Source organism: Polaromonas aquatica (assembly GCF_042659145.1).
Classification (GTDB): Bacteria; Pseudomonadota; Gammaproteobacteria; order Burkholderiales; family Burkholderiaceae_C; genus Polaromonas; species Polaromonas aquatica.
The window spans coordinates 284,144-340,407 of the sequence record NZ_JBHSRS010000083.1 but is presented as its reverse complement, the minus strand read 5'-3'; the positions used below and the strand labels follow the sequence as shown (position 1 = coordinate 340,407).

Genomic DNA, 56,264 nt, shown 5'->3' with positions numbered 1-56,264 from the left:
TTGCATTGGCGTGCCGGCTGCCTTGCTGAATGCCGCGGCGGATGCGCTGGCACCGCTGGGCGAAAAAGAACTGGATTTCCCCCTCACGGCCGAACGCCTCTGGCGGGCCATGCAACCACAACCTTTATCCGGAAAGACCACAGCATGAGTACAAAATACCGCAAATCCGACGCCAAGGACTACGCCCGGCAGAACTTCCGTGGAGTCTGGGCTGCCACAGCCACGGCATTCAACGAAGACCTGTCGCTCAACGAAGCCGGTTTTCGCCAGAACATGAAACACTGGGCGCAGGCACTGAAGCTGGGCGGCCTGTTCGTCTGCGGCAAGCAGGGTGAATTTTTCTCGATGTCCGTGGCGGAGCGCAAGCGTACTTTCGAGTTGGCGGTGGAAGAAGCCGCCGGGCATTGCGGCATCGTGACCTCGTGCTCCGACACCAACCTGGATGTGGTGCTGGAGCTGGCGCGCCATTCGCAGAATATAGGCGCCGACTACATCGTGGTGCACAGCCCCGTGCTGCACTTCCACCATGACATCGACTCCACCGTGTATGAGTACTATCGCCACCTCAGCGAACAGCTGGACATAGGCATCGCGCTGTGGAACCACCCGGATTGCGGTTATGTCATGAGTCCGGAACTGTGTGCCCGCATTGCCGAGCTGCCCAATATCGTTGCGATCAAGTACAGCGTGGACCGCGCGATGTACAAGAAGCTCACCAAACTGGCCGGCGACAAGATCATCGTCAGCACGGCGTCCGAAGAGGAATGGCTGGACAACATTATCGAGTTGGACTGGCGCCTGTACCTGTGCTCCACGCCGCCTTTCCTGCTGCAGACCACGGTCGACCAGCGCATCAATGAATACACACGCCTGGCCTTCGAAGGCAAACACGCCGAGGCGCGGGTGGTGCGTGACAGCCTGGAGCCCGCGCGTGCCGCCTTCCGCTCGGCCCGCCCGAGCGGCACGCCGCAGGCCTATACCAAGTACTGGATGGAGTTGCTGGGCCAGGTCGGCGGCCCGGTGCGCCGTCCGCTGCTCAACCTGACGGAGGCCGAGAAGGCCGCGACGCGCGAGGCCCTAGCCCGCAGCGGCCTGAAGCTGGCCTGAGTTGCTTTGAAACGGCGTAGAGCGAGTACATGGCAATGATTCCCATCGCGTTGCAGGTCAACGGCCGAAGTGTCGAAAAAGCCGTTGAGCCGGCCACGCTGCTGGTGGACTTCCTGCGCGAGGACCTTGGCCTGACCGGCACACACCAGGGCTGCGACACGGCCCAGTGCGGTGCCTGCACCGTGATGGTCGATGGCGCGGCAAGCAAGTCCTGCAACCTGCTGGTGGCCCAGGTCAATGGCGCCAGCGTGCTGACGATTGAAGGACTGGAGTCCCCCGACGGCACGTTGCATCCCATGCAGCAGGCCTTTGGCCGCCACCATGGGCTGCAATGCGGCTATTGCACGCCGGGCATGGTGATGCGTGGGGTGGCCATGGCCGGCGAAGACGTTCCGGCCGAGCCCGAAGCCGTGCGCTGCGCGCTCTCGGGCAACCTGTGTCGCTGCACCGGTTACCGCGGTATCGTGGATGCGGTGTGTGAAGGCATGCAGCGCATGCGGACCCAGTCTCAAGTTGAGGTTGCGAGGTGAACCCCTTTGAATACCGCCGCCCCTGCAGTGTGGCAGAGGCCGCGCAATGGCTGCGCGATGACCCCGAGGCCAAGCTGATGGCCGGTGGGCAAAGCCTGCTGGCCGCCATGAAATTGCGTTTTGCCGCGCCGTCGCTGCTGATTGACTTGCAGGGCCTGCCCGAACTGACGGCGCTGCGCGAGGAAGAGGGCGGCCTGTGGATTGGCGCCATGTGCACGCACGCAAGTGTGGCCGCGTCGCTGCTGGTGCGGCGCATCGTGCCCATGCTGGGTCAACTGGCGCATGGCATTGGCGACCAGCAGGTGCGCAACCGCGGCACGCTGGGTGGTTCGATCTCGAATGCCGACCCGGCGGCCTGCTGGCCTGCCGGCGTGATGGCGCTCAATGGCACGGTGTGCACAGACCGGCGCGAGATCCCGGCGGATGAATTTTTTGGCGGTCTTTTCACAACTGCGCTGGAACCCGACGAGATTGTTTGCGGTGTGCGTTTTCCCCGCTTGCAGGACGCGCATTACCTGAAGTTCGAACAACCGGCATCGCGTTTCGCCTTGACTGGCGTGGCTGTGGCGCGGCGTGAAAAAAGCGTGCGTGTGGCCATCACGGGCCTGGGTTTCGGGATTTGCCGCTGGCAGGCCGCTGAACTGGCGCTGTCAGGCAGCTTTGCGCCCGAGGCGCTCCAGGGCCTGCGGCTGGATGCCGATCAGGCCTCGGGCGACATCCATGCGTCCGCAGAGTATCGCGTTCACCTGGCCGCAGTGCTGACCCGGCGTGCTGTACAAAATATCCTGAAACCCACGGCCGCTCAAGCCACCAACCAGACCGTCACCTTATGAATTACCAGGGTTCCAGCCTTCTTCCGCATCCCGTTGAGCGTGTCTGGCAGGCCTTGCTGGACCCGGAAGTATTGCGCCAGTGCATTGCCGGTTGCGAGAAATTTGAACGCACAGGCGAAGACGAATACAAAAGCACGGTCAAGGTTGTGATCGGACCCGTGTCGGCCCGCTTCGCCAGCACGGTGACGCTTGCCGACGTGGTCGAGCCCACCAGCTGCACGCTGCGGTTTGCAGGGCAGGGCGGCGTGGCCGGCTTTGGCAAGGGCGAGGCACGGGTGGTACTGGCGCCCGAAGGCGAGGGCACCCGGCTCGACTGGAAAGCCGATGCCCAGGTGGGCGGCCGCCTGGCGCAAATCGGTTCGCGGCTGATAGAGGCGACCGTGCGCAAAATGAGTGATGATTTTTTTGTGCGTTTCGCGGGTCAGCTTGAAGCTGCTCCTGCAGAAGCTGCGGCTGCCCAGGCGGTTTCCGCAGAAACTGAAATACCTGCCGCAGCACGGTCGTCAGCCACTGCCAAAACTGTGGGCATCGCCGTTGCGGCCGTCCTGGCGGTCACACTGATCTGGTGGCTGAGCCGCTAAGGACTAACAAGTTTTGATAAGCAAGGAATTATGAAAATTTTTCTGAAATTACTGCTGGGTGGAAGCTTGCTGGTCTTGGGGAACATCGCAATGGCGCAGTACCCGGCCCGGCCGGTAAAAATTGTCGTACCGGCCACCGCCGGCGATGGCTCCGACCTGCTGGCGCGGTCGCTGGCCAAGTCACTGGGGGATGCCTTGGGCCAGCCCTTTGTGGTCGACAACAAGCCCGGCGCCGGCGGCAGCATAGGCGCCAACACGGTGGCCAAGGCACCTGCCGACGGCTACACGCTGTTCCTGGCCAATGGCAGTTCGCACGGCGTGACCCCGGGTTTGTATGCGAAGCTGCCTTACGACAGCGTGCAGGATTTTTCCCCGATCGCGTTGATTGCCACGGCCCCCAACCTGCTTGTCGTCAATGCCAGCATGGGCCTGCGCAGCTATGCCGATTTTGTCCGGCTGGCGCGCCAGCAACCGGGCAAGATCACCATCGCATCGGCCGGCAGCGGCAGCCTGTCGCACCTGTCGGCGGAGTTGCTCAAGTCCTCGGCCGGCCTGGACCTGCTCCACGTGCCTTACAAGGGGGCTGCGCCCGCGCTGACCGACCTGATGGGCAACCAGGTGCAGTCCATGATCATCAACATCCCGACCGTGCTGCCCTTTATTCGCAGCGGAAAACTCAAGGCGCTGGCCGTGACCAGCGCCAAAAGGTCGCTTGAGCTGCCGGAGGTGCCGACGCTGGCCGAGAGCGGTGTGGCTGGCTACGAGACGGTGGCCTGGTTCGGCTTGCTGGCACCGGCCCATACCCCACCCGATGTGGTGAACAAACTGCATGCCCAGGTGCAGCAGGCCCTGCTGCTGCCGGAAATCCGGGAGAACCTGGCGCGACTGGGTGCGGAGCCGTCAGGCCTGGGGCCGCGCGAGTTCTCGGTTTATATAAAAAGCGAGATTGCCAAGTATTCTGCGGTGATAAAAAGCGCCGCGATCAAGGTTGATTAAGGAGACACCATGCTGAAACCCATCAATTTCCCCCGCTGGATCGAGGAAAACCGGCACCTGCTCAAACCGCCTGTAGGCAACCAGCAGGTCTGGCGCGACACGGACATGATAGTGACGGTGGTGGGCGGGCCCAACCAGCGCACGGATTTTCATGATGATCCATATGAAGAGTATTTCCACCAGTTTCGGGGCAGCGCCCATTTGCTGATTGCCGACAGGGGGAAGTTCGAACGCATTGACCTGCATGAAGGCGATATTTTCCTGTTGCCGGCCCATGTGCGCCACTCGCCGCAACGCCCCGATCCGGACAGCCTGTGCACCGTGATCGAGCGTACCCGGCCGAAAGGCGTCATTGATGCCTTCGAGTGGTACTGCGCGCATTGCGGCGGGCTGGTCCACCGCAGCGAACTGCAATTGCAGAGCATCGTGGAGGATTTGCCGCGCGTGTACGGGAATTTTTACGACTCGGCATCAAGCTTGCGTACATGCCCCACATGCGGAACCGTTCATCCCGGGCGCGACTGGCAGTCCTGGCATGCGACGCGGTCGGCAAGGCCGGATTAAAGGGGTTAACGGGTATTGACGGGATTAAGTTTATGCCTAAACTAATTAGGCATAAATTTATTGGTTTCGATATTTTCTGGTTCATTTCTACAGCAAGGAATCCTTATGAAACTCAAGTTGAACAGCATGGTGGTGGTGTTGGGCCTGGTTGCCTGCAGTCTCTCGGCTCAGGCGCAGCAAACAGTCAAGATTGGCTTCCTGGGAACCTTGTCGGGTCCTGCGGGTGCTTTGGGTCAGGACCAGTACGACGCCTTCATGCTCGGCCTGGAGCACTTTGGCGGAAAACTGGGCGGTGCCACTGTCCAGGTGATCAAGGAAGACGACCAGCTCAAGCCCGACCTGGGTGTTCAGCTGGCGCAGAAGCTGATTGAAAAAGACAAGGTGAACATCATCACCGGGGTGACATTCTCCAATGTGATGATGGCCATCCACAAGCCGATCACCGATGCCGGCGTGTTGCTGGTGGGCTCCAATGCAGGACCGACGCCGCTGACCGGCAAGGGCTGCAGCCCGCTGTTTTTCTCCACCTCATGGAACAACGATTCGCTGCACGAGTCCATGGGCCAGTACGCCAATGACGCGGGCTATAAAAAGGTCTACATGCTCGCGCCAAACTACCAGGCCGGCAAGGACGCATTTTCGGGTTTCAAGCGTTTCTACAAAGGCCAGGTGATGGACGAAGTGTTCACCCAGGTCAACCAGCCTGACTACTCGGCCGAGATTGCGCAGCTGCAGGCGGCCAAACCGGACGCGGTGTATGTGTTTTACCCAGGCGGCATGGGCGTGAACTTTGTCAAGCAGTACCAGCAGGCCGGGCTGCTCGGCAAACTGCCGCTGCTGTCCACGTCCACCGTGGACGGCACCACGCTGCCCGCGCTGAAAGACATTGCCCTGGGCGTGGTGACAGGTTCGCCTTACAGCCCCGACATCGACAACCCGCAGAACAAAAAATTTGTCGAGGATTTCAAGAAGAAATTCAACCGTTCGCCATCGCTGTATGCGGCGCAAAGTTATGACGCGGCCTCGCTGATAAATGCCGCGCTGCTCAAGACTGGCGGCAAGGCCGATAACAAGGATGCGCTGCGCGCTGCCCTGAAGTCAGCCGAGTTCAAGTCGGTAGCGGGCCCGTTCAAGTTCAATACCAACCAGTTCCCGATCCGCAACTTCTACCGTGTTGATGTCGCAAAAGACGCCTCCGGCCAGGCCGCGTTCGTGAACAAGGGTGTGGTGCTCAAGGACCATGCAGACGCCTATTACAAGGAATGTGCGCTGAAGTAAGTCCGGCAAGGATCCTGGCGGTGACTACGCATTTTCAGATCGGTGATCTGCGGCTGGATCGCGTGGTCGAATCCGAATTTCCGGTGCTGGAGCCGGCCGAGGTCTATCCGGACTGGACCCCGGCCGATCTGGAGCGCGACATGTCGTGGCTCGCGCCGCGCTTTTACGATCCCGCAGCCGGAAAGCTGGTGCTGGCGTTTCAGGGGTTTGTGATCCGCAGCCACGGCAAGACCATCCTGGTTGACACCTGTGTCGGCGACTGCAAGGAGCGGCGCCGTCCGGCTTTTGACCGGCAGGGCTGGGACTGGCTGGACAGCCTGCGGAGTGCGGGGTTCGCCCCTGAAGATATCGACATCGTGCTGTGCACGCATTTCCATGTGGACCACGTCGGCTGGAACACCCGGCTGGTTGATGGCAAGTGGGTGCCGACCTTCCCGAATGCCCGCTACCTGTTCACCCGCAAAGAGTGGGATTACTGGCGCAGCGGCGAGGGTGAGTCGAACATCGCCCGCACAGGCGATTACATGACAGACAGCATCATCCCGGTGGTAGACGCCGGGCTGGTTGATTTTGTGGACACCGATCACCGCATCGATGATGCGGTGTCCCTGCTGCCGGCACCGGGGCACACGCCTGGCTTGGTGTGTGTGTCATTGCAGTCGCAAGGCCAGCATGCCATCATTGCCAGCGACCTTCTGCATACGGTGCTGCAGATCGCCTACCCCGACTGGAGCACACGATTTTGCGCTGATCCGGCGCTTTCCCGCCGGACGCGACGGGAATTCCTTGAGCGTTATGCCAATACGGATGTACTGATCCTGCCGGCGCATTTTCCGGCGCCCACCGCGGGGCATATCGTGTGTGAGCACAATGCGTTCAGGTTTCGTTTTGTGGGTGAGGGCTGAGCGTTATTGCGCAGGCCTGAATTCCCGCTTCATATTTCCATTTACTTACTGCGACTGAAACGATGCCCTTCACCTGGAACCTGCCCTATCCGGTTTTTACGGCGACCGCCGTTGCCGGCCCCATAACAATGCGCCAGTCATGAGCCTGTCGCTTTTCTCAATCCAGATACTCAACGGCCTGCAGCTGGGGGTCCTGCTTTTCATGCTGTCCGCCGGCCTGACGCTGGTGTTCGGCATCATGAATTTCATCAACCTCGCGCATGGCAGCCTGTACATGATGGGCGCCTACTTTGCCGCAACCGCGTATGTGCGCAGCGACTCCTTTTTCATCGCGGCACTGGTCGGCATTGCCGGCAGCGCCGCGCTGGGTTTTGCTGTCGAACGCATCGTGGCCGCGCGCCTGTATGCCCGTGACCACCTGGACCAGGTGTTGGCTACCTTTGGCCTGATTCTTTTCTTCAACGAGCTGGCGCGCTGGGTCTGGGGTGCGTCCCCCTACTACATGAATGTGCCGCAGGCCCTGTCAGGCACGGTCAGCCTGTTTGGCATTTCCTATTCCGCATACCGCTTTGCCATCATCGTGGTGGGCCTGCTGGTGGCGCTGGGCTGCTATCTGCTGATCAACAAGACCCGCGTGGGCATGCTGATTCGTGCGGGGTCAAGCAACCCAACCATTGTTGCGGCGCTGGGCGTCAACATCAAGCTGCTCAATGCGGCGATTTTTGCATTGGGTGCGGCACTTGCCGGCGTTGCCGGCCTGATGAGCGGGCCCATCCTGTCGGTACAACCCGGCATGGGCGAGCCCATACTGATAACCGCCATGATCGTGATCGTGATCGGCGGTATCGGCTCCGTGCGCGGTGCTTTTTATTCGGCGCTGATTGTCGGTTTCATCGACACGGCCGGCCGGGCCTTCCTGCCCATGCTGTTGCGCGAGTTTCTTGACCGCAGTACCGCACAGGCTGCAGGCCCCGCGCTGGCTTCCATGCTGATCTGCATTTTCATGGCGGCGGTGCTGGCCTTCAAGCCGGCAGGTCTTTTTCCGGTGAAAAACCAATGATGCGCAATAAATTTTCCTCCTGGTTTGTCGCCATCGTCACGCTGCTCCTGCTGGTGGCGCCTGTTTATGCGGGTTTTGCGGGTGAGCCGTTTGCGCTGACTTTTGTGAGCCGTATCCTGATTTTTGCGCTTGCTGCGATCAGCCTGAATCTAATACTCGGCTATGGCGGCATGGTGAGTTTTGGCCATGCCCTCTACATGGGGCTTGGGGCATATGTGGTGGGTGTTCTTGCGCAGCATGACGTCACGAATGGGTGGGTACAGCTGGGTGTGACATTGGCTGCCTGCGCAGTCATCGGCTTGATAACCGGCGCGGTTTCCCTGCGTACCAGCGGGATTGCATTCATCATGATCACGCTGGCGTTTGCGCAAATGTTTTACTACCTGTTCGTCAGCCTCAAGCAATACGGCGGTGATGACGGCCTGCCCATTTCTGCGCGCAGCGAGTTTGGCCTGTTCAGCCTGGGCTCTCCGGTGGTGCTGTATTACGTCGCACTGGCGCTGGTGCTGGTCGCGCTGGTTGGTACAAAGCGCCTGGTGGATGCGCGCTTTGGAATGGTCCTGCGCGGCTGCCGTATCAACGAGCGGCGCATGAAGGCCATGGGTTTCCCGACCCTGCGCTACAAGCTTTCTGCCTATGTCCTGTCCAGCATGTTGTGCGGCCTGGCCGGCCTGCTGTATGCGAACCTCACGGGTTTTGCCTCCCCTGCTTATCTGGCCTGGACGGTGTCGGGTGAGTTGATCATCATGGTTGTGCTGGGCGGCATGGGCACGGTATTTGGCCCGCTGGTGGGGGCCATCACGCTGCTTGTCAGCGAGGAAATCCTCAAGGCCATGACCGACCACTGGCCGATGATCCTCGGTCCGCTGATCGTGCTGGTGGTGCTGACGGCCAGGCGCGGCCTTTATGGGTACCTGCTCGACTGGGACGCCTGGCGTGAACGCAGGGGCCTGGCTGCGGCGGAGTTGCTTTCCACAAAGGAGCGGTCATGAGCGCCGCGCCGGGCCGCCCCAAGCAAGCTCGCACCGCAGTGTGAAGCACGAAGGTATTCCAATGAGCCATATTCTTGAAATCAGCCAGTTGGCCAAGCGCTACGGCGGGCTGCTGGCAACTGACCATGTATCGCTGACGCTGGCACCTGGTGAATTGCACGCCATCATTGGCCCCAATGGCGCGGGCAAGACCACCCTGATAGGGCAACTCGGTGGTGAAGTCGCACCGGACAGCGGAAGCATACGGTTTGACGGCAAGGACATCACATCGCTGGCGCCGGCACAACGGGCGCTGCGCGGCCTTGCCCGCTCGTACCAGATCACCTCGGTATTTCCGGAGCTGAGCGTCCTGGAGAACGTGGCGCTGGCCATGCAGGCACACTGCGGGCACAGCTTCGGTTTCTGGACGCCGATGCTGCGGCAGCCTGAATTGGTGGAGCCCGCGCTGCATGCCATCGGTCAAGCCGGACTGGCCCATCGCGCGCGCGCGCCGGTGTCGGATCTTGCCCATGGTGAGCGCCGCCAGCTTGAGCTTGCGATGGTGCTGGTGGCCGAACCCAAGCTGTTGCTGCTGGATGAACCCATGGCGGGCATGAGCCACCAGGAGTCCGGCAAGGTGGTGGAGCTGTTGCAGGGGCTCAAGGGCCGTTACGCCATGCTGCTGGTGGAGCATGACATGGATGCGGTGTTTGCGCTGGCCGACCGCATCTCGGTGCTGGTCTATGGCCGCATCATTGCGAGCGGGACGCCGCAGGAAATACGCGCCAATGAAGAAGTGCGAACAGCCTACCTGGGCGATGAGGTGTTACCGGTATGAACGATTTACTGCAGATAAGCGACATAGAGGTGTGCTACGGAGACGCGCAAGCCCTGTTCGGTGCGGCACTGAGTGTGGCTGAAGGTGAGTTCGTCACGCTGCTGGGCCGCAACGGCATGGGCAAGACGACCACGGTGCGCACCGCCACGGGCATCATGAGCGCGCGTAGCGGGCGTGTGCAGTTTGCGGGGCAGGATGTATCGCGCTGGCCGTCCTACAGGATCGCCCGGCTTGGCCTGGGATTGGTGCCCGAGCAGCGCCAGGTGTTTCCCAACCTGACGGTTTATGAAAACCTGGTGGCCACGGCGCACAACCGCCTGCAGCGCAGCGACCCCTGGACACTGGAGCGTGTGTACAAGCTTTTTCCGCGCCTGAAAGAGCGAGCCGGTAATCTGGGCGCCAACCTTTCCGGCGGCGAACAGCAGATGCTGGCCATAGGCCGCGCCCTGATGACCAATCCGCGCCTGCTGGTGCTCGACGAGGCCACCGAAGGCCTGGCGCCGCTGGTGCGCGGCGAGATATGGGATTGCCTGCAGGCGCTCAAGAACACCGGTTTGTCGGTACTTGTGATCGACAAGAACATTGGTCCCTTGCTGCGCATTGCCGACACGCATTTCATCATGGAGAAAGGCCGGACGGTGTGGAGCGGAAGTTCACCCAGCCTGCTGGCTGCCACGGATGTCCTGAAGGACACACTCGGTGTCTGAGCAACTTGCGGGGCGCGAGGGCTGGCGCAACCTGGGCGTTGCTGAACTGGCGCGCCAATACAATGCCCGCGCTACAGTGCCTGACGTGGAGCCATTTCTGCGGGATTACCGGGACCTGTCCACGCCCATGTATGCCTTGCCGCATGTACGCGACCTGCGCTACGGCCCCAACCCCGATGAGTTGCTGGATCTTTTCCCGGTGCCGGGCCGGGCGGATGCGCCCTTGTTTGTGTTTGTGCATGGCGGTTACTGGCGTTCGCTGGTCAAGGAAGACTCGGTCTTTATGGCCAGGAATTTCACGCAGCACGGCATCGCCGTTGCATCCATCAATTACCAGCTGGCGCCCCAGGCCAGCCTGCATGAAATTGTTGCGCAATGCCGCCGCAGCCTGGCCTGGCTGTATCGCAACGGTGCCGCGCACGGCATGGATGTGAACCGCATCGTGGTGTCGGGCAGCTCTGCCGGCGGGCACCTGGGCGCGATGCTGCTGTCGCAAGACTGGCAGGCCGCCGCAGGCGTGCCGCAGGACGTGGTGAAAGCTGCCATCCTGGTCAGCGGCCTGTATGACCTGGCGCCTGTTCAGCAGACAACCCCTAACGACTGGCTGAACCTTGGCGTGGAGGAGGCTGTTGCCCTAAGCCCAATACAGTCGCTACCCTGCACCAATACCCGCCTGTGTATTGCGGTTGCAGAGCAGGATACCGATGAATTCAAGCGGCAATCGCTGATGTACGCCGCAGCCTGCAGGCAAGGCGGCTGCAGTGTGCAGTACCTTGAGGTGCCGCAGCGCAATCACTTTGACGTGATTCTGGAGTGGATGAACCCGGATACAGCCTTGACCAAACTCGCCTGGGCCCTGTTCGACCCGGCCTAGGCCGTTCAGGCCTGGCCTGCCGTTTTTTTGCGGGTTTTTTTCTGGCTGCTGCTTGCGGCCAGTCCGGTGACTCCACTTTTGAAGTGGGTCAAAAAGGCCTCACACGGTGCCGAGAGCTGGCGCTGGCCATCGGTCAGCGCGACGATATTGCGTTCCATGACAGGAGCCGTCAGCGGTACGGCCACGACGCCAGGAGAACGCGCGCTTGACAGCGCGTAGGACGGGAGGATGGACACAGCAAGGCCTGCTTCAACCAGGCCCACCGCTGTAGTGACATGCGCTACTTCGAAGGCCGGCTGCACCGGCTCGCCGATCTCGGCAAAACCGCGCTCGACAAGTGAGCGCAGGCCGCTGCCGTGCCGCAGCAGCGCCAGCGGTTCGCCAGCCAGTTCGGCCCAGCGCACTTCGCGCCGATCGGCCAGCGGATGGTCTGACTGGCAGGCCAGCATGAGCCTGTCCTGGTACAGCGTGGTGAGCACCAGGCCCGGCATTTCCGTATCTGCAGTGCAAACGCCGAAGTCGGCCTGCCCGCTGCGCACCGCCTGCGCTATGCCATCCACCGGCAAATCAAAGAGATCTACCCGGATACCCGGAAAACGCACGCGAAAGCCGGCCAGCAAGGGCGGCAGCAGCGTTGCTGCCAGAAGCGGCGAGGTCGCCACGGCAAAACGCCCACTGCGCCTGTCCGACAGTTGCCGCAGGCCATCAAAGGCATCGTCCAGGTTTTCAAAAACCTTTTTGATGGAGGGGAGCAGTTCCAGTCCGGCGTCGGTGAGTGCAATGCGCCGTGTGGTGCGCTCAAACAGCCGCACGGCAAGTTCACCTTCCAGGCTGCTGATTAGCATGGACAGCGCCGACGGCGTCAGGTGCAGGCGCTGGGCTGCACGCGTGATGCTCTCGTCCTGTGCCACGGCCACAAACGCCCGCAACTGGCGCATGGTGACGCCGGCAGGGCGGGGGGCATTTCTTTGATCGGTCATGATGGCATTGTGTCCGGGACGAACCCGGAGTTTACGGCCAGGTGCCCAAAGGCCATCCCTGTTGCAGGCGCAAGCGGGGCACGGCCAGGCGCATCACTCGTTGTTGGTGCTGCGGTGCGCCCAGCGGGTGGTGTTTTTCTCGATGTAGCTGAACAGTTCGTACATCACCATCGCCATTGCGCCCACGACAACAAGGCCACTGAATGCAAGCCCCATCTGCATGGCAGAGCCGGCCGAGATCAGCAGGTAGCCGATGCCTTCATTGGCCGCCGTCATTTCGGACACTGTGGTGCCTACAAATGCAAGCGTGATGGCGACCTTGAGCGAGCCATAAAAGTAAGGCATGGAGCGCGGCAGGCCGACCTTGACCAGCACGTCCCAGCGTTTTGCGCCGAGTACGCGCAGAACGTCCTCCAGCTCGGGCTCGAGCGTGGCAAGGCCGGTGGCAATGTTCACCATGATGGGGAAGAACGAGATCAGGAAGGCTGTGAGGATGGCCGGGCCAATGCCGATGCCGAACCACACCACCAGGATGGGCACAAACGCCGCCTTGGGCAGCGCGTTGAATGCCGTCATCAACGGATAAACCGCGGCGTAGGCCAGGCGTGAGCTGCCGACCACAAAACCCAGCAGCACCCCAACGACAATGGCCAGGCCGAAACCGGCCATGGTGACCCAATAAGTCCGCCAGGCGTGCCCAAGGATGACACCCTTGAATTCCCATGTCTGGGTGGCAATGCGCCAGGGACTCGGAAAGATGAATTCGGAAACGTTGAAGACGGTGCAAGTAAATTGCCACAGGGCAATCACGGCCACCAGCAGGACCCACGGAGCCCAGCGTTCGAGTTGTTTTTTATTCATGATGTTGCTTAGGCCGTCGGTCAGGCGTTAACCACGGCGGTGGTCTGGCGGATGGCGCCAATGTGTCCGCGCAACTCGTGCACGATGTCGGTGAATTCCTTGGTGTAGGTAATTTCAAGGTCGCGCGGACGCGGCAGGTTGATCTCCCGCTTGATGACAAAGCGCCCCGGGCTCTTGCTCATGACATACACCGTGTCGGCCAGGAACACGGACTCGCGCAGGTCGTGCGTCACCAGAATCACGTTGAATCTCTGTACTGTCCACAGGTCGCGCAGGGTGCACCACAACTCTTCCCGCGTGAAGGCGTCGAGCGCGCCAAAAGGCTCGTCGAGCAGCAGCATTTTGGGTTCATGAATCAGGGCGCGGCAGATGCTGGCGCGCTGCTGCATGCCACCTGAAAGCTCCCAGGGAAACTTGTCTTCGTAGCCGGCCAGACCCACGCTTTGCAGCAACTTGCGGGCACGCTCTTCGTACTCCTTGCGCTTGTCCTTGAAGTTGCTGCGGTAGGGTTCCACGATTTCAAGCGGCAGCAGCACGTTGTCCATCGTGGTCCGCCAGGGCAGCAGCGACGGGGCCTGAAATGCCATGCCCGACACCTTGAGCGGGCCGGTGACGGGCTGGCCGTCAATCATGATCTTGCCGCGCGAAGGCATTTTCAGCCCGGTGGCCAGTTTCATGAAAGTGGATTTGCCGCAACCCGAAGGCCCAACAATGGCGATGAACTCGCCTTGCCGGACCTGCAGGTCGATGGCTTCAACCGCAAACTGTTTTTTGGCAAGAAACTCTTCGTTGTAGGCCAGCCATACATCCGAGAAGTCCACGAACAGGGGAGCTGTTGGGGTTTGAGGTGTCATGAAGGGTAAAAGTGGCTATCAGGCCAGGAATAACGGGCGCAGCGTGCTATTAAAAGCGTAGTGATCCAACGGCCACCACGCCTTTCTGTGGGTCACTTACTTTTTCGGCAGGATGTTCAGCTCGGCGGCTGTAGGCAGGAAGGAGCCATTCCAGACGGCATCCGGGTTGACGCGGGTTTTGGTGCCAAATGCATCGGAGACCTCCGAGGCCATCAGTGACAGGCGTGGCCCCTTGACCTGGCCGAAGCCTTCGGCGCGTGCATCGGGGCTGTTGATGACGGTGTCGATCGCCAGCTTGAGGCGGCGGGTTTCGAGCGGCACGTTGATGATGCCGTCGCGAGCCTTCACGTATTCAATCGTGGCCGCAGGGTTTGTCACCACGTCTTTTGCGCCCTTGGTGAATGCCTGCAGGAATGCCTTGATGGCGGCCGGATTTTCCTTGATGAGCTTGGGCGAAACAATTACCGCATTGCCATAGTGCTTCACGCCGAAATCGGCGTAGGGCAGCACCACCACGTCTTCGGCTTTGACGCCGCGCGCTTCGAGGTTGAGCAGGGAGGTGAAGGTAAAGCCGGTAATGGCGTCAACATCGCCACGGGCCAGCATGGTTTCGCGCAGCGGCGGGTCCATGGCTGTCCACTGGAAGCCGGTGATGTTGTTGGCCTTGGCGAAAATCGGGAATGCACGGCGGCCTGCATCAAACACCGGGGCGCCCATCTTCTTCCCGTTGAGGTCGGAGGGCTTGGTGATGCCCGACTTTTTCAGCGCCATGACGGAGGCCGGCGTGTTGTTGTAGACCATCATCACGGCCACGGGTTTGTTGGGCGCGTCAGGGTTGTTGGCGTGGAACTCCATCAGCGCAGCCAGGTCGGCAAAACCCATGTCGTAGGTGCCCGAAGCCACACGTGTGACCGCGCCGCCCGAACCGTTGCCGGCATCGACCGTGACATCCAGTTTGTTGGCCTTGAAATAACCCTTGGCTACAGGCGTGAGGAACAGCGCGGCAGGACCTTCAAAACGCCAGTCGAGCTGGAACTTGATGGGCGTGGTTTGCGCCTGGGCCGTGCTGAAGGCGGCAACCGCGACAAAGGTGCTGGCGATTTTGGCGACCAGCGGCATCAGCGAAAAGGAGTTTTGCGTGCTTTTTTTCATGAAGGTGTCTTTGGGTGGTAAGGGTAAAAATGACCGTAACAAGGTTGCGCGATGAAGAACAGAGAGGGAAGCAAAAACAGTGCCAGGCTTGTTTTTCTTCGCGCGCAACAGGCATGGCCCACTTGTGTTTAACCTTTCTTATTTTGTGCGAAGTCAGTCCGCTACAAACGCCTTTTTACCCCGTGATTACCCCCAAAGGAGCCGTCTCATGAGGCGCTGAAGATACGAGTCACGCCAGCAAATCCTTCAATGAACGTGCAATAACTTTGGTGGCTCGCCTGAGGTCTTCAAGTTCAAGGCGCTCGTCTGCCCGTTTGGCATGCGACTCGAGTACGGTGCGTGGACCTGCGCCGTAAATCACGCCTGGCACACCGGCCTCGGCGTAGAGGCGCACATCCGTGTAAAGGGGCGTGCCCATGGCGGGGATCTTCACGCCGAACAATGCTTCGCCGTGCTTCTGTATGGCGTCAACCAGCGGCTTGTTTCCCGCCAGCGGTTTCATGGAATTGGCCAGCAGCATGCGCCTGATGTCCACCGTGATGCCCGGGCATGCCGCAGCGGCATCTGCAATCACCTTGCGTATGCCGGCTTCGACCTGGGCCGGGTTTTCTTCCGGGATCATGCGGCGGTCGAGCTTGAACGTGACCTTGCCGGGAACCACATTGGTATTGGTGCCGCCTTCGATGCGGCCCACATTCAGGTAGGGGTGCTTGATGCCCTCCACTCGAGAGGTGACTTGCTTGTACAGCGCGTTCTGGGCGTACAGCGCCTTGAGGATCTGCACCGCGCCCTGCAAGGCGTCCACGCCCGTGTCGGGCACGGCGGCGTGCGCCATCTTGCCGTTGACCGTCACCTCCATTTGCAGGCAGCCATTGTGCGCAGTCACGACTTCGTAGCTGAATCCGGCGGCGATCATCAGGTCGGGCCGGGTCAGCTTGTTCCTGAGCAGCCAGCCCGGGCCCATTTCGCCGCCGAATTCCTCGTCGTAGGTGAAGTGCAGTTCCACGCTGCCGTTAAGCCTGGCGTTGAGGGACTCCAGTGCGCGAACCGCGAAGGTGAAGCTGGCGAAATCGCATTTGCTGACGGCTGCGGCACGGCCGTAAATTTTGCCATCCACAATCTCGCCGCCATAGGGGTCGTGAATCCAGCCCTCGCCGGGCGGCACCACATCGCCGTGGGCGTTGAGCGCAATCGTTCGGCCCTCACCATAGTGGCGGCGCACGATCAGGTTGGTGATGGACTCCATGCCGTAGGCCCTGACCTCGGTTGCAGGCACGGGATGCTTTTCCGCTTCGAAGCCGAAACTTTTGAGCAGCTCGGCTGTGCGCTCGGCGTGGGGGGCGTTGTTGCCCGGCGGGGTGTCGGTGGGAACGCGGATCAATTCCTGAAGGAATTGCACCTCTTCGTCGAAATGGGCATCGATCCATGCATCAATTTTTTCGTAGTCATTCATGGTGTTTCAGTCGCAAGGTGGTTGAGGAGAAGCTGGAAGGCTTCGACGGCGAGCTGCATGTCGTTGTTCGTTGTGCTTTCCAGCGGGTTGTGGCTGATGCCGGCGTTCTGGCCGCGCACAAACAGCATGGCCTGCGGCATCACCTTGTGCAGCTTCATGGCGTCGTGGCCAGCGCCGCTGGGCATGCGGTGCAACGGTACGCCGAGGCTATCGACGGCGCGCTCCCAGCGGGCCTGCCAGGCCGGCGCGCTGGGCGCAGCGGCGGCACGCTCGGTCAGCTCCAGTGCGTGGTGCACACCGCGGCGTTCGCAAATCGCCTGCAGCTGCGCCAGCACGTCGGCGACCAGGGCATCACGCTGCGCATCCACCGGGGCGCGCATGTCGAGCGAAAACAGGCAGCGGCCTGGCACTACGTTGATCGAGCCATTGGGGACGTTCAGCATGCCTATGGTGGCGACCGAGTCGCCATCCTGCGCCGCGCGTTTTTCCACATAGAGGGCCAACTCGGACACGGCGGCGGCAGCATCGCGCCTGCGGTTCATCGGCGTGGTGCCGGCATGGCTGGCCATGCCGGTGACCTCGCACAGGTAGCGCACGCTGCCGTTGATGGAGGTCACGATGCCCAGCGGCAGGTCGATCTCATTGAGCACCGGGCCCTGTTCGATATGCACCTCGACAAAACCCAGGTAGTCGGCCGGGTTGCGGCGCAGTTTGGGGATGTCGTCGAGGCACAGTCCCGCGTGTTGCATGGCGTCCCGCATGGGAACGCCGTCAGCATCCTTCTGGTCCAGCCATTGCGGATTGAAGTCGCCGATCAGTGCGCCGGAGCCGAGAAAAGTGGCCTTGTAGCGCTGGCCTTCCTCTTCGGCAAAGCCAATTACCTCCAGGTCGAACGGGAGGCGCCTGCCCTGGCGCGAAAGTTCGCGCACGCAGGCCATGGGCGTGAAGATGCCCAGGCGCCCGTCGTACTTTCCCCCGTTGCGCACGGTGTCGTAGTGGCTGCCCGTCATCAGGGTCTTGACGCCGGCCCTGTTTCCCGTGCCAAAGGCCTTGTAGCGGCCCACCACGTTGCCGACGGCATCTATCTCGACTTCGTCAAAGCCGCAGTCGCGCATATTGGTCGAAATGCGCTGGGCGCAGGCGCGGTGCGCATCGGTCAGGTAGGTGACCGTGAGCTGGCCTTTTTCGGCATAACCGGGGTCGCTGTGCTGTGCAAGCTTTTCCTGCCAGTCCCAGACCAGGTTGCCCAGCGTGGGTTCTGTGCCGGACCTGTCGTCCAGGCGAATCTCGGCGATGCGGTGAATGTTGCGCAAGGCCTCGGCCAGTTCGAAGTCGGGGTGGTTGTCCAGCCGGCGCGCGAAGGTCTCGATGATTTCCTGCTTTGCAAGGCCGGTGCCACGCGGGCCGCGCACGGCCAGAATGAAGGGAAAGCCGAACCTGGCGTTGTAGTCAGTGTTGAGTTGCTGGATTCTCGCGAACTCGTCCGGGCTGCAATTTGTCAGGCCAGCCTTGTTTTGCTCGTTCGTTGATTCGGCTGTCAGCGTCTGGCTGACCATGGCCTTGCCGGCCAGTTCGGGGTGGGCGCGGACCAGCGCGAGCTGGGCATCGCGATCGGCTTCGGCGACGATGCGCGCCATGATGTGTTTGAGCTGCGGCAGCGACCTGAACGGACGCTGCGCGAGCGCGGCCCAGGCGATCCAGGGGGAGTGCTCGTAGAGGCCGTCGAGCAGTTGGGCGGCTTCGGGGATGGCCGCCGCATTGAGTTGTTCCAGGGTAATTGCCATATCAGGACTCCAAGGCGCAAGACGCCTTCCACGATGCATGAAGTGCGAGCGTCAAGCGGGGAATACCGCGGAACCGGCTTTGCCGGGCCGCTGGTGTTGCCCCCTTGAGGGGGAGGCGGCGTTGCCGCTTCGGGGGGGAGATCATTTGTAGGGATGGACTTGTTGCCAGTGGTGTGCGATGTCGATGCGTCGGCATATCCACACACGCTCGTGTTTTTGCACATGGTCGAGAAATCGCTGCAGCGCCACGATGCGCCCCGGCCGGCCCAGCAGGCGGCAGTGCATGCCTATGCTCAGCATCTTCGGCGACTCCTCACCTTCGGCATAGAGTGCATCAAAGCTGTCGCGCAGGTAGGTGAAAAAATCGTCACTTTGCGAAAACCCTTGCGGCAGTGAAAAGCGCATGTCATTGGTGTCCAGGGTGTAGGGCACCACCAGGCGCGGCACCACCACGCCATCGGTTCGGGCCACCTTCATCCAGAAGGGCAGGTCATCGCCGTAGTAGTCGCTGTCGTATTCCAGCTGGCCGTCATCGGCCACCAGCCGCCGCGTGCGAGGGCTGTCGCGGCCGGTGTACCAGCCCAGCGGGCGCGTGCCGGTGATCTGCGCAATGGTGTCCAGCCCCAGGCGCATGTGCTCGCGTTCGGTGGCTTCGTCCACATTCTGGTAGTTGATCCAGCGCCAGCCGTGGCAGGCGATCTCATGGCCCAGTTCGACAAAGGCCGCGGTCACCTCCGGATGCCGCTGCAAGGCCATGCCGACGCCAAACACAGTGAGTGGCAGCTCGCGTTTCTCAAACTCGCGCAGGATGCGCCACACGCCCACGCGCGAGCCGTATTCGTAAATCCCTTCCATGCTCAGGTGGCGTTCGGGAAAGCTTGGCGGGTTGAACATTTCAGAGAGGAACTGTTCGGAGCCGGCATCGCCGTGCAGCACCGCGTTCTCGCCGCCTTCTTCATAGTTCAGCACAAACTGGACGGCGATCCGCGCCTTGCCGGGCCATTGGGCGTGCGGCGGGTTTTTGCCGTAACCAGCCAGGTCACGGGGGTAGGGCGAGGTTGAGTCGTAAGTGTTGCTCATGACAATGCCATCGAAATGTCGTTGGTGGGGACCTTGCGGTCAAAGGCGAGGTTTTCTTCGACATGCAGCAAATGCTCGGTCATCAGGTGCACGGAAAGCGCTTCGTCCCTGGCCGCGAGGGCCTTGATGATCCCGGCATGCTCGTCACTGGAGTGCTCGGCGGCGCTGGCGGTCTGGTACATCAGTGTGATCAACGCGCAGCGTGAAATCAGCTCGCCCAGCATTTGCGCGAGCACTTCGTTGCCCATGAGTTCGGCCATGCGCACATGGAAGTCGCCCAGCAGTTTGGTGCGTCCCGGCGCATCACCACTGGCGACAGCCGACTTTTCCTGGGCAACATGGTTTTTGAGGGCTTTTATCTTGGCGGGCGTGACCTCGCGCACAAAGGCGCGGGTCATTTCGGCCTCCAGCATGCGCCGCACTGCAAATACCTGGCGGGCCTCAATTACGGACGGCGCCGCAACGAAAGCTCCGCGTGCAGGCTCCAGCCGGATCAGCCGGTTCTGCGAGAGCTGAAACAGTGCCTGCCGCACCAGCGTGCGCGACACACCGAAATGGTCGGCAAGTTTTTGCTCGGCCAGTTTGGTGCCCGGATGCAGCCTGTGCTCCACAATGGCCTTGGTCAGGGCTTCGACGATGGCGTGGGTAGTAGATGGCTCCATGAATTCATCATAGTTTGAAATTCAAAAAGTGTATACACTTTCAGTGGACTGGGCTTTATGCAAGGCCCTTTTGTAATCCTGACCTTTCAAGGAATCACCATGGGATTGAGCACACACGTACTGGACACCATGAACGGCACGCCGGCAAGCGGCATGCGCGTGAGGTTGTACACCACGCAGGGTGATCAGGCCTTGCTGGTGAAAAGCTTCACGCTGAATGAGGACGGCCGGAATCCCGACGGACTGCTGTACGACAACGCCACATTGAAAGTGGGTACCTACCGGCTGGTGTTTGATGTGGCCGGGTACTTCAAGGCGCGTGGCGTGGTGCTGCCCGAGCCGGCCTTCCTGAATGAGGTGAGCCTTGACTTTGGCGTGGCAGATACCAGCCAGCACTACCATGTGCCCTTGCTGGCAAGTCCCTGGAGCTACTCGACCTATCGCGGTAGCTAAGAGCGCCAGCCCTTTATCGATGCTTGTCATGCGGCAAGGCGACAATTGGGCCGTGAAGTTTTTATCCCTTGCCCCATGAATCCCAAACCAGCCGGTAGCGCCAGCCGCCGCCATGCCCTGTTGCTGACTGCGGGTGCAGTGGCCGGTCTTTTTACCACCGGCGTTCAGGCGCAGGGCTACGCAGGCTACCCGGATCGCGCCATCCGGATCGTGGTGCCGTTTGCGCCCGGTGCCGGGACCGACGCCATGGCTCGCCTGATTGCCCAAAAGCTCGGCGAAGTCATGAAGGCCACCTTTGTGGTGGACAACAAGGCCGGCGCATCAGGCGCAATCGGCACGCAATTTGTGGCCCAAGCCGCTGCCGACGGCTATACCCTGCTGCTGGCCGCATCGCCTTTCACCACGGTGGCGGCATCGACGCCGAACGCCAATTACGATCCGCTGCGCCAGTTTGCACCTGTAGGCATGATCGCCAGCGGGCCGCTCGTATGGGCGGCGAGCACCAGCCTGCCTGCCAACGACATGAAGCAACTGGTCAAGCTCGCCAGGCAGAAGCCCGGAGCACTGAATTACGGTTCATCCGGCGCGGGCGGGGTGAACCACCTCGTGCTGGAACTGCTCAAGTCCCGCACAGGCACATTTATCACGCACATTCCTTACCGCGGCGTGGCACCGGCCACCATGGACATGATTGGCGGGCAAATCCAGCTTGTCACGGGCACCATTCCGGCACTTTTGCCTTTCATTAAAAACGGCAGCATCAAAGCGCTGGCCGTGACCAGCGCAAAACGCTCCAGCGCCTTGCCCGATGTGCCGAGCATGGCGGAGGCAGGTTTTGCAGGAATCGACGTGGTGAACTATTTTGCGCTGATGGCTCCCGCAGGCACACCGGCGCCCGTCATCAATGTGCTCAACACAGCCATCAACAAGATTGTGAGCCTGCCCGAGGTGGTGTTGCGTTTCAGGGCCGATGCTGTGGAGGCCGCGCCAGGCTCGCCCGCACTGCTGGGGCATTTCATTGAAGCGGATTACCGTGCCTGGCGCAATGTCGTCAAAACGCAGAATCTCAAGATAGAGTAAATCCCTTGCCCGGAAGAGAAGTAGCGCAAGAGGAAGGCGATGCGCAGCGAGCCGACCAGGCCAGCATGAGCCGCGGGACTGGCTTCGCCAGACCGCAGGCGGGCGGCCCCCTCGGGGGCAGGAAGCTACACGAAGTGAGCGACCGTGGGGGCCTAATCCTGCCCTTCAGTTAGCGTATCCAGCTGGAACCGGCCGCTTTCATGCCATAACCATGTGTCGGTGTAAACGACCTTCCCGAGCCTGGCGGGCGCGGGAAAGGGCGAGGCCTGGCGGATGGTGCGCTCAATCTCCGCGACGACCTCGGGGGCATGGCGCGGCGCCCGCATCCAGTCCAGGCGGGTCACGCGGCCAGCCCTGTCCAGCTCCACATTGATCACCCCCACGGCGTACAGCAGGGGTGGCATTCTGCCTTTGTAAATGCGCTCTGCATTGAGCCCGTACAGGTGGCTTGCGCCGTCCCGGCGGTAGGCTCGGGGTGTGCTTGCTGCCGAACTTTGGGGTGGGCCGGTGACGGGACCCGTGCCGGGCAATGGTCCTGCGGTGGACGGTGTGCCGGGTGTGGCGTCCGGAGCGGTTTTGCAGGCGCTCACAATTGCCGCGACAGCGGCGGAAAATAACGCCAGCAACCAGTTCCGGCGCGGCTCGGTGATGTCTTGTTTCATATTCAGGTGGATTATCCGGGGCCTGGCTCAGCCCTGGTGCCGTATCAAACCGGCAGGATGTTAAGGTAAGGTGCTGGCGTCGGACCGGTGTTGCCGGTCGTGGTTGGTTCCGGCCATTTTGCCTACTATTTCCTCGTCCTTATCCTCCAAACCGTCACAAATGGTTTTCTGCAACACGAGTCACCATACAGGGCCTTTCCTGGAACGCCTGGCTCTTGAGCCTGCCGTGCTGGTGCAGGTGCAGGCAACCCAGGGTTCTGCCCCTCGTGAGGCCGGTACCTGGATGGCGGTTTTTGCCGACGTATTGATGGGCACCATAGGCGGCGGGCATCTGGAGTACGAGGCCATCGCCAGGGCCAGGGCGCTTTTGCAGGTTGACACACCTGGCCACCGTGAAGAGTCCATGCGTTTTGCGCTGGGCCCCTCTCTGGGCCAGTGCTGTGGTGGTGTTGTGCAGCTGCAGCTGCAGCGTGTTAGCGAAGCGGATGCACCCGGCCTGGCAATGCGCTTGCAAGGTACGCTGCAGCCGGTTGCCTTGTTCGGCGGTGGTCATGTGGGCCACGCGCTGGTACGGGTATTGGCCAGCCTGCCGTTTGCCCTGACCTGGATCGACAGCCGTGACGGTGTGTTTCCCGCCAGCGTGCCTGGCAATGTGGTGTGCGAGCATTCTGACCCGGTGCATTCCGCGGTGCGCAGCCTGGCGCCGCAGTCGCGTGTGCTCATCATGAGTTTTAGCCATGCTGAAGACCTTGATGTGGTGGCCGCCTGCCTGCAACGCCAGCGGGACCGGGCCGATTTGCCCTACGTCGGCCTGATTGGCAGCCGGACCAAATGGGCGACGTTTCGCCACCGCCTGGAGGCCAAGGGGTTCACGCCCGGCGAACTGGCGCATGTGACCAGCCCCATAGGCGTGCCCGGCATCAGCGGCAAGGAACCTGAAGTGATTGCCGTGGCCGTGGCGGCGCAGCTGTTGCAAACGGTCAACGTGAAATAATTTCTGGCTGGGTGCGCGCCGGAAACTCGATAAACTTGCGGCATCAGGTCGCAGCGGAGCCGGGAAATTGGCAGCAAGGTGCAGTTTCTTTTGTTCGTGACCTCGTTTCTGCTTACAGCGCCCGCAGTGGTGAGCAGGCTTGCAAAGGTTGAGAGACATGGAAAGCTATCTTCTCGACTGGGCCAACCTGCTGCTGCGCTGGGTCCACGTCATCACCGCCATCGCCTGGGTTGGCTCCTCGTTTTATTTCGTCTTTCTTGACAGCAGCCTCACGCCGCCCGTGGACGAGGACCTTAAAAAGCAGGGCGTCAGCGGCGAACTATGGGCACTGCACGGCGGCGGGTTTTACCACCCGGTCAAATTTGCCGTCAGGCCGCCCCAACTCCCGGCACACCTGCACTGGTTTTATTGGGAAAGCTACAGCACCTGGCTTTCGGGTTTTGCGCTTTTTACGGTGTCCTACCTCTGGAATGCCGGCACTTATCTTGTAGACAAATCGTTGATGAACTGGTCGCCCGGCGCTGCGGTGGCCGTGGCGCTGTCTTTTTTCGTGGTGTTCTGGATGTTGTACGACGCCATCTGCCAGCTGTTTGGCCAGCGCAAAAACGGGGATGCCATCGTCGGGGCACTGGTCGCGGTGCTGGTATGTGCCGCTTCCTGGCTTGCCTGCCATTGGTTTGCCGGACGCGCGGCCTTTTTGCTGGTGGGCGCCATGATGGCCACGGCCATGAGCGCGAATGTGTTTTTCTGGATCATCCCGGGGCAGCACAAGGTCGTCGCCGCGATCAAGGCCGGCGAGCCGGTGGACCCGGTACACGGCCAGCGCGGCAAGCAGCGCAGCGTGCACAACACCTACTTCACCTTGCCGGTGCTGTTTGCCATGCTCAGCAACCACTACAGTTTTACCTGGAGCCACCCGCAGAACTGGCTGGTGCTGATTTTGATGATGCTGGCGGGCGCGGCCATACGCCAGTTTTTTGTGTTGCGCCACGGCTGGAAGCTGGGCCGCAACCGCCATCCGCTGGCGTACGCGCTGGTGGGCGTGGCGGTGATCATCGGAGTGATCGCCTGGATGAAACCTGTGCCTGCTGTTGGCGACGCGGGCACTACAAAATTGATAGCTGGTGGCGCTCATCCTGCGGCGGGCAGCGACACTATTGGATATGAAAAAGTGGCCAAAGTGCTGGAGCAGCGCTGTTACCAGTGCCACGGCGCGCAACTGCAGATGAAAAACATGCGGCTTGATTCACCGGAACTGCTCAAGCAACACGCGCAGGCCGTGTACCAGCAGGCCGTGGTCACCAAACTCATGCCCATGAACAATGCCACCGGTATCACCGATGACGAGCGCGCGCTGATCGGGCAGTGGTTCCTGGCCGGCGCGAAGGCGCCCTGACCACGGGAAGCCGAAGGGCTGCAGGCGCGGCTACCAGTCAACCACCAGGCCGGCTGCGCGTATCGACGACTTCTCGAAGTGTGCCGCCAGGAAGTCCACGAAGGCGCGCACCCGGGCCGAGGCCTGGTGGCGCTGCGGGTAGACCGCATGGATATCCGCCGGCGGCGTGCGGTAGTTGTCCAGCACCTGTTTGAGCCTGCCGCTGCGCAGGTAACGGGCAATGTCCCACTCGGCGCGCATCACGATGCCGTGGCCGGCCAGGGCCCAGTTCACGGCGATTTCACCGTCATTGGTACTCAGCTTGCCGCGCACCTTGACCGTTTCCGTGCGCTTGCCTGAGGACAGTCGCCAGGTACCGTAGGCCTCGTCACCCTGGCGTATGCCTATGCAGTCATGGTGCGTGAGGTCGTTCGGCACCCTGGGCGTGCCGTGCCTGGCCAGGTAGGAGGGGGCCGCGCAAAGCAGGCGCCGGTTGGGGGCGATGCGCCTGGCCACGACACGCGCATCGGGCGGCTCGCCGAAACGCACGCACACATCGAAAGAGTCCTCGCCCAGCGGTGGCGGGTCCACCGACAGCTGTAGCTGGACCTGCACCCCGGGATGCAGCTTGACAAAACCCGAGATCAGCGGCGCGATGTGGCTGCGCCCGAAACCCAGCGTGGCGTTGACGCGCAGCAGGCCCTTGGGCGCCGCTACCGCACTGGAGAGCAACTGCTCCATGTCGTCGATGTCGGCCAGGATGCGGCGCGCATGCAGCAGGTAGGTTTCGCCCTCGGGCGTGAGGCCAACCCGCCGTGTGGTCCGGTTAAGCAGTTGCACGCCCAGCCGCGCTTCCATCTGGGCCAGCCGTTTGCTGACGGCCGGCGTGCTCACGTCCAGCTCGCGCGCCGCTGCCGAAAAGCTGCCGCAACGCGCCAGCAGGCTGAAAAAGGCCATCTCGGAAGGGGCGGATGCGGGTGTAGACATTGTTGAGTCAAAGTTAACAATGACTTAACTTTAACGGCTTCAGTTAAATCGGGCAATCCGTAGACTCAGGCGCTCGTACCCCCATTTGCCCCCATTCACCCCCATCGACAAACCCCATCGAGGAAAACCCATGAAGAAGACATACAGGATCGCCTGCATTCCCGGCGACGGCATCGGCAAGGAAGTGGTGCCCGCGGGCCAGGCCGTGCTTGAAGCACTGGCTGCCGTCAGCAGCTTCCAGTTTGCATTTGAGAACTTCGGCTGGGGAGGCGACTGGTTTCGTGCGCATGGCGAGATGATGCCGAAGGACGGCCTTGACGCGCTGCGCAACAAGGACGCCATCCTGTTCGGCTCGGCCGGCGACCCGGACATTCCCGACCACATCACGCTGTGGGGCCTGCGCCTGAAGATCTGCCAGGGCTTTGACCAATACGCCAATGTGAGGCCCACGCGCATCCTGCCCGGTATAGACGCGCCGCTCAAGCGCTGCACGCCGCAGCAGCTGGACTGGGTCATCGTGCGCGAGAACTCGGAAGGCGAGTATTCCGGCGTGGGCGGGCGCGCCCACCAGGGCCACCCGATTGAAGTCGCCACCGACGTGTCGATGATGACCCGCGCAGGCGTCGAGCGCATCATGCGTTACGCCTTCAAACTGGCCCAGTCACGCCCGCGCAAGCTGCTCACCGTCGTCACAAAATCCAACGCGCAGCGCCACGCCATGGTGATGTGGGACGAGATCGCGCTACAGGTCAGCCAGGAGTTTCCGGACGTGACCTGGGACAAGGAACTGGTTGACGCCTGCACCGCCCGCATGGTGAACCGCCCGGCCACACTGGATACCCTTGTCGCCACCAACCTGCATGCCGACATCCTGAGCGACCTGGCCGCCGCGCTGGCCGGCAGCCTGGGCATCGCGCCCACCGGCAACATTGATCCCGAGCGCCGCTACCCGTCCATGTTCGAGCCCATCCACGGCTCGGCCTTCGACATCATGGGCAAGGGCCTGGCCAACCCGGTCGGCACCTTCTGGAGCTGCGTGATGCTGCTGGAGCACCTGGGCGAAAACGCCGCCGCGCAGCAGCTGATGCAGGCCATTGAGCAGATCACCGCAGATGTCTCGCTGCACACCCGCGACCTGGGCGGCACGGCCACCACGACCCAGGTGACGCAGGCCGTTTGCGAACGCATCGCCACCACCGCCAGGCGGCCGCTGGCGGCCTGATTCCCCCAACCACCCGAAGGAGACAAGACATGCAATCACAAAAACAAAAAAAACATGACCGCCACTTTTCGAAACTCGCCCGTGCTGCAGGAGTGACTGCGGTCATGGCGCTAGGCCTGGCCGGCAGCGCGGTTTTCGCGCAGGCCGCTCCGGCAGGCTCGGTGCCATGGCCCGTCAAACCCATCAGCCTGATCGTGCCTTTTCCTGCGGGCGGCACAACGGACGTGCTGGCGCGCGCGGTGGGGCTGGAACTGTCCAAAAGCCTGGGCCAGCCGGTCATTGTGGAAAGCCGGCCGGGCGCCGGTGCCACGCTGGGGGCTGACTTTGTAGCCAAGTCCAAAGCCGACGGCTACACGCTGCTGATGGGCGCGGTGCACCACACCATCGCCACCAGCGTGTACCGCAAGCTGCCTTATGACTTCCAGAAGGATTTCGCGCCCATCAGCACCGTGGCGCTGGTGCCCAACGTGCTGGTCGTCAATCCGGGCGTGCTGGCGAAAAACGTGAAAGAGCTGCTGGCTCTCGCCAGGGCCGAGCCCGGCAAGCTGACCTACGGCTCCAATGGCAACGGCACAGGCCAGCACCTCATTGGCGCACAGTTCGAGGGCATGGGCGGCGTGCAGATGCTGCATGTGCCTTACAAGGGGAGCGGTCCGCTGACCACCGACCTGCTGGGTGGGCAGATCACCATGTCTTTCGACACCATCACGCCGGTGCTGGCGCATATCAAGGCCGGCAAACTGCGCGCACTGGCCGTGACCACGAACCGGCGCTCACCCGCGCTGCCAGACGTGCCCACGCTGGACGAGGCCGGGCTCAAGGGCTTCAACCTCGGCACCTGGTTTGGCCTGCTGGCACCGGCAGCAACGCCCAGGGCGCTTGTCGTGCGCCTGAACACCGAACTGGTGAAGATCATCCATTCGCCGGACTTCCGCAAAAAAATGGAAGACATAGGCGCCGAACCTGTAGGCGACACGCCCGAGCAAATGGCCAGGCAGATCAGGGACGACACGGAACGCTTCGCCAAACTTGTCAAGGACGCCAGGGTCAGCATCGAGTGAGGCGGTGTTGATGGTGATGGTCCTTGTGCGATTGGCTGGATAAGTTTTTTTTGCTATTGAATCCATAGCTGCCTGCGCTCATTCCACAAGGGCCACGGGCACTATCTTCTATAAAAATGCGCCGCACCTTCGTGGTGCGGCCATGCCAGAGGTCCCGGGGCATCGGGCCTTCCTCCTTGGCAAGGGGCGATTTGTTGTGTCAATCTGACGCCCTCAACGGGTTCAGGCGGCCGCTGGTGACGGCTCGCGTGCATCTACGGTTTAATGTCGGCAGCTTGACAACAACGGAGGCAATTTTTGATGGTGTTTTCCCAATCTCTTTTTCGCATCGCGCTCATGGGCTGCGTTATGGCCGCTTCGCTGTCAGCGGGGGCCGCGCCCATAGTTGTCGGGCAGGTTGCACCGCTGTCCGGGCTGGATGCTGCGCAGGCACGCGCCTACTCAACGGGCATGCAACTGGCCCTGAACCGGGCCAACAAGGCCGGTGGCGTGAGCGGCCATACCCTGAGCCTGGTTCGCAAGGACGACCACGGCCAGCCGGATGAAACCGTGGCGCTTACCAAACAGCTGCTCAGCGAGGACCGGCCGCTGGTGCTGGCGGGCTACTTCGGTGACCGCAGCATGGACGAACTGCAGAAGTCGGGTCTGCTTGAAAAGGAGAAGATCGCCCTGGTTGGCTACCGCATCGACGGCGTGAGGGGCGACGCGCCTCTGGTCTACAGCGTTCGCGCAACCTTGCGTGATGAAATCAACAAGATCGTCGAGCACCTAGCCACGGTAGGCATCACGCGCCTGGGACTTTTTTACCAGAACGGTCCCGCGGCCCCGCCGCTGGTTGCGTCGGTGGAAGAGATGATGAAGAGCAAGGGCGTCAAGCTCACGGTCAAGGGGGCCTATGAGCCGGGCACGGCCAAGGTCACCAACGCGGTCGTCGATGCCTTTGTCAAGACAGCGCCGCAGGCCATCATCCTGGTGGCCAACGGTTCGGCCGCGGCGGCCTTTATCGAAAAATATCGTATGGATGGCGGCGCCGCCCAGCTGTTTGCGCATTCCGGCGCGGACATTGCGCAGATCTCCAAGCGCCTGGGCGAGGAATACATGAAAGGCCTGGCCATCACACAGGTCACGCCCAACCCCTACAAAATCTCGGGCCGCCTGATCAAGGAGTTCGGCGATGTGGTTGCGGCAACGCCCAAGCTGGAGGTGCCTGTCAGCTACGCCATGATGGAAGGTTATATTGCCGGTTCGGTGATTGTGGAGGCCGTCCGGCGCATGGGCTCCAAGGTGTCGCGCGAAGGTTTTGTGGCCGCGCTCGAGAGCATAGATACCGACCTGGGTGGCTACAAGGTGAGCTTCAAACCCGGTGTGCGCTCAGGCTCCAGGTTTGTGGAGCTGACCATCGTCACCGAATCGGGACGCATCCGGCAATAAGCCCGTTCGCATTTTTTCACACAGGGTCAACAGGCCCCGGTCCTAGTGCATGGTGGACTGGGAAAACAGGTTCAGCACCACCACGCCGGCAATGATGAGCGCCATGCCGACCATGCCCCACAAGTCGATCTTCTGGTTGTGGAAGAAGAAGCTGGTGATGCTGATCAGCACAATTCCCAGGCCTGACCAGATGGCATAGGTCACGCCCGTGGGAATGGACTTCATCGTCACGGTCAGGAAATAAAGCGCGGTTCCGTAGCCGGCCACGGTAATGATCGAGGGTACAAGGCGCGAGAAGCTGTCGCTGGACTTCAGGGCCGTGGTGGCGATGACTTCGGCAATGATGGCGATGCCCAGGGCCAGATAGGAATTCATGCGGCGGTCTGCTTTCTTCTTCGGGAGTGGTGGGGGGTGAAGGGGCATTCTAGGGAGCGCCGGCCCCGTATGGGCCGCAAGCCCTCTCGATTTGTCGGGTTACTGCCCGGTTACCACGGCACAATCGAGAGTGGAGACATTTCAATGACAGCAGCCCAGACCACCATCCCCAGCAGCGTCCCGGACGCAACCAGCCAGCCGCGTGAGTTCCTCGAGCACCTGTACCGCGCCGCCGTGACGCGCGCCCTGCCGCTGGAGAACACCGCCCGCTACCTGCCCCCGCCGCCCACGCCGGCAAGCGGCGGCCGCACGATTGTGATCGGCGCTGGCAAGGCCGGGGGCTCCATGGCCCAGGCGGTTGAGGCGCTATGGCCTGCCGATGCGCCTCTGGAGGGGCTGGTCGTGACGCGTTACCACCATATTCCGCCACGGCCTGCCGGGCTGAAGCAGCGCATAGAGATCGTGGAGGCGGCGCACCCGGTGCCCGACGCGGCCGGCCTTGCTGCCGCGCAACGCATTCTTGCGCTGACGCAGGGACTGACCAAAAACGACCTGGTGCTGTGCCTGATTTCGGGTGGCGGCTCGGCCCTGCTGACCTTGCCGGCCGAGGGACTGGAGCTGGCAGACAAGCAGCGTATCAACAAGGCCCTGCTGAACAGCGGCGCCAACATCAGCGAGATGAACTGCGTGCGCAAGCACCTCTCGCGTATCAAGGGCGGACGGCTGGCCGCAGCCTGCGCCCCGGCGCGTGTGGTCACGCTCACCATCAGCGATGTACCTGGTGACGACCCCTCCATCATCGCCAGCGGCCCGACCGTGCCTGACGCCAGCACCTGCGCCGACGCACTGGCCATCCTCAAGCGTTACGGCATTGAAGTACCAGCCGATGTGCTGGCCCGGCTTGAAAACGGTGCGCTGGAAACTCCCAAGCCCGGTGACCCGGTGTTTGCCGGCCATGAGGTCCACATGATCGCCACGCCGCAGCAAAGCCTGGAAGCCGCTGCGGCGGTAGCGCGAGTTGCCGGGCTTGCAGCGTATATCCTGAGCGACGAGATCGAAGGTGAATCGCGCGAGGTCGGCAAGGTGCATGCTGCACTGGCGCGCGCCGTGGCGCTCAAGGGCCAGCCCTTCCAGAAGCCTTGCGTGATCCTGAGCGGCGGTGAAACCACCGTGACGATCAGGAAACAGCCTGAAGGCACGGCCAGGGGCCGGGGCGGCAGGGCCGGTGAGTTCTGCATGGGCCTGGCGCTGGCGCTGCAGGGCCAGCCCGGCGTCTACGCGCTGGCGGCAGATACCGACGGCATTGACGGTGTGGAAGACAATGCCGGCGCTTATGTAGCGCCCGACACATTGCAACGCGCGCTGGAACAGGGCATGAAGCTGGACCAGTACCTGGACCGCAACGATGCCTATGGCTACTTTGACCCGCTGGGCGACCTGGTCATCACCGGGCCGACGCATACTAACGTCAATGATTTTCGTGCGCTATTGATTTTGTAGCTGGCTGCGCAAGCGGGACGGCGGCCAGGGCCTGTTTTTGTTTGTTTTTATTCGCAAAGCTGCCGGATTTCGGGCGGAATCGGCAATGCCCAGATTGCTTCCGGGTTGTCGCTGCGGCGCCCGGCAAAGATGCGCACCTCGTCGCATTCCATGATGGGCTCATCCCCGCGCATCACCTGGTAACGCTGCACAAAACTTTTTTCCCGCCATTCGGGGATGGACGTATGCAGGTCCAGCGTGTCTCCATAGGTCGCGGTGCGCAGGAAGCGTGAATGGGTATCCACCAGCGGTGTGCCGATCACGCCCAGTGTTTTTTCGGTTTCCTGCCACGAGGGCACACCGCATTGCACAAAAAAGTTGCGCGATGCGGCGTCTATCCAGCGAAAGAAATTGGGAAACCAGACGATGCGAGCGGGATCGCAATCGCCGAACTCCACGTTGATTGTGTAGATGATTTTTTTGCTCATGAGGTCAAGCTGCTACCGGGCCGCCTTGAGGGCGGACGGGTTTTTAGCGGCGGTGTATTACGGGGAAAAAGAAAGAAACATCACCCCATGCGCTGCGGCAGCCACAATGCAATGATGGGGAAGGCAATCAGGATCACCAGGCGGATCAGGTCGGTGGCCACAAAAGGCAGCACGCCCTTGAAGATGGTGGTGAAACTCACGTCTTTCACCACGCTCTTGATCACGAAGACGTTCATGCCCACGGGCGGATGGATCAGCCCGAGCTCCACCGTCATGACGATGATGATACCGAACCAGATCGGATCGAAGCCCATGTGCACGATCACCGGGTAGATGATGGGCACCGTCAGGATGATCATCGCCATCGCGTCCATCAGGCAGCCCAGCACCAGGTACATCACCATGATCAGCGCCAGCACGCCGTAGCGGCCTATGCCCATGCCGGTGAGGAACTCGGTGAGTTTTTGCGGCGTCTGCGTGATGGTCAGGAAGTAGCCGAACAGCAGCGCGCCTATCAGCACTGTGAACACCGCGGCCGAAGTGCGTGTGGCCTGCAGCAGCGCCTCGCGGATCTGCGCGCGGTTCAGCCTGCCGCGCACCACGCCCAGGATAAAGGCGCCACCCGCGCCCATGCCGCCGGCTTCGGTCGGCGTGAACACCCCGCCGTAAAGGCCGCCAATCACAAAGGCGAACAACACCAGCGGCGCCCAGACGTCCTTCAGGCCCTTGAAGCGCTCCTTCCAGGGTTTGAACTCGCCGGCCGGCAGCAGTTCTGGCCGGACCCTGACGATGATGGCGATGGTCATGACATACATGGCCATGGCCAGCAGGCCGGGCAATATGCCGGCCATGAACAGCTTGCCTATGTCCTGCTGCGTGATGATGGCGTAGACCGCCAGCACGGTGGACGGCGGCAGCATGGCGCCCAGGGTGCCGCCGGCTGCGATCACGCCGGTGGAAAACGACTGCGGGTAACCGTAACGCCGCATCTCTGGGTAGGCCACGCTTGAGAAGGTGGCGGCGGTCGCCACCGAAGAGCCGCAGATAGCGGCAAAACCGCCGCAGGCAATCACGGTGGCCACACCCAGGCCGCCGCGCAGGTGCCCGAGAAAGGCATTGGCCGCCTTGAACAACTCCTTGCTGACGCCGGAGATGGACACAAACGCGCCCATCAGCATGAACATCGGGATCACGCCAAAGGTGTAGTCGGTCACGGTGCGCATGGAGGTCTGGCCGACCAGCTTCAGCGCCGGGCCGGGCCCGACGATGTAGCTGTAGCCGGTGACGCCGACCAGGCCCATGGCCATGCCCACCGGCACGCGCAGCAGCATCAGGATGAACAGGACCAGAAAACCCAGGACGGCGACGGCATCGGTACTCATGCGCTGCGCTCCGTGCCGGCATTTTGCGTTGACAAGCTGGACAGGGTAAGTGTCATGTGCATCTCATTCATTGGCTTGGGTTTCGGGTTTGCTGCTGAGCAGTTCCGGCTGGAAGATGAGCCGCCAGGTGCGTATGCCTATCAGGACCACGGCGCAGACGTCGCCTGCCCAGGCAATCGCAAAAAAGGGCCAGGTCGGGATGTTGAGGTCGTAGGTCAGCACGTTGTCGTTCCAGGTGCCGCGCACCTTGTCGAACAGCATGGCGGTCTGCACAGTCACCACAAACATCAGCACCAGGGTGGCAAAGATGTCTATGGCGCGTTTCATGCGCGGGCCGACGCTGCTCCAGACCAGGTCCACCGTGATGTGGGTGCCGCGGTAGCTGGTGGCTGCGATGCCCCAGAAAATCAGTATGCCCAGCAGCAGGCGGCCGAAGTCGTAACTGTCTGGAATCGAGGTGTTGAACACCTTGCGCAGCACCACCGATATAAAAATGTCGGCCGCGACCAGTCCGACAAAAATGGCCGCCAGCCATTCGATCGAGTCGATCACGCGATCCATGAAATTGCGTTTCATTTTGAGTCTCCGAAAGCAGCCATCCAGGGGCGGCGCGGCATTGACGCCGCGGGCCCCGGGTTTGTCGAACGGGCAGGCTGCCCGCTCCCGGTTGCGTCTACAGCGCGGCTTTGTACTTGACCAGGTTGGCCTTGAGCGAGTCCATCACGGCTTTCGGGTCCTGCCCGGCCTTTTTCACGCTGTCGGCCCATTGGGCTTCACCGGGCGCCACGGCCTTTTTCCAGGCCTCGGTCTGCTCGGCCGTGAGTTTGTAGACCTCGTGGCCGGGCTGCGCAGCGATCTTGGCGCGGCCGCCGAATTCGAAGTCGGCCCAGGGGCTGGCGACTTTCTCGGCCCACTCCGTTGTGCAGTGGTCGTCTATGACTTTTTTCTGTGCCGGTGACATGGCGTTGTATTTTCCCTGGTTCATGACCCAGACAAAAGGCGTCACATACAGCGGGCTGTCCATGTGGAAGGTCGTGACCTTGTCGATGCCGAACAGGCCAATCGAACCCCAGGGGAAGGTGATCGCATCGGCCACGCCGCGCTCCAGCATGTCGCGTGATTCGGGTGCGGACGCCTGCACATTGGTGCCGCCCAGTGCGGTGATCATCTGGCCGACCGTGCTGGTGGCGGGGCGCACCTTCATGCCCTTGATGTCGGTGGGCACGGTGATCTTCTTGCGCGAGTGGAAGGTTCCGGGGTCATGCACAAAGGCAAAGCAGAACTTCACGTCCTTCATTTCGCGGGCAGCGTACTGGCGGTACCAGGCGTCGATGGCGGCACTGCCGCTCTTGCCGTTGGCAAACAGGAAGGGCAGCGATGCGCCGGCCATTACCGGGAAACGCCCGGGCTGGTAACCGGGGTTGACATAGGCAAAGTCGGCAATGCCGTCGCGTGCCATGTCGTAGTGGTCGAAGGCCTTGCCCAGTTGTTCGGACGGGAACAGGGTTGCGGTGATCGAACCGTTGGAGGCCTTTTTGATGTCGTCCGCCCAGGCTTGTAGCGCCGGGTTCAGCGGGTGCTGCGCGGGCACCCAGCTGGAGAGCTTGAGCTGCACGGCTTTGTCCTGCGCGAGCGCAGGCATGGCGGCCAGCGCCAGTACTGCTGCGCAGGCGAGCAGGATGCGGCTTTTGCGTGCCGGGAATGTTTTCAGCGACCGGGGTAGCGAGGCGTAAGTCATGGAAGTCTCCTTTTTTGTAGTACAGGTGGCAGGTCTCGAATTGCGTGAAATGGCTTTGGCGGCGAATCGGTCCAGGTACTTTTGTTATTTATTGAAAGAGGGGAAAGTCAAGCCTTGATACTTAACATATTAAGCAATGGATATGAATTCCCAGTCGGGGTTTTCCCGTGTGCGGTGTGCTCTCCGGTCCGGTTTTCAGGCAGGGTACTGCACCAGCATGCCGGCGGCATTGTCCAACAGCATGAACAGGTCGTAGTAGGCGATGCTGACCTTGCCGCCAGTGCGCTCTTCGGCCTGGGCAATCCATTCGGGGTTGTGGCCCCTTTTTGCCGCTTCTATCGACGGCCATATGTACAGTCCCATGAGCTGGCGTTTGTCTTCGCTGAGCAGGTAGTGCTTGCGCACCAGTTCCGGATTGGCCTGCCAGTGCGCCACGGTGCCCAGCGCGTCTTTCATGATGTCCTCGCGCGTGTCCCCTTCGGGGGCCGCAAAACTGACAAATTCGGCAATCATGGTGTGGCTCAGTCTGGCTTGATGTTGCGGGCCTTGATCAACGCGCCGAAACGGATGCTGTCGATGGAGGCACGCGAGCCGAAGTCGCTGGGCGACATGGGCGAGGGTTCGCCGCCTATGGCGGTGATGCGCTCGCGGATGGCTGGGGTGGCCAGGATGCGGTTGACCTCGCGGTTGACGCGCGTGACCACTTCGGTGGGCGTGCCTGCCGGTGCATACAGGCCAAAGTAGGTGTCGGCATCAAAACCCTTCAGGCCGGCCTCGTTCAGCGTTGGAGTGTCGGGGAACAGTGGTGAGCGGCGCATGCTGCCGACGGCCAGCAGCTTCAGGCGGCCGGAGCGCACGTGCTGCAGACCCACGCCGGGATCAAACCAGAAATCGAACCGGCCACCCAGCAAATCCTGCAGGGCCGGGCCGCCGCCACGGTAGGGCACGTGCACGGCGAAGGCACTGGTTTGGGCCTTCAGCATTTCTGCGGCCAGGTGGGGCGAACTGCCGTTACCGGGCGACCCGAAGGACAGCTTGCCGGGATTGGCCTTGAGGTAGCTGATGAACTCCTGCACATTTTTGGCGGGCAGGTCGGGTTTGGTCACCAGGTAGACCAGCACGCGCGCTACCGCAGCGACCGGCCGGATGTCTTTGGCCGGGTCGAAAGGCATGCGCTCGTACAGGTGCGGATTGACAGAGACCATGCCGCCGGAACTCATCAGCAAGGTGTAGCCGTCGGCCGGCGCCTTGGCGACGGCATCACCACCGATGTTGCCTCCGGCGCCGCCGCGGTTTTCGATCACCACAGGCTGGCCCAGCGCATCCTGAAGTGGCTGCCCGATCACACGTGCCAGATGGTCTGCCGCGCCGCCGGGCGGGAAATTCACAATGATCTTGACGGGCCTGGCTGGCCAGGCTTGTGCACCACCGCTGGCGGTGGTTTGTGCATGCGCGACTGTCAGGATGTTGCCGGCAACAAGCGCCAGCGTCAGCAAGGCGTGGCGGCGGACTTGGGGGCGCGGGTTCATGGATTGTCTCTTTCCTGTTTTTTGGTCCAGTTAAACAAAGCAGATGCGGTTCAGGAGGCCTTGGCGGCTTTGGGTTTGCGGTGCGGGTTCTCCATCCAGCGTATAGGCTGCGCTTTCACCGGCCGCGCCGGCGCGCCGTGCTGCACCAGCATCTGGTCCAGCGCCTTGCCGGCTTCGTCCTGCAGTGCCGCGCTGCGTGCTGCGGCAATGGCGGCGGCGCGCAAGTCGTTCGAGGCAAACGTGGCGCCTGCGGCCAGGTGCTCCAGCACATGCATCAGGTTGTCCTTGCCGCGCTCGTTGGTGCTGCCGTAACCCTTGATCAGGCGGCCGCAGAGTGCAATTTCATGGCCCAGTTGCCAGTGCTGCGGCGTGCCCTGCACGACACCCGCCAACCATTGTTCGATCAGCGCCTGTTCGGTGGCAAAACGGCTGCCGCGCACGCGCAGCCATTTCAGCTTGGCCAGCAGGCGCAGCGACAGCATGCCGAAAACCGAATGCGTGCCTATCTTGAGCGGCATGGCCCAGGGTGCCTTGCCTTTGGCCACACGCGCACGGTCCCAGCGTGTGACACGTGCCGCCAGGCCGGCCGGCAGCAGCGCGGCAAACTCGGGTGCGCCGGGTTTGAAATGATCGTAGACCTGCAGCAAATCGTTGCTGCCGGCCTTGACCTCGCCGCTCACACGTTGCCAGCGGCTGGCGCTGCTTTTCAGGTCGGCCACTCGCACGATGTCGTCAAAGGCCATCCACAGCGCCAGCCAGCGCGCCATCTCGCGGGTGGTGGCGTAACCCTGGGTGGAGGCAGGGTCGGCCTGTTGCTCGGCGGCCAGCACCTGCTGCAGGCGCTGCACATACAGGTCGGCATAGGTACGGTCCTGGTACTCCAGCATGCGGGCATGGCCCAGCGCCAGCATGTCGTGCACCTGCGCCGGGAAAATGCGAGCCAAATCGGGTCCCAGCCCTTTGGGGGCGGGCGCAGCCAGCTCCTGATCTGATAGCAGGCTGGTGACCATGGCCGCCTGCTCGCGTTGTGTGTTCACCTGTTTGAAGGCCCGGTCAAAACCGCGCAGGCTGGCCTCGGCTCCCTTGCCGCCGTGCTGTATGACGGATTCATACGCCTTGCGAGGGAAGGGGAACAAACCGCTGCCGGCAATGGCGCCCAGCATCACGGCGCTGACGATGGTGCCGCAGTCTTTGGCCATCTCGCCCATGTCGAAAACCTGTGCCGAGCGGCTTTGTGTGCGCAACACGTCGAGTAGCGGCGCGCTGTCGGTGCGGCCGTCGCCCGGCTCCATGCGCTCGGCGGTGGTAAAGGTGCGGTTGCTGGAGCTGATGACCATGGTGCGCTGGGGCGAGCTCATGCCGTTGCCGATCTGGCGCGCAGTTTCCAGCAGTTCGGACGAGACCAGTCCATCGAGTGCGCCGGGCACCGGGTTCAGGCTGAATACCGGGCGTTTGCCTTTGAGTTCAGCCAGCGGCACCGGGAATACTTCCAGGTAATAGGTGGTGGCGCCAGTGCGCTGCGCCACGCCGGGGATGGAGGTGCTTTGTGCGGGGTAACCGCTGGCCAGCGCGATATCGACCAGCCATTCGGTCAGGACGCCGCCGCCTTCGCCGCCCAGTGCGCAGATCAGCAGGGTGATGGGTTTTTGTTGGGTTTGTGGAGTCATGGTATTCACGCTGGTTGCATCACTCGCACGAGCGCGCTGCGCACGCTGCCCAGCAGGCGCTCATGCCACTTCGGGTTCTGGATGATTTCAGCGCGGTAGAACGAAGGGCAGAGGGTCGCGGCATGGGCGTTTTCCCCACACAGGCCGCAACCGACGCAACCGTCGATCACGGTGGCTACCGGGTCGACCTTCAGCGGATCCGGGTTGTCTTTGAGCGTCAGGGTCGGGCAGCCCGACAGGCGTATGCAGGCATGGTCGCCGTTGCAAATGTCTTCATCAACACCGTATTTCACACGCACCACACGCTTGCCTTTTTTGAGCAGGCCGGCCAGCCAGGGCTTGATGCGGCGCTGACGCTCGAGCTGGCATTCACCCTCGGCGACGATGACTTTGAGGCCGTTGAATTGGGTTGTAAAAGCCTCGTTGAGTGTCTGGCGCATTTCCTCGACGTTGTAGGTGTGCACCGTGCGCAGCCACTTGATGCCCAGGCCTTGCAGGGTGCTTTCAATCGTCTTGTTGGTGTCGGTCAGGCTTTGCAGCTTGTCGCGGGCGTTGAACTTGGCATCGTCACTGGGGGTGGAGATGATGTCCTGCGTGCCGGTGGCCGAGGTGTAGCCGTTTTTGAAAATCAGCAACACCGCATCGTCACCGTTGAACAGCGCCGACTGCACGCCGGTCAGCAGGCCGTTGTGCCAGAAACCGCCGTCACCCATGATGGACAAGGTGCGGCGCGCCATCATCGGCGAGACACCGGCGCGGCTGGCCAGGCTCATGCCGTAACCGAGGATGGAGTGACCGAAGGAAAAAGGCGCGAAGGTGCCGAAGGCATGGCAACCGATGTCGGCCGCGATATGTACCGGCCCGACGTCCTGCTGCGCCAGCTTGAGCGCCGAGAAGACCGGCCGCTCCGGGCAGCCAATGCAAAACCCGGGCGGGCGTGCCGGCAAGGGCTGGTTCAGTTGCTCCGCTATCTGCTTGCCCACGGCACCGCGGCGTTCGGCATTGCCCTGCAGCCAGCCGGTGGCCGAGGAGGTGTCCACATCGGCGGCATAACGCTTGAGGAAAGCCGCCAGGCCGGCGGCCACCACTTCCACCGAATATTCGCCGCCGGAGGGCAACATGTCCTTGCCATGCAGCGGCGTGTTGATGTCGCGGCGGCGCAAAAAGGTGGCGATCTCGTTTTCAATGTACTCGGGCTGGCCTTCTTCCACCACCAGCACCGCGCGTTTGCCCAGGGCAAACTCGGCGACCTGTTCCGGCACCAGCGGGTAAGTTACGTTCAGCACCAGGATAGGGATCTCGGCCTGGCCGAAGGCGTCACACAGGCCGAATTGCTGCAGCGCGCGTATCAACGAGTTGTAAATGCCGCCCTGCACGATGATGCCAAGGTCCTTGCGCGGCCCGTCCATCAGCTCATTGAGTTGCTGCTCCAGGATGTAGCGGCGCGCGGCCGGGATACGTTCCTCGCTTTTGAGCTTTTCGTGCCGGAAGGTGACAGGCGGATGCGCCAGCTTGTCGTAGTTGAACGCGGCGGGTTCTTCCATCAGTTCCCGCGTCGAGATTGCCGGTGGCCGGTTGTCCTTGCATTCAAAACTGCCGCGTACATGGCAGGCGCGTATACGCAGTTCCAGGATGGCCGGCATGTTCGATGTTTCCGAGAGGCGAAAACCGTGTTCCACCATATCGACCATCTTGCCCAGGTCGGGCCGCGGGTCCAGCAGGCACATCGTCGATTTCAGCGCATACGCGTGGGTACGCTCCTGGATCACGCTGGCGCCTTCGCCGTAGTCTTCACCGACCACAATCAGCGCGCCACCGGTGACGCCGGGCGAGGACAAATTGGACAAGGCATCGGCCGCCACGTTGGTGCCGACTATGGACTTCCATGTGACGGCGCCGCGCAGCGGGTAGTGGATGGACGCGCCCAGCATGGCCGCGGCGGAGGCTTCGTTGGAGCAGGCTTCGACGTGTACGCCGAGTTCGTCCATATAGGGTTTTGCCTGCACCATGACATCGAGCAGGTGGGAGACCGGTGCGCCCTGGTAGCCGCCTACATAGGCCACACCCGACTGGAGCAAGGCTTTGGTGATGGCGAGGATGCCCTCGCCGTGGAAAGTTTCGCCCGCGCCCATGCGCAGCGACTCGATTTCCTTGCTGAATGAAACTTCCAAGGCTGTCTCCGTGTTTTATTTTCGTGGGAAACAAGGAGTTTGGCGCCTGCAGGACTATCCATCAATAAAATAACAAGACTATCTGGTATTCATTGAATGCATATAAAAGACATAGACCTGAACCTGCTGCGGCTGTTCGACGCGGTTTACCGCACGCGCAACGTCAGCCGTGCGGCCGAACTGATGGACCTGACGCAGCCCGCCGCCAGCCAGGGCCTGACGCGTTTGCGCCTGTTGATCAAGGACCCGCTGTTTGTACGCGCCGGCGGCGGCGTGCAGCCCACGCCCAAGGCCGACCGGCTGGCCGATGCGGTACGCAGCGCCCTGGCCACGCTGGAGCAGGCACTCAATGAGTCGGCGCAGTTTGAACCGCTGCAGTCGCGCAAGGTTTTTCGCATCCACATGAGCGACATCGGCGAAGGCCGTTTCCTGCCGGCCCTGATGGTGGCACTGCGCCAGCTTGCGCCCGGCCTGCGTATAGAAACGACACCATTGGCCAGCGGCGATATAGCCCAGGCACTGGACAGCGGGCGTATCGATTTTGCGTTCGGCTTTTTGCCCACGGTCAAGGACACACAGCGCGTGCAGATGATCAGGGATCGCTACATCGTGCTGCTGCGCGAGGGCCACCCCTTTATCCGGAAGCGCCGCAGCCGCCAGGCGCTTCTGGATGATTTGCACCAGCTGGAGTTTGTCGCTGTGCGCACCCATTCCGACACCTTGCGCATTCTTGAACTGATGCAGCTGGAAGACCGGCTGCGCCTGACGACAGAGCATTTCATGGTGCTGCCCTCGATTGTCAAAGGCACAGACCTGGCGGTGGTGATGCCGCGCAACATCGCGCAGATTTTTGCTGCGGACGGAGGCTACGCCATCATCGAGCCGCCGTTTCCGTTGCGCGACTTCACGGTGTCCCTGCACTGGAGCAAACGGTTTGAGGCCGACCCGGGCAACCGCTGGCTGCGCCAGACCATCGTGGACTTGTTTTCGGAGCGTTGAATGGGCACGGCCCCTGTCGGCAATCGCAACGGCCGCTTGCTATTGATTTTGTAGCTGCTTGCGCCCATTTACAGGCGGCTAAAGGCTGGTTTCTTCAAAAATAAGACACATGGCCGCTGCCAGGTCGTGCTAGGCTAGCCAGATGTTCAAGCGCTTTCCCTCGTTTTTGCGCCATGTGGGTCCGGGCGTCATCACGGGCGCAGCTGATGACGACCCGTCCGGCATTGCCACCTACACGCAGGCCGGCGCGCAGTTCGGCACGGGGTTGCTCTGGACGGTGTTCCTGTCGCTTCCCTTCATGATTGCCATCCAGCTGGTCAGCGCCAGGATTGGCCGCGTGACCGGCAAGGGGGTGGCGGCGAACCTGCGTGAGCACACACCGCGTACCTTTCTGATGGCGATGGTTTTTTTGCTGGTGATTGCCAACACCATCAATATCGCCGCAGACATCGCCGCCATGGGGGGAGCCCTGCAACTGGTGGTGGGTGGCGGTGCGCATTTCCACGCCATGGCTTTTGGCGTGGTGACGGTGCTGCTGCAGGTGTTTGTGCCTTACCGCAAGCTTGCGCCCATCCTGAAATGGCTGACACTGTTCCTGTTCGCCTATGTGATCGCCGTGTTTCTTGTGCAGGTGCCCTGGCGGCAGGTGCTGTACGACCTGGTGGTGCCCAAGCTGCAATGGTCATCGGGCTACTGGATGATGATCGTGGCGCTGCTGGGCACCACGATCTCGCCCTACCTTTTTTTCTGGCAGGCCTCACAGGAGGTTGAAGAGCTGCGTTTGAAGGGCAACGGGCGCGGCACGGAAAAGGAAGTGCGCAAGGACTTGCGGCGTGTCAAGCGTGACACCTACCTGGGCATGTTTTTCTCCAATACCATTGCATTTTTCATCATGGTTCTGGGCGGTGTCGTGTTGTACGCGGCAGGTGTTCACGACGTGACCTCTGCGGCGCAGGCTGCACAGGTGCTGCGTCCGCTGGCGGGGGACTTCGCCTTTGCACTGTTTGCCGGCGGCATCATTGCCACCGGCATGCTGGCCGTACCGGTGCTGGCTTCGTCTTCCGCTTACGCGGTTGCCGAAGCCTTTGGCTGGCCTGAGGGCCTGGAGCGGCAATGGTTTGAGGCCAGGCGCTTTTACGCCATCATCACAGTCGCCACCATCGTCGGAACGGGGCTTTGTTTCACACCCATAGACCCGATGAAAGCACTTTACTGGAGCGCCGTGATCAACGGCGTGGTAGCCGTGCCCATCATGGCCGGCATGATGTTGCTGGCCAGCAAGAAGGAGGTGATGGGTGCCTTCACTTCTGGCTTCAAGACCACCTGGTTTGGCTGGGGCGGCGTTGTGGTGATGGGCTTTGCGGTACTGATGATGTTCTGGGATATGTTGCGCCTGCTTTTTTAGCGTTATCAGATTGCCAGGCGAGCGGAGCTTTCCGCTTTGCTCCACACCTCTGGGGGGCATGCTCACAGCCGCCCATGCCATTCGATGTGGGGCGCTTCCGCGCCTTCAGGGTTTCAGCGCTTTCAGCACGTTCTCCGCAGTGGCCGGTGCATCCAGTTGCACACGGGCCGGGCGCGCCGAAGCAATCGCGTCCTTCAGCGCTTCAAAAACGCTGATGGCCAGCATGAAAGGCGGCTCGCCAACGGCCTTGCTGCCGAATACGTTGTCTTCGCGGTTTGGCTCGGGCCACAGCTCAATCCTGAAATGTTCCGGAACATCGCCGGTTGCCGGAATCTTGTAGGTACTGGGTGCATGGGTGCTTAAAACGCCCTTGTCGTTCCACACCAGCTGCTCGGTTGTGAGCCAGCCCATGCCCTGCACAAAACCGCCCTCTATCTGGCCTATGTCTATGGCCGGGTTGATGCTGGTGCCCACGTCGTGCAGGATGTCGACTTTCAGTACGCGGCTTTCGCCGGTGAGTGTGTCTATAGCAACTTCACTGCAGGCCGCGCCATAGGCAAAGTAATAAAACGGTCTGCCTGTCAGCGTTGTTTTGTCGTAATGAATCTTGGGGGTACGGTAAAAACCGTCGCTCCACAGCTGGATGCGGTTGGCATATGCGAGCTTGACGACTTCCGTGAATGGCCGTGTGTTGTCTGGCGTGATGACCTCGCCGCCCTCAAAACGCACGGCACCGGCGCCGCAGTGGTCCAGGCCGGCGACAAACTGCGCCAGGTTGTCGCGCACATTGCGGGCCGCATACTGCGCGGCGCGCGCGTTAAGGTCGGTACCGGCCGATGCAGCGGTGGCGGATGCATTGGGTATCTTGCTGGTATCGCTCGCCGTGGCCAGCACCTGGGCAAACGCGACGCCTAGCTCGTCGGCGACGATTTGCGCCACCTTGGTGTTCAACCCCTGGCCCATTTCGGTGCCGCCGTGGTTGACCTGCACGCTGCCGTCGGTGTACACGTGCACCAGTGCGCCGGCCTGGTTGAAGAGCGTGGCGGTAAACGAGATACCGAACTTCACCGGCGTGATGGCGATGCCGCGCTTGATGACGGGGCTGCCTTTGTTCCAGGTCGAAATGGCCTTCTGCCGCTGTCGGTACTGCGCAGTCAGCTCCAGTTTTGATAGCAAGGGTTCGAGGATGTTGTCCTCGACCTTCATCTGGTAGTGCGTGACATTGCGGCGCTTGGCTTCGACAGGCTCAGCCCGAACGGGTTTTTCTTGCCCCGTTCGCCCTGAGCTTGTCGAAGGGGCTGCCAGTTCGTCGCTGTACAGGTTGCGCTTGCGCACATCCAGAGCATCCAGCCCCAGCGTGCGTGCGATGTCGCCCAGGATGGCCTCGATCACGATCACGCCTTGCGGCCCGCCAAAGCCGCGGAACGCCGTATTGCTCTGCGTGTTGGTCTTGAGGCGGTAGGACGCGATCTCCACGTCCTGCAAAAAGTAGGCATTGTCTGCATGGAACACCGCGCGGTCGGCCACCGGGCCGGACAGGTCGGCGCTGAAGCCGCAATTGGCCGCCATCATGAGCTTGAGGCCGGTGATGCGCCCTGTGTCGTCAAAACCCACGGTGTATTCGTAGGCGAAGGGGTGGCGTTTGCCGGTGATCATGAAGTCGTCATCGCGGTCCAGCCGCAACTTGACGGGCCGCTTGAGTTTGTGCGCGGCAATGGCCGACCACACAGCCATATGGCCGGCCTGGGTTTCCTTGCCGCCAAAACCGCCGCCCATGCGCCTGCACTCCACGCGCACGGCGTGGTTGTCCAGGCCCAGCGCATGCGACACCCAGTGCTGCACTTCGCCCGGGTGCTGCGTGCTGGAGTACACCAGCCACTGGTTTTGCTCCTGCGGCACCACGTAGGCTACCTGGCCTTCGAGGTAAAAGTGTTCCTGCCCGCCGACTTCAAGCTCGCCGTTCAGGGTATGGGCTGCACGTGCCAGTGCGGCGGCCGCATCGCCGCGCTTGACGAAAACCGGCGGCAGCACATAACTCTGCGCGGCCAGGGCGTCGTCCACGCTGAGGATGGCAGGCAGCGGCTCTATGTCGCAAACCACCTTGCGTGCGGCCCGGCGCGCCTGCATGACGGAGTCTGCCACCACCACGCCTATCACCTGGCCGACGTGCTGGACCGTATGCTGCGCAAAAACCGGTTCGTCGTGCGCAAAGGCAGCCAGCATGGGGTCACCGGGAATGTCGATGGCCAGGATCACATCCCGCACACCCGGCATGGCCAGTGCCGCGCTGCTGTTGATGCCCAGCAAACGGCCGTGTGCAACGCCGGAGAGAATGGGTGCGGCATACAGCGTGCCCCGGATCTCCGGGATATCGTCCACATAGGTGGCAGCACCCGCGACCTGGGCACGCGCGCTTTCATGGAACTGCGATCTGCCGGCGGCAGGCTCGGCGCGCAGCATCATTTTTTCGTTTGCGTTCACAGGGCCTCCTCCAGCCTGAACGACTGCAGGTTGATCTGCTGCATGCCCTGGCTTTCAAGCCAGTAGCGTTGCAGCAGGTTGCCCAGCACCTCTACGCGGTAGGTGCTGGAGGCCCGCATGTCCGAGATCGGTGAAAACTCGGCGCGCAGCGTGGCCATGGCCTGCTGTACGGTTGCTGCGGTCCAGGGCTTGCCGGCCAGTGCGGCTTCGGTTTTCAGGGCACGTACCGGCGTTGCGGCCACACCGCCTGCACCTATCGAGGCTTTTGCGACGATGCCGTCTTCAATAGACAGGTTGATGGCAAGGCAGACGGCTGAAATGTCATCGTCGTAGCGCTTTGATATCTTGTAGACCTGCGCGTTTTCCCCTGCGACCGCCCTGGGCACCTTGATCCAGGCGAGCACTTCGTCGGCTGCCATGACGTTTTTTCGATAGCCGGTGTAGAGCTGCTCCAGCGGCAGTTCGCGCGAAACCTGTTGTCCAGCGCGCATGCTCATGAGCACGACATTGGCGCCCAGCGCAATCAGCAAGGGCATGGAGTCGCCGATCGGCGAGCCATTGGCCACGTTGCCGCCCAGTGTGCCGGAATTGCGCACCGGCAGCCCGGCAAAACGGGCGGCAAAGGCATGCAGTTGCGGCCTGTCCTTCACCAGCGCGGCAAAGGCGTCGGTGAGCGGCACTGCTGCACCTATGGCGATGTGATGCGGGTAGTGTTCGATGCGGCGGAGCTCGCGGACTTTGGTGAGATCCAGCACCTTGCCAAACTGCATGTGCTGTTTGGTCACCCAAAGGCCGACATCGGTACAGCCGGCCACGATTTGTGCGTCCGGGTGGGCCGCGCGGGCTCTGAGAAGTCCGTCCAGATTCACTGGTGACATATATCCCGTTCGGGCTGAGCCTGTCGAAGCCGTGCCCGGCCCTTCGACAGGCTCAGGGCGAACGGATTCCAATTGACACACTAGTTGTACCTCGTCCAGGGGGACGGCAGGGTAGGCCACCATTTGCTGCGCTGCATCCAGGATGGGCCGGTAACCGGTGCAGCGGCACAGGTTGCCGGAAAGCTCTTCCTGCGCCAGCGCGCGTGTAATGGTCTCGCCCTTGAGTACATGGTTTTGGTACATGCCGAACAGGCTCATGACAAAACCGGGTGTACAAAAACCGCATTGGGACGCGTGGTTTTCAAGCATGGCCTGCTGTGCCGGGTGTAGTGTTGGTTCAACCTCTTCTCTGTCGCCAGCCGGGGCCGCGGAACCGGCTTCGCCGGGCCGCAGGCGCAGCGCAGTACGCGAAGCGACAAGCGTGGGGGCAATGTCCTCCACCGTCCAAAGCGCCATGCCGTCAATCGAATGCGCCAGCCGTATGCAACTGTTGATTGCGCGGTAACGCAGTGTGCCGTCTTCGGTTTCGCCCAAAACGACGGTACAGGCCCCGCAATCGCCTTCGCCGCAGCCTTCCTTGGTGCCGGTAAGCCCCAGGTCCTCGCGTAGCACCTCCAGAAGGGTGCGTGTGGGTGGTACATTGCCCAGAGTTACAACTTCGCCCCTACGGATGAATCGAATGGTTTTGACAGTGTTTTGCTCAGTTGATTGCATGGCCATGCGCGTCAGGGTAAAGCACTCCGGTCATGGCCTGCATATTAAAGTGCATATCAGGCGCATGGGCGAACAGGTATGACAGATCAGGCGCTTTTCGACAAGATAGACCTCCATCTCATCAGGGTCTTGAACACCGTGCTCACAGAACGCAGCGTTTCGCGTGCCGCCATCCGTCTTGGTATGTACCAGCCCGCCGTGAGCGCCGCGCTCAAGCGCCTGCGCGCGCTGGCGGGTGACCCTATCCTGGTGCGCTCCGGCGCGGGCATGGTGCCTACGGATGCCGGTTTGCGCATGATCGAGCCTTCGGCCAGCATCCTCAAGGCGGCCGGCATGCTGTTCAGCGACGCCAGGGGTTTTGACCCTGCCACTGCCCAGGTCACGTTCCGCCTGGCCGCCAGCGATTACCTGGACCCCCTGTTCCTGCCGAGGCTGGTGGCGCAGATCAAGACCCAGGCGCCGCGTTGCCATATCGAGATCCAGTCGCTGTCGGCGGAGTCGGACTACCGTGCCCACCTGGCCCAGGGCGAGGTGGACATCGTGATCGGCAACTGGTCGGCACCGCCCGGCGACCTGCACATGGGGCGGCTGTTTGGCGATGACGTGGTGTGTCTGGTGGCCAAAGACCATCCGGCTGTACGAAAAACGTGGGATGCCGCCAACCCGGCCAGCTGGCTGGAGGCCGAGCATATTGCGCCAGTGGCCACCCACCCCGGCGCCAAGGGCGTGATTGACGAGCACCTGGCCACGCTGGGCCTGAGCCGCAACATCACTGTGCGTTGCCCGCATTTCGGCCTGATGCCCTCCATGGTGGCCTCGAGCCTGCTGGTCATGACCACCGGGCGCCAGTATTGCGAACGGTTTGCCAACCTGTTGCCGGTGAAAATACTGCCTTGCCCTGTCGATTTTCCCCGCATGATGTATTACCAGCTCTGGCATGAGCGCACACATGCCTCTGCTGCGACCCGGTGGTTGCGCGACAGGGTCAAGTCCGTCGCCAACACGCTACGAAAAGAATAGCTGGTCGCGCCTGTATTCAGGGCGCCAGAGGCGAAAATAGCAATAAGAAACAGACATACAGCCCAAGACAATGAGCGATTTACCCGTATCTCCGCCGCCGGCTGCACCGAGGTTGCAGCTTTTCGGCATTACCAAGGCCTATCCCGGTGTGGTGGCCAACAAGGACATCTCGCTGAGCGTGCAGCCCGGCGAGATCCATGCCGTCCTGGGCGAAAACGGGGCCGGTAAATCGACCCTGATGAAAATCATTTACGGGGCGGTCAAGCCCGACGCCGGCCGTGTGTCCATGGATGGCCGTGACGTCGTGGTGCGCAATCCGCACGAGGCGCGTGTATTGGGCATCAGCATGGTGTTCCAGCACTTCAGCCTGTTTGATACCCTGACGGTTGCAGAGAACGTCTGGCTGGGCCTGGATAAAAAACTGAGCTTGGCCGAGGTGTCCAGCCGCATCACGCAAACCACGCAGGCTTATGGCCTGCAGCTTGACCCGGCACGGCCCGTGCACACGCTGGGTGTGGGTGAGCGCCAGCGGGTGGAGATCGTGCGCGCCCTGCTGGGCAATCCCAGGCTGTTGATCCTGGACGAACCGACTTCGGTGCTGACGCCGCAGGCGGTCGAAAACCTGTTTGTCACCTTGCGCCGACTGGCAGAGCAGGGCTGCAGCATCCTGTACATCAGCCACAAGCTGCATGAAATCCGCGCCCTGTGCAGCGCCTGTACCGTGCTGCGCGCCGGCCAGGTCACCGGCGTCTGTGATCCGCGCCAGGAGTCCAATGCCTCGCTGAGCCGCCTGATGATAGGTGCCGAGCCGCCTGCGCTGGAGCACCGCGAGGTCAAGACCGGCGCTATCGTGCTGGACGTCAAGCGGCTGGACCTGTCGAGTACAGACCAGTTTGGCGTAGACCTTCGGCAGGTGGCCCTGAACGTGCGTGCCGGTGAAGTGGTCGGTATTGCCGGTGTGTCTGGCAATGGCCAGAAGGAGCTTCTGTACGCCTTGTCAGGTGAAGACACCCGGGCTCCCGGCGGCACTATCGCTGTCAAGGGGCATGACGCCGGCAATCTGGGCCCCCGGCACAGGCGTGCGCTGGGCCTGCATTTTGTGCCCGAAGAACGCCTGGGGCGCGGCGCCGTGCCTTCGCTGTCGCTGGCGCGCAACCTGATGCTCACGCGCAAGGAGTCGGTCGGCAAAGGCGGCTGGCTCAATGGCGCACGGTTACAGGCCCAGGCCGGCGGGATCATTACCCGCTACAAGGTCAAGGCGGGCGGCCCGCAGGCCATGGCCAGGTCCCTGTCCGGCGGCAACCTGCAAAAATTCATCATGGGCCGCGAAATGGATGCACAGCCCGAACTGCTCATCGTGTCGCAGCCCACCTGGGGCGTGGACGTGGGGGCGGCGTCGCAGATTCGCGGTGAATTGCTGAAGCTGCGCGATGCCGGTTGTGCCGTGCTGGTGGTCAGCGAGGAGCTTGAAGAGTTGTTTGAAATTTGCGACCGCCTGTATGTGATGGCCAAGGGCCAGCTGTCGCCGTCCCTGCCGCGTGCAGAGGCAACAACCGAACTGGTCGGGCAGTGGATGAGCGGGCTCTGGGCTGGTGCGGCCGAAGGGAGCGTCGCATGATCCGGCTGGAAGCGCGACCCGAACCCTCAAGGTTCTGGACTTATGCCTCGCCCGTGCTGGCGCTGCTGGTGACGGTGGTGATAGGCGTGCTGCTGTTCATGGCGCTAGGCAAGGACCCGGTCAAGGGGCTGCAGGTGTTTTTCTGGGAGCCCATCAAGTCGCCTTATGCGCTGGGCGAGCTGATGGTCAAGGCCACGCCGCTGCTCATCATTGCGCTGGGCCTGGCCGTGTGTTTTCGCTCCAATGTCTGGAACATAGGCGCCGAAGGCCAGTTTGTGATCGGCGCCGTGGCCGCGGGCGGTGTGGCCCTGCTGGCCGACAAAACCACCGGGCCGTGGATCATCCCGGCCATCTTGCTGGCGGGTGTGCTGGGCGGCATGCTGTGGGGCGGCATCACGGCCCTGTTGCGCGACCGCTTTAATGCCAATGAAATCCTGGTCAGCCTGATGCTGGTCTATGTGGCCGACATGGTGCTCAGTTACCTCGTCTTCGGCCCGTGGAAGGACCCGAACGGCTACAACTTCCCACAGACCAAGACCTTTGAAGCCGTGACGCAAATCCCCAGGCTGATGCAGGGCTCGCGCGTCAACGTGGGCATTGTGCTGGCGCTGCTGGGCGTGCTGGCTTTGTGGCTTTACCTGTTTCGCACTTTTGCCGGGTTTAAGCAGGAGGTCAGCGGCCTGGCCCCCAGCGCTGCGCGATACGCCGGGTTTTCCTCGCGCCGTGCCTTGTGGGTGGCTCTGCTGGTGTCCGGCGGGGCAGCCGGCCTGGCGGGCGCGCTGGAAGTCGCGGGCCCGATAGGCCAGCTCACGCCGTATGTGCCGGCGGGTTACGGTTTTGCCGCCATCATCGTGGCCTTTGTCGGGCGCCTGCATCCCGTCGGTGTGGTGTTTTCCGCCGTGTTGATGAGCATGTTCTATATAGGCGGTGAACTGGCGCAGTCGCGCCTGGGTTTGCCCAAGTCGCTGACCGGCGTGTTCCAGGGCCTGCTGCTGTTTAACCTGCTGGCTTGCGACACGCTGATGGCCTATCGCTTCAAGTTTTCAAAGTCAACGATGAAAGGCGTGCACTGATGGATTCCATGGCATTGCTGGTCGCCGCCACACTGAGCGCGGGCACCATACTCGCCATTGCCGCGCTGGGCCTGCTGATCAACGAGAAAGCCGGCATCGTGAACCTGGGCGCCGAAGGCATGATGCTCTGCGCCGCCATTGCCGGTTTTGCCACCGTGGTGCACACCGGCAACAGCTGGCTGGGTTTCGCGGCGGGCATGGTTGCAGGCGCTGTTCTGGCGGCGATCTTCGGCCTGCTGGTGATCTGGCTCAACACCAACCAGTACGCGACCGGGCTGGCCCTGAGCCTGTTTGGGGCGGGGTTCTCGGCCTTTGCGGGCATCAAGTATGTACAGGAGAAACTGCCCGAGCAGTCACAGTTTTCCATCCCGTTCATGCGCGATATCCCGTTTGTGGGGCCGGCGCTGTTCCGTCATCACCCCATGGTCTACATCGCCATGGCGCTGGCGGCCGGGCTGGTCTGGTTTTTGTACCGCACGCGTGCCGGGCTGGTGCTGCGCTCCGTCGGTGAAAGTCCCGAATCGGCCCATGCACTGGGCTACCCGGTGCGGCGCATACGCCTGGCGGCAGTGGTTGCAGGCGGTGCGCTGTGCGGCCTGGCCGGCGCCTATGTGTCGGTGGTCTATACGCCGCTGTGGGTTGAGGGCATGATTGCCGGCAAGGGCTGGATTGCGCTGGCGCTCACGACTTTTGCCACCTGGCGTCCGGCGCGGGTTTTGCTTGGTGCCTACCTGTTTGGCGGCGTGACCATGCTGCAGTTTCACCTGCAGGGCCTGGGCGTCAATATGCCCAGCCAGTTCCTGAGCATGCTGCCCTACCTGGCCACCATCGTGGTGCTGGTGCTGATCTCGCGCAATCCGCTGTGGATACGCGTGAACATGCCCAGCTCGTTGGGCAAGCCGTTTTATCCGGGCGCCTGATATTTGGGCTGCATAATTGTTGATCCTGTTTTGATTTTTTCGTCGATTTTTCTCTCACCCCCTAACGAAAGCGAGATGACATGACTGACCTGCAAAAACGTTCGATGCTCAAGCTGGCGGCACTGTCGGCCGTGGCTGCGGCCGCGCTGATGGGCTGCGGCAAAAAAGAGGAGCCGGCACCGGCTCCCGCGCCTGCGCCCGCTGCAGCAGCACCGGCACCCAAGGCCGAGCCACTCAAGGTGGCTTTTGCCTATGTCGGCCCTGTTGGCGATGGCGGCTGGACTTTTGCACATGACAACGCCCGCAAGGAACTTGAGAAAGTCTATGGCGACAAGATCGTCACCAGCTATGTCGAGAAAGTCCCCGAGTCCGCCGATGCCGAACGCGTGATCCGCGACATGGCCGGGCAGGGCAACAAGCTGATTTTCGGCACCACCTTCGGCTACATGGAGCCCATGCTGAAGATCGCCAATGACACCAAGGGCGTGATGTTCGAGCACGCCACCGGCTACAAAACCGCCGACAACATGCGCACCTATGACAGCCGCACCTACGAAGGCGCCTACATGGCCGGCGTGGTGGCGGGCAAGATGAGCAAGTCCGGAACGGTGGGCGTGGTCGGCTCGGTGCCGATCCCCGAAGTCGTGCGCAACATCAACAGCTTCACCCTGGGTGCACAGTCGGTCAATCCCAAAATCAAGACCAAGGTGGTCTGGGTCAACGAGTGGTTCAACCCGCCCAAGGAAACCGAAGCCGCTACCGCGCTGATCAACGGCGGCGCCGACGTGCTGTTCCAGAACACCGATTCGTCGGCCGTGCTGCAAACCGCCGAAAAAATGGGCAAGCGTGCCTTCGGCTGGGACTCCGACATGACGGCCTACGGCCCGAAAGCCCACCTGGCTTCTGCCGTCATCAACTGGGGCCCGTACTACATCAAGTCGGTTGGCCAGGCGCTTGACGGCAGCTGGAAGGGTGGCACCAGCGCATGGTGGGGCGTCAAGGAAGGCGCGATTGACCTGGTGTCGATTGCCGCCGATGTGCCTGACGAAACCAAAAAGCGCATTGAGGAAGTCAAGGCCGGCCTGAAAGATGGCAGCTTTGTGATCTGGAAAGGCCCGATCATGGACAACACCGGCAAGGAACTGGTCGCCAAGGATGCCGTGGCCGACGACAAATTCCTGGGTGGCCTGAAGACCTACGTCAAGGGCGTTGAAGGCAAGGTCCCGGGTAACTGACCAGCCCGTGATGAGATCACTTTGGTGAGATCATTCAAAGCTGCCTTAGGGCAGCTTTTTTTATTGATGGAGTCGCCGTGAATCCTGTTGTCAAGCCTGTAGCCGCCCATCGTTTGCCTGAACTGCTCAGGCAAATGCCCAAGGCCGAGCTGCACATCCACATCGAGGGCTCGCTGGAGCCCGAGCTGATCTTTGCACTGGCGCAACGCAACGGCGTGGCGATTCCGTACCGGACGGTTGAAGAGCTGCGCAGCGCCTATGCCTTCACCAATCTGCAGAGCTTTCTTGACATCTATTACGCCGGCGCCAGCGTGCTTTTGACGGAGCAGGATTTCTACGACATGGCGCAGGCCTACTTTGCCAGGGCGGCGAAGGACCACGTCGTTCACACCGAGCTGTTTTTTGATCCGCAAACCCATACGGCCCGCGGCGTCAGCATGGAAACCGTGGTCAATGGCCTGCACCGGGCCTGCGTTGATGCGAAAGCAGAGCTTGGTCTGAGTGCATCACTCATCATGTGCTTCCTGCGCCACCTGAGCGAAGAAGACGCATTTGCAACGCTGGAGCAGGCGCTGCCTTATCGCGACAGGATCATCGGTATAGGGCTTGACTCCGGAGAGGTCGGCAACCCGCCTGAAAAATTCTCGCGCGTGTTTGCGCGCTGTCGCGAACTGGGTTTTCACCTGGTCGCACACGCAGGTGAGGAAGGCCCGCCCGCCTATGTCTGGACGGCGCTGGACGTGCTCAAGGTCGAACGCATAGACCACGGCGTGCAGTCCAGCAAGGATGCGGCGCTGATGCGGCGGCTGGCACAGGACCGCATCCCTCTCACGGTGTGCCCGCTGTCCAACCTCAAACTCTGCGTCTTTCCCGATCTGGCCAGCCACAACCTGCGCCAGTTGCTGGATGCAGGCCTCGCGGTGACTGTCAATTCGGACGATCCGGCCTACTTCGGCGGTTACATGAACGAGAACTTCACGCAGACCTTTGCGGCGACCGGGCTTGCCGCACAGCACGCATACGCGCTGGCCCGCAACAGCTTTGAGGCCAGCTTTATCGATGCGTCCGAAAAACGTGTTTTTATCGACCGGCTGAGCCAGGTTTTTGAAACGTTTTCCTGATTCGCCGGGCGTTGTCCGGGTTGATGATTCTGGCAAGGCTTGTGAGGCTATTCATTGACAGTCCTGTTGCGCAACCATACACTCGCCTGCATGCTATTCCCGATTCTCCCCCTCAGCCACAAGCTTGCACGCGCAGTCCTGCGCGGTGCGCCGGTGCGCTGTTTCGCGGTGACGAAGACGGGCCTGCAGCAGCTGCCCGGACATTCCTAAGCCCGGCGGTCAGCCTCTTCCCCTTTTGCGCAACATTCGACCACCGGGCACCAGTCCCGCGCGGTAGCGACCCCCATTTCCTGGGGCCGGTCGCATTCGATTGGAGTGCTTCATGCATGCAACGATTCACGGCGAGCGCACGCTCACCGAACTTGACCACGTCCGCCTGAGCAAATTGTCAGGCGGCCAGCTGCCACCTGCGCTTGCCGATCTTCTGGCGACCGCCGACGTGGTTCGCGCGCGCGACATGCCGGGGGATGTCATCACCATGCTTTCACAGGTGGAGCTGGTGGATGCGCACAGCCAGCGCCGGCAAATGCTGACCCTTTGCTATCCGGCCGATGCCGAACCGAGCGCCGGTTTTATCTCGGTCCTTTCGCCTGTGGGCTGCAGCCCGCTTGGCCTGAAGACGGGCGCTGTTGCCACGTGGCAGACGCCCTGCGGAGAGGCGTCTGCCGCCAGGGTGGTGGCAATTCCTTTTCAGCCAGAAGCCAGCGGCGACTACCTGAGCTAGCTGCCGCCTGGCGGCCTTGAGCCCCGCCGCATGCCGGCGGCGTTGTTGTCACCCCGTCTTGCGAATGGAGATAAATATGAACCTTCAATCAATTCTTGCTGTTACCGATTTTTCTGCATCGGGCCATCACGCGCTGGAACGTGCCGCCATGCTGGCTGCACAGCAGCGTGCGCTTCTCAAACTGGTTTATGCCGATATGGACGGCAGCCCGGCGCGTGCCGATGCGCAGGAGCGTTTGGCGCATCTCGCCAGGCAACTGGCGCAGCAGTTTGGTATCGATGTGCGTATGGTTGGCCGGGCGGAAAACACCCTGCATGAGGTTGCGGAGGAGGCCCGTGGTACGGACCTGCTGGTGCTGGCGCACGAACACAGGCGTTCGCTGGCGAGCATCCTGCGCGGACACCCGGCCATGCAGCTGATGCGCCTTGCCTCATGCCCCATTCTTGTGACGAAGCTGGCGCCCGGCGCACGCTACGCCAGGATTCTGGTAGCGGTGAATTTCAGGCCTGAGTCGAAAACCCTGGTGCGGCTGGCCTGCCTGCTCGACAGTGATGCCGAGGTCGGTCTTTTTCATGCGCTGAGCACGCGGGACGAGGCGAAGCTGCGTTCCGCCGAGGTTTCTGTCGATGTCCTCAAAGCCTACAGGCAGGAGTGCATGCTTTATGCGCAGGACAGGATTCTTTCGCTGACCGACTCGTTTGATGCCCGAAGAAATCGTGTGCAGTCGACCATTGAGCGCGGCGATCCAGCGCGCCAGGCGGTCATACAGCAGCAATACGCCGCGGCCGACCTGCTGGTGGTCGGCAACCGGCGCAGGACCTGGGGAATGGATTTCCTTGCCGGCAGCGTGGCGCAACGTGTCCTGTCCTGGGCCCGCAGCGACGTACTGCTGGTTCCCCATGACTTCCAGTTGCCGACACGCGCGGCGGCAAGGCAGAGGGTGAGCGCCGGATGTGGAAACGGACAGGGTGCGCTGCTGGCTGCGGGAAGGAGTCTGCCATGAGTGCTGCAAGGTTCCTGACCGCCGAGGAAGCGACGCTGCTGAGTCATGCGGCGGAACATTGGCTGCGTCTGCGGGATGTCGAGCTGAACCCTGGTGAGTACGTGCATGAGCTGTTGTCCAGCGCAACGCTGCGTTCCAGCAAGTGCACGCGCCAGGACATTGCCAGCATCAACTGGACCATGGAAGTGCAGCTGTCCGGTTGCAGCGTTCCAAAGGAAATGACGCTGGTCTGTCCTGGGGATGCGGATATTGCGCTGGGCCGGGTTTCGGTGCTGACCCTGGTCGGCCTGAACCTTGTCGGGCGCGTGGTCGGCTCTGTCGCACAGATCCCATCTGCGCAGGGGGCGTCGCAAGCTGCAACCCTGCTTGCCGCCAGGCGCTGCACCGCGCTGGAGCGCGGCCGACGCCCGGCTCGTATCGAGCCCGCCAAACCCCTGTATTGAAGGATATTCAGGGCGCGGCACGCGCCTTGGGTCGGAGGCGTTGATCCTGATTCTCACATTGCCCAACGCGCCGTTTTTTGGGCTGGCGCGAGGCGGATTGGGAGTTCTATCTCTACGTGGAAGACCTGCCCCGCAAATGCCTGGCCGGCCACACCGTCTTTAAGCGCATGGTGGAGCTGGACCACCGGGCCGACCGGCATGTCAGGGCGCCGATTCGAAGTACCAGTCGCGATACCAGCGCAGGGGGCTGGCTTCCGCGGTCTACAAATGGACGCTGATGCAAGGCTTTTGCCTCATGACCGGCACGCGCCAGTCGCCCGGCGCCCACGCCTTGTGGCATGCGCTGGCCAGGCACCATGCGCTTGGTTATGTGGACCTGCGCGACAAAACGATGACGGACCTGGGTCGCGCGGTTTCCGCGGCGACTCTGGACGGATTGCACACGCGGATGCTGCTGCCGGGCAAT

55 protein-coding genes (2 of these 55 running past the window's edge) are annotated in these 56,264 nt (G+C 62.0%); 34 read left to right on the top strand and 21 right to left on the bottom strand.

The features are described from left to right. The 14 genes from ACFQND_RS20775 to ACFQND_RS20710 form a co-directional block, all read left to right on the top strand. Window positions 1–148: the final stretch of a xanthine dehydrogenase family protein molybdopterin-binding subunit gene (locus ACFQND_RS20775; RefSeq protein ID WP_371436545.1), read on the top strand. It extends 2,009 nt beyond the left edge of the window; only the last 148 of its 2,157 coding nucleotides appear in the window; its start codon lies beyond the left edge, outside the window; its stop codon occupies window positions 146–148. Beyond that, window positions 145–1,107, top strand: a complete 963-nt coding sequence (locus ACFQND_RS20770; RefSeq protein ID WP_371436544.1) for a dihydrodipicolinate synthase family protein — start codon at window positions 145–147, stop codon at window positions 1,105–1,107. The genes ACFQND_RS20775 and ACFQND_RS20770 overlap by 4 nt, the downstream gene beginning before the upstream one ends. Window positions 1,108–1,142: 35 nt before the next feature. Continuing rightward, window positions 1,143–1,637, top strand: coding sequence for a (2Fe-2S)-binding protein (locus ACFQND_RS20765; RefSeq protein ID WP_371436563.1), 495 nt, complete (start codon window positions 1,143–1,145; stop codon window positions 1,635–1,637). Continuing rightward, a complete protein-coding gene (locus ACFQND_RS20760) occupies window positions 1,634–2,470 on the top strand; it encodes an FAD binding domain-containing protein (RefSeq protein WP_371436543.1) in 837 nt (278 codons plus the stop codon). Before ACFQND_RS20765 ends, ACFQND_RS20760 begins: the two co-directional genes overlap by 4 nt. Then, the gene (locus ACFQND_RS20755) at window positions 2,467–3,051 is read left to right on the top strand and encodes a CoxG family protein (RefSeq protein WP_371436542.1); all 585 of its coding nucleotides are present in this window, start codon (window positions 2,467–2,469) and stop codon (window positions 3,049–3,051) included. Before ACFQND_RS20760 ends, ACFQND_RS20755 begins: the two co-directional genes overlap by 4 nt. 30 nt (window positions 3,052–3,081) lie before the next feature. After that, complete coding sequence (locus tag ACFQND_RS20750; protein ID WP_371436541.1) at window positions 3,082–4,047, top strand: tripartite tricarboxylate transporter substrate binding protein; 966 nt, start codon at window positions 3,082–3,084, stop codon at window positions 4,045–4,047. 9 nt (window positions 4,048–4,056) lie between these two features. After that, entirely contained in the window at window positions 4,057–4,611 is a 555-nt protein-coding gene (locus ACFQND_RS20745) for a 3-hydroxyanthranilate 3,4-dioxygenase (RefSeq protein ID WP_371436540.1), read from the top strand. A gap of 105 nt (window positions 4,612–4,716) precedes the next feature. Next, complete coding sequence (locus ACFQND_RS20740) at window positions 4,717–5,889, top strand: ABC transporter substrate-binding protein (RefSeq protein WP_371436539.1); 1,173 nt, start codon at window positions 4,717–4,719, stop codon at window positions 5,887–5,889. A 20-nt stretch (window positions 5,890–5,909) separates the two neighbouring features. Beyond that, window positions 5,910–6,794 (top strand): MBL fold metallo-hydrolase, encoded by an 885-nt coding sequence (locus ACFQND_RS20735; protein ID WP_371436538.1) that lies wholly within the window; start codon window positions 5,910–5,912, stop codon window positions 6,792–6,794. Window positions 6,795–6,933: 139 nt separating this feature from the next. Continuing rightward, window positions 6,934–7,854 (top strand): branched-chain amino acid ABC transporter permease, encoded by a 921-nt coding sequence (locus tag ACFQND_RS20730; protein ID WP_371436537.1) that lies wholly within the window; start codon window positions 6,934–6,936, stop codon window positions 7,852–7,854. Next, window positions 7,854–8,846, top strand: a complete 993-nt coding sequence (locus ACFQND_RS20725; protein ID WP_371436536.1) for a branched-chain amino acid ABC transporter permease — start codon at window positions 7,854–7,856, stop codon at window positions 8,844–8,846. The genes ACFQND_RS20730 and ACFQND_RS20725 overlap by 1 nt, the downstream gene beginning before the upstream one ends. Window positions 8,847–8,907: 61 nt before the next feature. Beyond that, a complete protein-coding gene (locus tag ACFQND_RS20720; protein ID WP_371436535.1) occupies window positions 8,908–9,663 on the top strand; it encodes an ABC transporter ATP-binding protein in 756 nt (251 codons plus the stop codon). Then, the gene (locus ACFQND_RS20715) at window positions 9,660–10,370 is read left to right on the top strand and encodes an ABC transporter ATP-binding protein (protein WP_371436534.1); all 711 of its coding nucleotides are present in this window, start codon (window positions 9,660–9,662) and stop codon (window positions 10,368–10,370) included. Before ACFQND_RS20720 ends, ACFQND_RS20715 begins: the two co-directional genes overlap by 4 nt. Beyond that, entirely contained in the window at window positions 10,363–11,244 is an 882-nt protein-coding gene (locus tag ACFQND_RS20710) for an alpha/beta hydrolase (RefSeq protein WP_371436533.1), read from the top strand. The genes ACFQND_RS20715 and ACFQND_RS20710 overlap by 8 nt, the downstream gene beginning before the upstream one ends. A gap of 5 nt (window positions 11,245–11,249) precedes the next feature. Here ACFQND_RS20710 and ACFQND_RS20705 read toward each other — a convergent pair whose 3' ends face one another. From ACFQND_RS20705 to ACFQND_RS20670, 8 genes are all read right to left on the bottom strand, one after another. Further along, a complete protein-coding gene (locus tag ACFQND_RS20705; protein WP_371436532.1) occupies window positions 11,250–12,224 on the bottom strand; it encodes a LysR family transcriptional regulator in 975 nt (324 codons plus the stop codon). 93 nt (window positions 12,225–12,317) lie between these two features. Continuing rightward, on the bottom strand, window positions 12,318–13,085 hold the full coding sequence (locus ACFQND_RS20700) for an ABC transporter permease (RefSeq protein WP_371436531.1): 768 nt from the start codon (window positions 13,083–13,085) through the stop codon (window positions 12,318–12,320). A 20-nt stretch (window positions 13,086–13,105) separates the two neighbouring features. After that, the gene (locus tag ACFQND_RS20695) at window positions 13,106–13,939 is read right to left on the bottom strand and encodes an ABC transporter ATP-binding protein (RefSeq protein ID WP_371436530.1); all 834 of its coding nucleotides are present in this window, start codon (window positions 13,937–13,939) and stop codon (window positions 13,106–13,108) included. Between the two features lie 96 nt (window positions 13,940–14,035). After that, on the bottom strand, window positions 14,036–15,058 hold the full coding sequence (locus tag ACFQND_RS20690; protein ID WP_371436562.1) for an ABC transporter substrate-binding protein: 1,023 nt from the start codon (window positions 15,056–15,058) through the stop codon (window positions 14,036–14,038). 262 nt (window positions 15,059–15,320) lie between these two features. Continuing rightward, complete coding sequence (locus ACFQND_RS20685) at window positions 15,321–16,544, bottom strand: M20 family metallopeptidase (protein WP_371436529.1); 1,224 nt, start codon at window positions 16,542–16,544, stop codon at window positions 15,321–15,323. Beyond that, complete coding sequence (gene uraD, locus ACFQND_RS20680) at window positions 16,541–18,328, bottom strand: 2-oxo-4-hydroxy-4-carboxy-5-ureidoimidazoline decarboxylase (protein WP_371436528.1); 1,788 nt, start codon at window positions 18,326–18,328, stop codon at window positions 16,541–16,543. Before uraD ends, ACFQND_RS20685 begins: the two co-directional genes overlap by 4 nt. Before the next feature lie 141 nt (window positions 18,329–18,469). After that, the gene (gene puuE / locus ACFQND_RS20675; protein ID WP_371436527.1) at window positions 18,470–19,408 is read right to left on the bottom strand and encodes an allantoinase PuuE; all 939 of its coding nucleotides are present in this window, start codon (window positions 19,406–19,408) and stop codon (window positions 18,470–18,472) included. Further along, the gene (locus ACFQND_RS20670) at window positions 19,405–20,070 is read right to left on the bottom strand and encodes a GntR family transcriptional regulator (RefSeq protein ID WP_371436526.1); all 666 of its coding nucleotides are present in this window, start codon (window positions 20,068–20,070) and stop codon (window positions 19,405–19,407) included. The genes puuE and ACFQND_RS20670 overlap by 4 nt, the downstream gene beginning before the upstream one ends. A gap of 99 nt (window positions 20,071–20,169) precedes the next feature. Between ACFQND_RS20670 and uraH the strand changes: the two genes are divergently transcribed. Beyond that, on the top strand, window positions 20,170–20,523 hold the full coding sequence (gene uraH / locus ACFQND_RS20665) for a hydroxyisourate hydrolase (RefSeq protein ID WP_371436525.1): 354 nt from the start codon (window positions 20,170–20,172) through the stop codon (window positions 20,521–20,523). 75 nt (window positions 20,524–20,598) lie between these two features. After that, window positions 20,599–21,603, top strand: a complete 1,005-nt coding sequence (locus ACFQND_RS20660) for a tripartite tricarboxylate transporter substrate binding protein (protein WP_371436524.1) — start codon at window positions 20,599–20,601, stop codon at window positions 21,601–21,603. Window positions 21,604–21,755: 152 nt separating this feature from the next. On the opposite strand, the gene ACFQND_RS20655 is transcribed toward ACFQND_RS20660, so the two are convergent. Continuing rightward, window positions 21,756–22,265, bottom strand: coding sequence for a hypothetical protein (locus tag ACFQND_RS20655; RefSeq protein WP_371436523.1), 510 nt, complete (start codon window positions 22,263–22,265; stop codon window positions 21,756–21,758). 160 nt (window positions 22,266–22,425) lie between these two features. Here ACFQND_RS20655 and xdhC point away from each other — a divergent pair, with 160 nt between their 5' ends. Next, entirely contained in the window at window positions 22,426–23,259 is an 834-nt protein-coding gene (xdhC, locus tag ACFQND_RS20650; RefSeq protein WP_371436522.1) for a xanthine dehydrogenase accessory protein XdhC, read from the top strand. Between the two features lie 157 nt (window positions 23,260–23,416). Beyond that, window positions 23,417–24,655 (top strand): urate hydroxylase PuuD, encoded by a 1,239-nt coding sequence (locus ACFQND_RS20645; protein WP_371436521.1) that lies wholly within the window; start codon window positions 23,417–23,419, stop codon window positions 24,653–24,655. A gap of 30 nt (window positions 24,656–24,685) precedes the next feature. Here the strand turns inward: ACFQND_RS20645 and ACFQND_RS20640 are convergent, their stop codons facing one another. Then, on the bottom strand, window positions 24,686–25,621 hold the full coding sequence (locus ACFQND_RS20640; RefSeq protein ID WP_371436520.1) for a LysR substrate-binding domain-containing protein: 936 nt from the start codon (window positions 25,619–25,621) through the stop codon (window positions 24,686–24,688). Window positions 25,622–25,751: 130 nt separating this feature from the next. Between ACFQND_RS20640 and ACFQND_RS20635 the strand changes: the two genes are divergently transcribed. From ACFQND_RS20635 to ACFQND_RS20625, 3 genes are all read left to right on the top strand, one after another. Next, the gene (locus ACFQND_RS20635) at window positions 25,752–26,843 is read left to right on the top strand and encodes a tartrate dehydrogenase (RefSeq protein WP_371436519.1); all 1,092 of its coding nucleotides are present in this window, start codon (window positions 25,752–25,754) and stop codon (window positions 26,841–26,843) included. A 29-nt stretch (window positions 26,844–26,872) separates the two neighbouring features. Beyond that, window positions 26,873–27,904 carry a tripartite tricarboxylate transporter substrate binding protein gene (locus ACFQND_RS20630; RefSeq protein WP_371436518.1) on the top strand — a complete coding sequence of 344 codons (1,032 nt, stop codon included), beginning with the start codon at window positions 26,873–26,875 and terminating at the stop codon, window positions 27,902–27,904. A gap of 300 nt (window positions 27,905–28,204) precedes the next feature. Then, entirely contained in the window at window positions 28,205–29,335 is a 1,131-nt protein-coding gene (locus ACFQND_RS20625) for an ABC transporter substrate-binding protein (protein WP_371436517.1), read from the top strand. 42 nt (window positions 29,336–29,377) lie between these two features. Here ACFQND_RS20625 and ACFQND_RS20620 read toward each other — a convergent pair whose 3' ends face one another. Next, window positions 29,378–29,710: a DMT family transporter gene (locus tag ACFQND_RS20620; RefSeq protein WP_371436516.1), complete on the bottom strand. Its 333-nt coding sequence runs from the start codon at window positions 29,708–29,710 to the stop codon at window positions 29,378–29,380. Between the two features lie 144 nt (window positions 29,711–29,854). Between ACFQND_RS20620 and ACFQND_RS20615 the strand changes: the two genes are divergently transcribed. Next, window positions 29,855–31,210 carry a glycerate kinase type-2 family protein gene (locus tag ACFQND_RS20615; RefSeq protein WP_371436515.1) on the top strand — a complete coding sequence of 452 codons (1,356 nt, stop codon included), beginning with the start codon at window positions 29,855–29,857 and terminating at the stop codon, window positions 31,208–31,210. Between the two features lie 47 nt (window positions 31,211–31,257). Here the strand turns inward: ACFQND_RS20615 and ACFQND_RS20610 are convergent, their stop codons facing one another. From ACFQND_RS20610 to ACFQND_RS20575, 8 genes are all read right to left on the bottom strand, one after another. Continuing rightward, the gene (locus ACFQND_RS20610; RefSeq protein ID WP_371436514.1) at window positions 31,258–31,677 is read right to left on the bottom strand and encodes an acyl-CoA thioesterase; all 420 of its coding nucleotides are present in this window, start codon (window positions 31,675–31,677) and stop codon (window positions 31,258–31,260) included. Between the two features lie 80 nt (window positions 31,678–31,757). Then, window positions 31,758–33,059 carry a TRAP transporter large permease gene (locus ACFQND_RS20605; RefSeq protein ID WP_371436513.1) on the bottom strand — a complete coding sequence of 434 codons (1,302 nt, stop codon included), beginning with the start codon at window positions 33,057–33,059 and terminating at the stop codon, window positions 31,758–31,760. A gap of 63 nt (window positions 33,060–33,122) precedes the next feature. Further along, window positions 33,123–33,635 (bottom strand): TRAP transporter small permease, encoded by a 513-nt coding sequence (locus ACFQND_RS20600; protein ID WP_371436512.1) that lies wholly within the window; start codon window positions 33,633–33,635, stop codon window positions 33,123–33,125. A 97-nt stretch (window positions 33,636–33,732) separates the two neighbouring features. Next, on the bottom strand, window positions 33,733–34,797 hold the full coding sequence (locus ACFQND_RS20595) for a TRAP transporter substrate-binding protein (protein ID WP_371436511.1): 1,065 nt from the start codon (window positions 34,795–34,797) through the stop codon (window positions 33,733–33,735). Window positions 34,798–34,992: 195 nt separating this feature from the next. Next, complete coding sequence (locus tag ACFQND_RS20590) at window positions 34,993–35,310, bottom strand: hypothetical protein (protein WP_371436510.1); 318 nt, start codon at window positions 35,308–35,310, stop codon at window positions 34,993–34,995. Between the two features lie 8 nt (window positions 35,311–35,318). Next, window positions 35,319–36,326: a Bug family tripartite tricarboxylate transporter substrate binding protein gene (locus ACFQND_RS20585; RefSeq protein ID WP_371436509.1), complete on the bottom strand. Its 1,008-nt coding sequence runs from the start codon at window positions 36,324–36,326 to the stop codon at window positions 35,319–35,321. A 50-nt stretch (window positions 36,327–36,376) separates the two neighbouring features. Beyond that, window positions 36,377–37,993 carry an indolepyruvate oxidoreductase subunit beta family protein gene (locus ACFQND_RS20580; protein WP_371436508.1) on the bottom strand — a complete coding sequence of 539 codons (1,617 nt, stop codon included), beginning with the start codon at window positions 37,991–37,993 and terminating at the stop codon, window positions 36,377–36,379. A gap of 5 nt (window positions 37,994–37,998) precedes the next feature. Then, on the bottom strand, window positions 37,999–40,164 hold the full coding sequence (locus ACFQND_RS20575; RefSeq protein WP_377414467.1) for a thiamine pyrophosphate-dependent enzyme: 2,166 nt from the start codon (window positions 40,162–40,164) through the stop codon (window positions 37,999–38,001). Window positions 40,165–40,260: 96 nt separating this feature from the next. Between ACFQND_RS20575 and ACFQND_RS20570 the strand changes: the two genes are divergently transcribed. Then, a complete protein-coding gene (locus ACFQND_RS20570; RefSeq protein WP_371436506.1) occupies window positions 40,261–41,163 on the top strand; it encodes a LysR family transcriptional regulator in 903 nt (300 codons plus the stop codon). A gap of 142 nt (window positions 41,164–41,305) precedes the next feature. Beyond that, entirely contained in the window at window positions 41,306–42,568 is a 1,263-nt protein-coding gene (locus ACFQND_RS20565; protein ID WP_371436505.1) for an Nramp family divalent metal transporter, read from the top strand. A gap of 105 nt (window positions 42,569–42,673) precedes the next feature. Here ACFQND_RS20565 and xdhB read toward each other — a convergent pair whose 3' ends face one another. Then, window positions 42,674–45,031, bottom strand: coding sequence for a xanthine dehydrogenase molybdopterin binding subunit (xdhB, locus tag ACFQND_RS20560; protein ID WP_371436561.1), 2,358 nt, complete (start codon window positions 45,029–45,031; stop codon window positions 42,674–42,676). A gap of 14 nt (window positions 45,032–45,045) precedes the next feature. Next, the gene (gene xdhA, locus ACFQND_RS20555; RefSeq protein ID WP_371436504.1) at window positions 45,046–46,647 is read right to left on the bottom strand and encodes a xanthine dehydrogenase small subunit; all 1,602 of its coding nucleotides are present in this window, start codon (window positions 46,645–46,647) and stop codon (window positions 45,046–45,048) included. A 72-nt stretch (window positions 46,648–46,719) separates the two neighbouring features. On the opposite strand from xdhA, the gene ACFQND_RS20550 reads away from it, so the two are divergent. From ACFQND_RS20550 to ACFQND_RS20505, 10 genes are all read left to right on the top strand, one after another. After that, complete coding sequence (locus ACFQND_RS20550) at window positions 46,720–47,661, top strand: LysR family transcriptional regulator (protein ID WP_371436503.1); 942 nt, start codon at window positions 46,720–46,722, stop codon at window positions 47,659–47,661. A 70-nt stretch (window positions 47,662–47,731) separates the two neighbouring features. After that, complete coding sequence (locus ACFQND_RS20545) at window positions 47,732–49,279, top strand: ABC transporter ATP-binding protein (RefSeq protein ID WP_371436502.1); 1,548 nt, start codon at window positions 47,732–47,734, stop codon at window positions 49,277–49,279. Then, window positions 49,276–50,352: an ABC transporter permease gene (locus tag ACFQND_RS20540; RefSeq protein WP_371436501.1), complete on the top strand. Its 1,077-nt coding sequence runs from the start codon at window positions 49,276–49,278 to the stop codon at window positions 50,350–50,352. Before ACFQND_RS20545 ends, ACFQND_RS20540 begins: the two co-directional genes overlap by 4 nt. Beyond that, window positions 50,352–51,272 carry an ABC transporter permease gene (locus ACFQND_RS20535; protein ID WP_371436500.1) on the top strand — a complete coding sequence of 307 codons (921 nt, stop codon included), beginning with the start codon at window positions 50,352–50,354 and terminating at the stop codon, window positions 51,270–51,272. The genes ACFQND_RS20540 and ACFQND_RS20535 overlap by 1 nt, the downstream gene beginning before the upstream one ends. A gap of 80 nt (window positions 51,273–51,352) precedes the next feature. Beyond that, on the top strand, window positions 51,353–52,507 hold the full coding sequence (locus tag ACFQND_RS20530) for a BMP family ABC transporter substrate-binding protein (RefSeq protein WP_371436499.1): 1,155 nt from the start codon (window positions 51,353–51,355) through the stop codon (window positions 52,505–52,507). 77 nt (window positions 52,508–52,584) lie between these two features. Further along, the gene (locus tag ACFQND_RS20525) at window positions 52,585–53,628 is read left to right on the top strand and encodes an adenosine deaminase (RefSeq protein WP_371436498.1); all 1,044 of its coding nucleotides are present in this window, start codon (window positions 52,585–52,587) and stop codon (window positions 53,626–53,628) included. A 322-nt stretch (window positions 53,629–53,950) separates the two neighbouring features. Beyond that, the gene (locus ACFQND_RS20520; RefSeq protein ID WP_371436497.1) at window positions 53,951–54,352 is read left to right on the top strand and encodes a GreA/GreB family elongation factor; all 402 of its coding nucleotides are present in this window, start codon (window positions 53,951–53,953) and stop codon (window positions 54,350–54,352) included. 76 nt (window positions 54,353–54,428) lie between these two features. Continuing rightward, window positions 54,429–55,355 carry a universal stress protein gene (locus ACFQND_RS20515; protein ID WP_371436496.1) on the top strand — a complete coding sequence of 309 codons (927 nt, stop codon included), beginning with the start codon at window positions 54,429–54,431 and terminating at the stop codon, window positions 55,353–55,355. Beyond that, the gene (locus tag ACFQND_RS20510; protein ID WP_371436495.1) at window positions 55,352–55,798 is read left to right on the top strand and encodes a hypothetical protein; all 447 of its coding nucleotides are present in this window, start codon (window positions 55,352–55,354) and stop codon (window positions 55,796–55,798) included. Before ACFQND_RS20515 ends, ACFQND_RS20510 begins: the two co-directional genes overlap by 4 nt. Before the next feature lie 295 nt (window positions 55,799–56,093). Next, window positions 56,094–56,264, top strand: partial view of a hypothetical protein gene (locus ACFQND_RS20505; protein ID WP_371436494.1) — the 5' portion only. It continues 42 nt past the right edge of the window; 171 of the gene's 213 nt are visible here — the first part of the coding sequence; its start codon is at window positions 56,094–56,096; its stop codon lies beyond the right edge, outside the window.

Bases quoted from the DNA above. Each gene is read 5' to 3' on its own strand.
- ACFQND_RS20770 (WP_371436544.1), top strand. From the start codon at position 145: ATGAGTACAAAATACCGCAAATCCGACGCCAAGGACTACGCCCGGCAG.
- ACFQND_RS20765 (WP_371436563.1), top strand. From the start codon at position 1,143: ATGATTCCCATCGCGTTGCAGGTCAACGGCCGAAGTGTCGAAAAAGCC.
- ACFQND_RS20755 (WP_371436542.1), top strand. From the start codon at position 2,467: ATGAATTACCAGGGTTCCAGCCTTCTTCCGCATCCCGTTGAGCGTGTC.
- ACFQND_RS20750 (WP_371436541.1), top strand. From the start codon at position 3,082: ATGAAAATTTTTCTGAAATTACTGCTGGGTGGAAGCTTGCTGGTCTTG.
- ACFQND_RS20745 (WP_371436540.1), top strand. From the start codon at position 4,057: ATGCTGAAACCCATCAATTTCCCCCGCTGGATCGAGGAAAACCGGCAC.
- ACFQND_RS20740 (WP_371436539.1), top strand. From the start codon at position 4,717: ATGAAACTCAAGTTGAACAGCATGGTGGTGGTGTTGGGCCTGGTTGCC.
- ACFQND_RS20730 (WP_371436537.1), top strand. From the start codon at position 6,934: ATGAGCCTGTCGCTTTTCTCAATCCAGATACTCAACGGCCTGCAGCTG.
- ACFQND_RS20725 (WP_371436536.1), top strand. From the start codon at position 7,854: ATGCGCAATAAATTTTCCTCCTGGTTTGTCGCCATCGTCACGCTGCTC.
- ACFQND_RS20720 (WP_371436535.1), top strand. From the start codon at position 8,908: ATGAGCCATATTCTTGAAATCAGCCAGTTGGCCAAGCGCTACGGCGGG.
- ACFQND_RS20715 (WP_371436534.1), top strand. From the start codon at position 9,660: ATGAACGATTTACTGCAGATAAGCGACATAGAGGTGTGCTACGGAGAC.
- ACFQND_RS20705 (WP_371436532.1), bottom strand. From the start codon at position 12,224: ATGACCGATCAAAGAAATGCCCCCCGCCCTGCCGGCGTCACCATGCGC.
- ACFQND_RS20700 (WP_371436531.1), bottom strand. From the start codon at position 13,085: ATGAATAAAAAACAACTCGAACGCTGGGCTCCGTGGGTCCTGCTGGTG.
- ACFQND_RS20695 (WP_371436530.1), bottom strand. From the start codon at position 13,939: ATGACACCTCAAACCCCAACAGCTCCCCTGTTCGTGGACTTCTCGGAT.
- ACFQND_RS20690 (WP_371436562.1), bottom strand. From the start codon at position 15,058: ATGCCGCTGGTCGCCAAAATCGCCAGCACCTTTGTCGCGGTTGCCGCC.
- ACFQND_RS20685 (WP_371436529.1), bottom strand. From the start codon at position 16,544: ATGAATGACTACGAAAAAATTGATGCATGGATCGATGCCCATTTCGAC.
- uraD (WP_371436528.1), bottom strand. From the start codon at position 18,328: ATGGCAATTACCCTGGAACAACTCAATGCGGCGGCCATCCCCGAAGCC.
- puuE (WP_371436527.1), bottom strand. From the start codon at position 19,408: ATGAGCAACACTTACGACTCAACCTCGCCCTACCCCCGTGACCTGGCT.
- ACFQND_RS20670 (WP_371436526.1), bottom strand. From the start codon at position 20,070: ATGGAGCCATCTACTACCCACGCCATCGTCGAAGCCCTGACCAAGGCC.
- uraH (WP_371436525.1), top strand. From the start codon at position 20,170: ATGGGATTGAGCACACACGTACTGGACACCATGAACGGCACGCCGGCA.
- ACFQND_RS20660 (WP_371436524.1), top strand. From the start codon at position 20,599: ATGAATCCCAAACCAGCCGGTAGCGCCAGCCGCCGCCATGCCCTGTTG.
- ACFQND_RS20655 (WP_371436523.1), bottom strand. From the start codon at position 22,265: ATGAAACAAGACATCACCGAGCCGCGCCGGAACTGGTTGCTGGCGTTA.
- xdhC (WP_371436522.1), top strand. From the start codon at position 22,426: ATGGTTTTCTGCAACACGAGTCACCATACAGGGCCTTTCCTGGAACGC.
- ACFQND_RS20645 (WP_371436521.1), top strand. From the start codon at position 23,417: ATGGAAAGCTATCTTCTCGACTGGGCCAACCTGCTGCTGCGCTGGGTC.
- ACFQND_RS20640 (WP_371436520.1), bottom strand. From the start codon at position 25,621: ATGTCTACACCCGCATCCGCCCCTTCCGAGATGGCCTTTTTCAGCCTG.
- ACFQND_RS20635 (WP_371436519.1), top strand. From the start codon at position 25,752: ATGAAGAAGACATACAGGATCGCCTGCATTCCCGGCGACGGCATCGGC.
- ACFQND_RS20630 (WP_371436518.1), top strand. From the start codon at position 26,873: ATGCAATCACAAAAACAAAAAAAACATGACCGCCACTTTTCGAAACTC.
- ACFQND_RS20625 (WP_371436517.1), top strand. From the start codon at position 28,205: ATGGTGTTTTCCCAATCTCTTTTTCGCATCGCGCTCATGGGCTGCGTT.
- ACFQND_RS20620 (WP_371436516.1), bottom strand. From the start codon at position 29,710: ATGAATTCCTATCTGGCCCTGGGCATCGCCATCATTGCCGAAGTCATC.
- ACFQND_RS20615 (WP_371436515.1), top strand. From the start codon at position 29,855: ATGACAGCAGCCCAGACCACCATCCCCAGCAGCGTCCCGGACGCAACC.
- ACFQND_RS20610 (WP_371436514.1), bottom strand. From the start codon at position 31,677: ATGAGCAAAAAAATCATCTACACAATCAACGTGGAGTTCGGCGATTGC.
- ACFQND_RS20605 (WP_371436513.1), bottom strand. From the start codon at position 33,059: ATGAGTACCGATGCCGTCGCCGTCCTGGGTTTTCTGGTCCTGTTCATC.
- ACFQND_RS20600 (WP_371436512.1), bottom strand. From the start codon at position 33,635: ATGAAACGCAATTTCATGGATCGCGTGATCGACTCGATCGAATGGCTG.
- ACFQND_RS20595 (WP_371436511.1), bottom strand. From the start codon at position 34,797: ATGACTTACGCCTCGCTACCCCGGTCGCTGAAAACATTCCCGGCACGC.
- ACFQND_RS20590 (WP_371436510.1), bottom strand. From the start codon at position 35,310: ATGATTGCCGAATTTGTCAGTTTTGCGGCCCCCGAAGGGGACACGCGC.
- ACFQND_RS20585 (WP_371436509.1), bottom strand. From the start codon at position 36,326: ATGAACCCGCGCCCCCAAGTCCGCCGCCACGCCTTGCTGACGCTGGCG.
- ACFQND_RS20580 (WP_371436508.1), bottom strand. From the start codon at position 37,993: ATGACTCCACAAACCCAACAAAAACCCATCACCCTGCTGATCTGCGCA.
- ACFQND_RS20570 (WP_371436506.1), top strand. From the start codon at position 40,261: ATGCATATAAAAGACATAGACCTGAACCTGCTGCGGCTGTTCGACGCG.
- ACFQND_RS20565 (WP_371436505.1), top strand. From the start codon at position 41,306: ATGTTCAAGCGCTTTCCCTCGTTTTTGCGCCATGTGGGTCCGGGCGTC.
- xdhB (WP_371436561.1), bottom strand. From the start codon at position 45,031: ATGATGCTGCGCGCCGAGCCTGCCGCCGGCAGATCGCAGTTCCATGAA.
- xdhA (WP_371436504.1), bottom strand. From the start codon at position 46,647: ATGGCCATGCAATCAACTGAGCAAAACACTGTCAAAACCATTCGATTC.
- ACFQND_RS20550 (WP_371436503.1), top strand. From the start codon at position 46,720: ATGACAGATCAGGCGCTTTTCGACAAGATAGACCTCCATCTCATCAGG.
- ACFQND_RS20545 (WP_371436502.1), top strand. From the start codon at position 47,732: ATGAGCGATTTACCCGTATCTCCGCCGCCGGCTGCACCGAGGTTGCAG.
- ACFQND_RS20540 (WP_371436501.1), top strand. From the start codon at position 49,276: ATGATCCGGCTGGAAGCGCGACCCGAACCCTCAAGGTTCTGGACTTAT.
- ACFQND_RS20535 (WP_371436500.1), top strand. From the start codon at position 50,352: ATGGATTCCATGGCATTGCTGGTCGCCGCCACACTGAGCGCGGGCACC.
- ACFQND_RS20530 (WP_371436499.1), top strand. From the start codon at position 51,353: ATGACTGACCTGCAAAAACGTTCGATGCTCAAGCTGGCGGCACTGTCG.
- ACFQND_RS20520 (WP_371436497.1), top strand. From the start codon at position 53,951: ATGCATGCAACGATTCACGGCGAGCGCACGCTCACCGAACTTGACCAC.
- ACFQND_RS20515 (WP_371436496.1), top strand. From the start codon at position 54,429: ATGAACCTTCAATCAATTCTTGCTGTTACCGATTTTTCTGCATCGGGC.
- ACFQND_RS20510 (WP_371436495.1), top strand. From the start codon at position 55,352: ATGAGTGCTGCAAGGTTCCTGACCGCCGAGGAAGCGACGCTGCTGAGT.